General features: G+C 43.8%; 67 protein-coding genes. 46 read left to right on the forward strand and 21 right to left on the reverse strand.

Going from position 1 to position 56,343, the window contains the following annotated elements:
- Positions 1-1,960: 1,960 nt before the first annotated feature.
- Positions 1,961-2,182: a hypothetical protein gene (locus IPL83_07880; protein MBK9039064.1), complete on the reverse strand. Its 222-nt coding sequence runs from the start codon at positions 2,180-2,182 to the stop codon at positions 1,961-1,963.
- A 73-nt stretch (positions 2,183-2,255) separates the two neighbouring features.
- Between IPL83_07880 and IPL83_07885 the strand changes: the two genes are divergently transcribed.
- The 12 genes from IPL83_07885 to IPL83_07940 all read left to right on the forward strand — a co-directional run bounded on the left by IPL83_07885 (position 2,256) and on the right by IPL83_07940 (position 12,285).
- Positions 2,256-2,795, forward strand: coding sequence for a hypothetical protein (locus IPL83_07885; protein MBK9039065.1), 540 nt, complete (start codon positions 2,256-2,258; stop codon positions 2,793-2,795).
- 184 nt (positions 2,796-2,979) lie between these two features.
- Complete coding sequence (locus IPL83_07890) at positions 2,980-3,615, forward strand: hypothetical protein (GenBank protein ID MBK9039066.1); 636 nt, start codon at positions 2,980-2,982, stop codon at positions 3,613-3,615.
- Positions 3,616-3,822 (forward strand): hypothetical protein, encoded by a 207-nt coding sequence (locus IPL83_07895; protein ID MBK9039067.1) that lies wholly within the window; start codon positions 3,616-3,618, stop codon positions 3,820-3,822. It abuts the gene before it with no gap.
- Between the two features lie 108 nt (positions 3,823-3,930).
- Positions 3,931-4,236 carry a hypothetical protein gene (locus IPL83_07900; protein MBK9039068.1) on the forward strand — a complete coding sequence of 102 codons (306 nt, stop codon included), beginning with the start codon at positions 3,931-3,933 and terminating at the stop codon, positions 4,234-4,236.
- Positions 4,237-5,606: 1,370 nt separating this feature from the next.
- Positions 5,607-5,870, forward strand: a complete 264-nt coding sequence (locus IPL83_07905) for a hypothetical protein (GenBank protein ID MBK9039069.1) — start codon at positions 5,607-5,609, stop codon at positions 5,868-5,870.
- Positions 5,871-6,117: 247 nt separating this feature from the next.
- A complete protein-coding gene (locus tag IPL83_07910; protein ID MBK9039070.1) occupies positions 6,118-6,468 on the forward strand; it encodes a hypothetical protein in 351 nt (116 codons plus the stop codon).
- A 662-nt stretch (positions 6,469-7,130) separates the two neighbouring features.
- On the forward strand, positions 7,131-7,970 hold the full coding sequence (locus IPL83_07915; GenBank protein MBK9039071.1) for a DUF87 domain-containing protein: 840 nt from the start codon (positions 7,131-7,133) through the stop codon (positions 7,968-7,970).
- Complete coding sequence (locus IPL83_07920; GenBank protein ID MBK9039072.1) at positions 7,970-8,476, forward strand: TraM recognition domain-containing protein; 507 nt, start codon at positions 7,970-7,972, stop codon at positions 8,474-8,476. Before IPL83_07915 ends, IPL83_07920 begins: the two co-directional genes overlap by 1 nt.
- 43 nt (positions 8,477-8,519) lie before the next feature.
- Positions 8,520-9,080 carry an AAA family ATPase gene (locus IPL83_07925; GenBank protein ID MBK9039073.1) on the forward strand — a complete coding sequence of 187 codons (561 nt, stop codon included), beginning with the start codon at positions 8,520-8,522 and terminating at the stop codon, positions 9,078-9,080.
- A 222-nt stretch (positions 9,081-9,302) separates the two neighbouring features.
- On the forward strand, positions 9,303-9,536 hold the full coding sequence (locus tag IPL83_07930; GenBank protein MBK9039074.1) for a hypothetical protein: 234 nt from the start codon (positions 9,303-9,305) through the stop codon (positions 9,534-9,536).
- A gap of 223 nt (positions 9,537-9,759) precedes the next feature.
- Positions 9,760-11,403: a hypothetical protein gene (locus IPL83_07935; GenBank protein ID MBK9039075.1), complete on the forward strand. Its 1,644-nt coding sequence runs from the start codon at positions 9,760-9,762 to the stop codon at positions 11,401-11,403.
- A gap of 60 nt (positions 11,404-11,463) precedes the next feature.
- Positions 11,464-12,285: a hypothetical protein gene (locus tag IPL83_07940; GenBank protein ID MBK9039076.1), complete on the forward strand. Its 822-nt coding sequence runs from the start codon at positions 11,464-11,466 to the stop codon at positions 12,283-12,285.
- Between the two features lie 36 nt (positions 12,286-12,321).
- On the opposite strand, the gene IPL83_07945 is transcribed toward IPL83_07940, so the two are convergent.
- The 7 genes from IPL83_07945 to IPL83_07975 all read right to left on the reverse strand — a co-directional run bounded on the left by IPL83_07945 (position 12,322) and on the right by IPL83_07975 (position 15,768).
- The gene (locus IPL83_07945) at positions 12,322-12,669 is read right to left on the reverse strand and encodes a hypothetical protein (protein ID MBK9039077.1); all 348 of its coding nucleotides are present in this window, start codon (positions 12,667-12,669) and stop codon (positions 12,322-12,324) included.
- 400 nt (positions 12,670-13,069) lie between these two features.
- Positions 13,070-13,867 carry an ATP-binding protein gene (locus tag IPL83_07950; GenBank protein ID MBK9039078.1) on the reverse strand — a complete coding sequence of 266 codons (798 nt, stop codon included), beginning with the start codon at positions 13,865-13,867 and terminating at the stop codon, positions 13,070-13,072.
- On the reverse strand, positions 13,864-14,220 hold the full coding sequence (locus IPL83_07955) for a hypothetical protein (protein MBK9039079.1): 357 nt from the start codon (positions 14,218-14,220) through the stop codon (positions 13,864-13,866). Before IPL83_07955 ends, IPL83_07950 begins: the two co-directional genes overlap by 4 nt.
- The gene (locus IPL83_07960; protein ID MBK9039080.1) at positions 14,198-14,362 is read right to left on the reverse strand and encodes a hypothetical protein; all 165 of its coding nucleotides are present in this window, start codon (positions 14,360-14,362) and stop codon (positions 14,198-14,200) included. The genes IPL83_07955 and IPL83_07960 overlap by 23 nt, the downstream gene beginning before the upstream one ends.
- Entirely contained in the window at positions 14,346-15,062 is a 717-nt protein-coding gene (locus IPL83_07965) for a transposase (protein MBK9039081.1), read from the reverse strand. Before IPL83_07965 ends, IPL83_07960 begins: the two co-directional genes overlap by 17 nt.
- Positions 14,948-15,367 carry a hypothetical protein gene (locus tag IPL83_07970; protein MBK9039082.1) on the reverse strand — a complete coding sequence of 140 codons (420 nt, stop codon included), beginning with the start codon at positions 15,365-15,367 and terminating at the stop codon, positions 14,948-14,950. Before IPL83_07970 ends, IPL83_07965 begins: the two co-directional genes overlap by 115 nt.
- An 80-nt stretch (positions 15,368-15,447) precedes the next feature.
- Positions 15,448-15,768 (reverse strand): hypothetical protein, encoded by a 321-nt coding sequence (locus tag IPL83_07975; GenBank protein MBK9039083.1) that lies wholly within the window; start codon positions 15,766-15,768, stop codon positions 15,448-15,450.
- Between the two features lie 72 nt (positions 15,769-15,840).
- Here IPL83_07975 and IPL83_07980 point away from each other — a divergent pair, with 72 nt between their 5' ends.
- Entirely contained in the window at positions 15,841-16,176 is a 336-nt protein-coding gene (locus IPL83_07980; GenBank protein MBK9039084.1) for a hypothetical protein, read from the forward strand.
- Positions 16,177-16,319: 143 nt separating this feature from the next.
- Here IPL83_07980 and IPL83_07985 read toward each other — a convergent pair whose 3' ends face one another.
- Together IPL83_07985 and IPL83_07990 are read right to left on the reverse strand one after the other, a co-directional pair.
- Positions 16,320-16,817 carry a helix-turn-helix transcriptional regulator gene (locus tag IPL83_07985; GenBank protein MBK9039085.1) on the reverse strand — a complete coding sequence of 166 codons (498 nt, stop codon included), beginning with the start codon at positions 16,815-16,817 and terminating at the stop codon, positions 16,320-16,322.
- 52 nt (positions 16,818-16,869) lie between these two features.
- Positions 16,870-17,274, reverse strand: coding sequence for a hypothetical protein (locus IPL83_07990; protein MBK9039086.1), 405 nt, complete (start codon positions 17,272-17,274; stop codon positions 16,870-16,872).
- Positions 17,275-17,946: 672 nt separating this feature from the next.
- On the opposite strand from IPL83_07990, the gene IPL83_07995 reads away from it, so the two are divergent.
- The 3 genes from IPL83_07995 (at position 17,947) to IPL83_08005 (ending at position 19,215) form a co-directional block, all read left to right on the forward strand.
- Positions 17,947-18,282: a DUF805 domain-containing protein gene (locus IPL83_07995; GenBank protein ID MBK9039087.1), complete on the forward strand. Its 336-nt coding sequence runs from the start codon at positions 17,947-17,949 to the stop codon at positions 18,280-18,282.
- Between the two features lie 359 nt (positions 18,283-18,641).
- A complete protein-coding gene (locus IPL83_08000) occupies positions 18,642-18,923 on the forward strand; it encodes a type II toxin-antitoxin system RelE/ParE family toxin (protein MBK9039088.1) in 282 nt (93 codons plus the stop codon).
- The gene (locus IPL83_08005; protein MBK9039089.1) at positions 18,877-19,215 is read left to right on the forward strand and encodes a hypothetical protein; all 339 of its coding nucleotides are present in this window, start codon (positions 18,877-18,879) and stop codon (positions 19,213-19,215) included. The genes IPL83_08000 and IPL83_08005 overlap by 47 nt, the downstream gene beginning before the upstream one ends.
- 153 nt (positions 19,216-19,368) lie before the next feature.
- On the opposite strand, the gene IPL83_08010 is transcribed toward IPL83_08005, so the two are convergent.
- Positions 19,369-19,512, reverse strand: a complete 144-nt coding sequence (locus IPL83_08010; GenBank protein MBK9039090.1) for a hypothetical protein — start codon at positions 19,510-19,512, stop codon at positions 19,369-19,371.
- A 410-nt stretch (positions 19,513-19,922) separates the two neighbouring features.
- Here IPL83_08010 and IPL83_08015 point away from each other — a divergent pair, with 410 nt between their 5' ends.
- The 10 genes from IPL83_08015 to IPL83_08060 all read left to right on the forward strand — a co-directional run bounded on the left by IPL83_08015 (position 19,923) and on the right by IPL83_08060 (position 27,317).
- Positions 19,923-20,441 (forward strand): SRPBCC family protein, encoded by a 519-nt coding sequence (locus IPL83_08015; protein ID MBK9039091.1) that lies wholly within the window; start codon positions 19,923-19,925, stop codon positions 20,439-20,441.
- A complete protein-coding gene (locus IPL83_08020; GenBank protein ID MBK9039092.1) occupies positions 20,438-20,920 on the forward strand; it encodes an SRPBCC family protein in 483 nt (160 codons plus the stop codon). Before IPL83_08015 ends, IPL83_08020 begins: the two co-directional genes overlap by 4 nt.
- 1 nt (position 20,921) lies before the next feature.
- Positions 20,922-21,281 (forward strand): DUF1428 domain-containing protein, encoded by a 360-nt coding sequence (locus IPL83_08025; GenBank protein MBK9039093.1) that lies wholly within the window; start codon positions 20,922-20,924, stop codon positions 21,279-21,281.
- Positions 21,282-21,337: 56 nt separating this feature from the next.
- The gene (locus tag IPL83_08030) at positions 21,338-21,766 is read left to right on the forward strand and encodes a hypothetical protein (GenBank protein MBK9039094.1); all 429 of its coding nucleotides are present in this window, start codon (positions 21,338-21,340) and stop codon (positions 21,764-21,766) included.
- 487 nt (positions 21,767-22,253) lie between these two features.
- Positions 22,254-23,867: an IS1634 family transposase gene (locus tag IPL83_08035; GenBank protein ID MBK9039095.1), complete on the forward strand. Its 1,614-nt coding sequence runs from the start codon at positions 22,254-22,256 to the stop codon at positions 23,865-23,867.
- Between the two features lie 276 nt (positions 23,868-24,143).
- Positions 24,144-25,004: an IS21 family transposase gene (locus IPL83_08040; GenBank protein MBK9039096.1), complete on the forward strand. Its 861-nt coding sequence runs from the start codon at positions 24,144-24,146 to the stop codon at positions 25,002-25,004.
- On the forward strand, positions 25,001-25,405 hold the full coding sequence (locus IPL83_08045) for a hypothetical protein (GenBank protein ID MBK9039097.1): 405 nt from the start codon (positions 25,001-25,003) through the stop codon (positions 25,403-25,405). The genes IPL83_08040 and IPL83_08045 overlap by 4 nt, the downstream gene beginning before the upstream one ends.
- Positions 25,406-25,540: 135 nt before the next feature.
- Complete coding sequence (locus tag IPL83_08050; GenBank protein MBK9039098.1) at positions 25,541-26,224, forward strand: ATP-binding protein; 684 nt, start codon at positions 25,541-25,543, stop codon at positions 26,222-26,224.
- 135 nt (positions 26,225-26,359) lie between these two features.
- Complete coding sequence (locus IPL83_08055; protein MBK9039099.1) at positions 26,360-26,536, forward strand: transposase; 177 nt, start codon at positions 26,360-26,362, stop codon at positions 26,534-26,536.
- Positions 26,537-27,020: 484 nt separating this feature from the next.
- Positions 27,021-27,317 (forward strand): transposase family protein, encoded by a 297-nt coding sequence (locus IPL83_08060; GenBank protein MBK9039100.1) that lies wholly within the window; start codon positions 27,021-27,023, stop codon positions 27,315-27,317.
- Positions 27,318-27,733: 416 nt separating this feature from the next.
- On the opposite strand, the gene IPL83_08065 is transcribed toward IPL83_08060, so the two are convergent.
- The 8 genes from IPL83_08065 to IPL83_08100 all read right to left on the reverse strand — a co-directional run bounded on the left by IPL83_08065 (position 27,734) and on the right by IPL83_08100 (position 34,407).
- Complete coding sequence (locus tag IPL83_08065; GenBank protein ID MBK9039101.1) at positions 27,734-27,928, reverse strand: hypothetical protein; 195 nt, start codon at positions 27,926-27,928, stop codon at positions 27,734-27,736.
- Positions 27,928-28,203, reverse strand: a complete 276-nt coding sequence (locus tag IPL83_08070; GenBank protein MBK9039102.1) for a hypothetical protein — start codon at positions 28,201-28,203, stop codon at positions 27,928-27,930. The genes IPL83_08065 and IPL83_08070 overlap by 1 nt, the downstream gene beginning before the upstream one ends.
- Complete coding sequence (locus tag IPL83_08075; protein ID MBK9039103.1) at positions 28,200-28,511, reverse strand: hypothetical protein; 312 nt, start codon at positions 28,509-28,511, stop codon at positions 28,200-28,202. Before IPL83_08075 ends, IPL83_08070 begins: the two co-directional genes overlap by 4 nt.
- A complete protein-coding gene (locus IPL83_08080; GenBank protein MBK9039104.1) occupies positions 28,511-30,352 on the reverse strand; it encodes a hypothetical protein in 1,842 nt (613 codons plus the stop codon). The genes IPL83_08075 and IPL83_08080 overlap by 1 nt, the downstream gene beginning before the upstream one ends.
- On the reverse strand, positions 30,349-31,413 hold the full coding sequence (locus IPL83_08085; GenBank protein ID MBK9039105.1) for a hypothetical protein: 1,065 nt from the start codon (positions 31,411-31,413) through the stop codon (positions 30,349-30,351). The genes IPL83_08080 and IPL83_08085 overlap by 4 nt, the downstream gene beginning before the upstream one ends.
- Positions 31,414-31,527: 114 nt before the next feature.
- Entirely contained in the window at positions 31,528-32,667 is a 1,140-nt protein-coding gene (locus tag IPL83_08090) for a hypothetical protein (GenBank protein ID MBK9039106.1), read from the reverse strand.
- Positions 32,664-33,413: a hypothetical protein gene (locus tag IPL83_08095; protein MBK9039107.1), complete on the reverse strand. Its 750-nt coding sequence runs from the start codon at positions 33,411-33,413 to the stop codon at positions 32,664-32,666. The genes IPL83_08090 and IPL83_08095 overlap by 4 nt, the downstream gene beginning before the upstream one ends.
- A gap of 109 nt (positions 33,414-33,522) precedes the next feature.
- Positions 33,523-34,407: a hypothetical protein gene (locus IPL83_08100; protein MBK9039108.1), complete on the reverse strand. Its 885-nt coding sequence runs from the start codon at positions 34,405-34,407 to the stop codon at positions 33,523-33,525.
- Between the two features lie 660 nt (positions 34,408-35,067).
- Here IPL83_08100 and IPL83_08105 point away from each other — a divergent pair.
- Both IPL83_08105 and IPL83_08110 read left to right on the forward strand, forming a co-directional pair.
- Entirely contained in the window at positions 35,068-36,264 is a 1,197-nt protein-coding gene (locus IPL83_08105; GenBank protein ID MBK9039109.1) for a hypothetical protein, read from the forward strand.
- Positions 36,265-36,472: 208 nt separating this feature from the next.
- The gene (locus IPL83_08110; GenBank protein MBK9039110.1) at positions 36,473-38,566 is read left to right on the forward strand and encodes a hypothetical protein; all 2,094 of its coding nucleotides are present in this window, start codon (positions 36,473-36,475) and stop codon (positions 38,564-38,566) included.
- A gap of 119 nt (positions 38,567-38,685) precedes the next feature.
- Here IPL83_08110 and IPL83_08115 read toward each other — a convergent pair whose 3' ends face one another.
- Entirely contained in the window at positions 38,686-38,982 is a 297-nt protein-coding gene (locus IPL83_08115; protein MBK9039111.1) for a hypothetical protein, read from the reverse strand.
- On the reverse strand, positions 38,972-39,751 hold the full coding sequence (locus IPL83_08120; GenBank protein MBK9039112.1) for a hypothetical protein: 780 nt from the start codon (positions 39,749-39,751) through the stop codon (positions 38,972-38,974). Before IPL83_08120 ends, IPL83_08115 begins: the two co-directional genes overlap by 11 nt.
- Positions 39,752-40,143: 392 nt before the next feature.
- Between IPL83_08120 and IPL83_08125 the strand changes: the two genes are divergently transcribed.
- From IPL83_08125 to IPL83_08210, 18 genes are all read left to right on the forward strand, one after another.
- A complete protein-coding gene (locus IPL83_08125; GenBank protein ID MBK9039113.1) occupies positions 40,144-41,460 on the forward strand; it encodes a hypothetical protein in 1,317 nt (438 codons plus the stop codon).
- Positions 41,461-41,606: 146 nt separating this feature from the next.
- The gene (locus tag IPL83_08130) at positions 41,607-42,068 is read left to right on the forward strand and encodes a hypothetical protein (protein MBK9039114.1); all 462 of its coding nucleotides are present in this window, start codon (positions 41,607-41,609) and stop codon (positions 42,066-42,068) included.
- A 62-nt stretch (positions 42,069-42,130) separates the two neighbouring features.
- The gene (locus IPL83_08135; protein ID MBK9039115.1) at positions 42,131-42,463 is read left to right on the forward strand and encodes a hypothetical protein; all 333 of its coding nucleotides are present in this window, start codon (positions 42,131-42,133) and stop codon (positions 42,461-42,463) included.
- A 250-nt stretch (positions 42,464-42,713) separates the two neighbouring features.
- The gene (locus tag IPL83_08140) at positions 42,714-44,960 is read left to right on the forward strand and encodes a hypothetical protein (GenBank protein MBK9039116.1); all 2,247 of its coding nucleotides are present in this window, start codon (positions 42,714-42,716) and stop codon (positions 44,958-44,960) included.
- Positions 44,957-45,565, forward strand: coding sequence for a hypothetical protein (locus IPL83_08145; protein MBK9039117.1), 609 nt, complete (start codon positions 44,957-44,959; stop codon positions 45,563-45,565). Before IPL83_08140 ends, IPL83_08145 begins: the two co-directional genes overlap by 4 nt.
- A complete protein-coding gene (locus IPL83_08150) occupies positions 45,562-46,956 on the forward strand; it encodes a hypothetical protein (protein ID MBK9039118.1) in 1,395 nt (464 codons plus the stop codon). The genes IPL83_08145 and IPL83_08150 overlap by 4 nt, the downstream gene beginning before the upstream one ends.
- Positions 46,953-47,504: a hypothetical protein gene (locus tag IPL83_08155; GenBank protein ID MBK9039119.1), complete on the forward strand. Its 552-nt coding sequence runs from the start codon at positions 46,953-46,955 to the stop codon at positions 47,502-47,504. The genes IPL83_08150 and IPL83_08155 overlap by 4 nt, the downstream gene beginning before the upstream one ends.
- Positions 47,501-48,184: a hypothetical protein gene (locus IPL83_08160; GenBank protein MBK9039120.1), complete on the forward strand. Its 684-nt coding sequence runs from the start codon at positions 47,501-47,503 to the stop codon at positions 48,182-48,184. The genes IPL83_08155 and IPL83_08160 overlap by 4 nt, the downstream gene beginning before the upstream one ends.
- Positions 48,181-49,206 (forward strand): hypothetical protein, encoded by a 1,026-nt coding sequence (locus IPL83_08165; GenBank protein ID MBK9039121.1) that lies wholly within the window; start codon positions 48,181-48,183, stop codon positions 49,204-49,206. Before IPL83_08160 ends, IPL83_08165 begins: the two co-directional genes overlap by 4 nt.
- Positions 49,134-49,460, forward strand: a complete 327-nt coding sequence (locus IPL83_08170) for a hypothetical protein (protein ID MBK9039122.1) — start codon at positions 49,134-49,136, stop codon at positions 49,458-49,460. The genes IPL83_08165 and IPL83_08170 overlap by 73 nt, the downstream gene beginning before the upstream one ends.
- A 344-nt stretch (positions 49,461-49,804) precedes the next feature.
- Entirely contained in the window at positions 49,805-50,188 is a 384-nt protein-coding gene (locus tag IPL83_08175; protein MBK9039123.1) for a hypothetical protein, read from the forward strand.
- Entirely contained in the window at positions 50,185-50,925 is a 741-nt protein-coding gene (locus tag IPL83_08180) for a hypothetical protein (GenBank protein ID MBK9039124.1), read from the forward strand. The genes IPL83_08175 and IPL83_08180 overlap by 4 nt, the downstream gene beginning before the upstream one ends.
- Positions 50,909-51,391, forward strand: coding sequence for a hypothetical protein (locus IPL83_08185; GenBank protein ID MBK9039125.1), 483 nt, complete (start codon positions 50,909-50,911; stop codon positions 51,389-51,391). The genes IPL83_08180 and IPL83_08185 overlap by 17 nt, the downstream gene beginning before the upstream one ends.
- A gap of 125 nt (positions 51,392-51,516) precedes the next feature.
- Complete coding sequence (locus IPL83_08190; GenBank protein MBK9039126.1) at positions 51,517-52,272, forward strand: DUF87 domain-containing protein; 756 nt, start codon at positions 51,517-51,519, stop codon at positions 52,270-52,272.
- Positions 52,206-53,051: a TraM recognition domain-containing protein gene (locus IPL83_08195; GenBank protein ID MBK9039127.1), complete on the forward strand. Its 846-nt coding sequence runs from the start codon at positions 52,206-52,208 to the stop codon at positions 53,049-53,051. Before IPL83_08190 ends, IPL83_08195 begins: the two co-directional genes overlap by 67 nt.
- Before the next feature lie 54 nt (positions 53,052-53,105).
- A complete protein-coding gene (locus IPL83_08200; GenBank protein MBK9039128.1) occupies positions 53,106-53,480 on the forward strand; it encodes an AAA family ATPase in 375 nt (124 codons plus the stop codon).
- A gap of 46 nt (positions 53,481-53,526) precedes the next feature.
- Entirely contained in the window at positions 53,527-53,994 is a 468-nt protein-coding gene (locus IPL83_08205) for a ParA family protein (protein ID MBK9039129.1), read from the forward strand.
- 240 nt (positions 53,995-54,234) lie between these two features.
- Positions 54,235-55,065 carry a hypothetical protein gene (locus IPL83_08210; protein ID MBK9039130.1) on the forward strand — a complete coding sequence of 277 codons (831 nt, stop codon included), beginning with the start codon at positions 54,235-54,237 and terminating at the stop codon, positions 55,063-55,065.
- Positions 55,066-56,343 lie beyond the last annotated feature (1,278 nt).

The following is a 56,343-nucleotide window of genomic DNA, read 5'->3' on the forward strand; positions in this document are numbered from 1 at the left end:
TGACTCTCCAAAGAACTCAGAGCCGAGGTGGAAAGGGCCCTTTTCTCTGTACCGAGGGGATAAGAAGGAACAATGGGGAGGCTCTCTCCATTGATGGGTTCTTAAAAGAGATCAAAAGGATCTCCCGAGAAAATCTCTGCTCTACAGGTGGGCCAAAGGCGGCATCTATCAAAATGCTCCTGATGAGGTGGGCACCAAAAGGAAGATCCCTCTCACGCATTCTCTCTCAAGATGACTGTCGCCTTCGCTATTACAATTTTCTGATATTCACCAGGCCAGTGACGTTGGCTGGACAGGGCGGATTCTCCTCGTCATGGCTCAATTTAATCTTGAGATGATCAGGTTAAGGGACAAAAAACTTGTCTTCATCGCAGACGAGACACCTTTTTCATCAAGCGCTGCTTTTCCGTTTTTAAGTTTCTCAACGGCTAACGTGAGAAAATTTAGAGAACCTTCATTTCCATCAGCCAAAAATCAGCAAGATCTGATCATTCAAAATGATCAGGGCATTGTGAGAACAGTCCCAACCGACTTCTCTTTAGCGTTGAGTGAGACAGAGAGTTTCCAGGAGATTTCAGCTCTCAGGTGACAAGATGAAAGAGCTTGAAAATTTAACAAGAGAGAGCAGAAGAGGTTTTCAGAGGTGCTCTACCAGGACAAATTTGGCTCCAGTTTTTCGCATTATCCTAAGCCCCGAGGAGTATTGGAGCTTCTCAGCACAAGAGAGAGGACAATGAGATGATCGAGAGTCTTGTGGAAATCAGTTCCAAGGCTGACACGCCATGAGGCCATCAGAATTCTGAGTTTAGAAAGAAAGGTTCAAGATTCGCTTGAACTTTAATTCTTGTAAATCTACTCATACTACTACTACTGTCTTTTTCCTGGCTTTATTTCCCTCTAAGGCCTCAGCGCTTTTGACAAAATTGTCGATGCACTGAAAAATAGCCGAGGCCTCGGCTCTTGTCGATGCCACCCATGAACTTCTTCCTTTGCCGTTGATTCAAACCCTTCTGAAAAAACTCTCACAACTGGATCAATCCCTCATTGAGCTCTCAGCTTACCTCGAAAAATCGAGGGCAAGACTCAGACCGCCGTCTGGGCCAAGAACGAAATAGAAGCCTGATGAGGGCTCCAAAACTGTCGAATGACTTTAACTGACAGTATCAGGTCTTCCGGTGATGCTTGAAGAGTGAAGCGTCTGTTCTTAGCACTGGCCGAGTTTTCCAAAAGCGGCCTCGGCCTACGCTCAAGCAGAGACTGTCTTCGCTCCAGGATCAATTAAAAATCCAAGATCCTCACTCGCTTCTTCAGACCGAGATTCTCACCGAACTAAAGCTTCAGATAAGAAGATCTGAGATCGAGTCGAGAAGCTTTGACGAATTATTGACCCAGAGATTCATCAAACGACGGGAGTTCAGCCATGAGCTTTGAATTCACTCAAAATGAGCGGCAAGTGTTTCCGAGAAACCAAGAGCTATATCATCCTGATTTTTCCAGTGCTCTTCTTTTTGAGACTTTTATATCTCAACATGACGGCCTCGGCGAGACACATAAGAGATCTGCTCAAAGGAGCGGCCACTGGCCCCTTCTTCTCTCATATGAATATCTCCTTTCCTTAACTTTTGATTTCTCAAAAAAGGCTTTGGGGGCGACATGAGCGAGCACACCAAAGAGAATCCTGTCTTCAAAAAAGTCCCATTCCCACACCACAGTCTCTCCATGATCCAAGACTCTGGGTCTACTCAGCTCAATACTCTATTATTTGGCTCAAGGCCTGCTTCGTCATAGCCTGATATTTATGTCAGCCCTTACTGGAAATTGTTTTCTCTTCGGCACAGTTTTATCCATGCCGTCCCTCATCAAGATCTTCTTTTTTCTCATTCTCATCGGCTCTTCTTGGCCCCTGATGTTTTCTGTTTTTGACCGCGTAGGCGGAACTTTGATGCAAAGTGATCTGAAATCAGAGAGTCTCATCTTCTCCTGGGCCATTGATTTTCTCATTGAACTGTTTAAGATCATAGGACCTCTTTCCTTCTGTAAAATTCTTCTTCAATCTCCATTCCAGGCTCCGCCCTCTCTTCTCTCGTTCGGAGCAAGATCCGCTGGAAGAATAGCCGGGGCTTCGGTCACGCATCGGCCTTCTTGCCCCGCCCTCCTCAAGGTCAGTCTCTAAAACAAGCATTCTCCCCTCACCGCTCTCCTTTTCGATTGGGGCACGGGGTTCCAATGAATTAGCACCCTTTGGGTCGAGAGCCGTGGGATCAGATCCCTCGGATCAGGATTCAATAGACCCAAATCTAATGGATCAGGACCAATTGGTATTGAAGTCCAGTCAAAATGGACGGCACATGGATCAGCCGGCTTGCTCGATGGAATCATATGAACGTCTGTCAGAGGATGATTCTTCACTTACCCTACTACTCGAGATTCAGAGGCTCTGCGGATTTAGAAAGGCCCATCATAAGTCCGACAGCCTCTCACTCTCATCAAATATGACTTCCCACAAAAAGGCAAGCTTGGCGAAGCCCCAGATCATCGAGTGGAGATATGGATTTAATGTTTCGAAAGTCAGATCATGGCCTGGCACAACTTTCAGAATCAAAGAGAAATCAGTGGCGCAGCCTCTTATATCAAATCATTCTGATTTGACAGGTCCTAATAAAAGAAAAACTCCAACTCGCAGATGTCTTCTCCTGCCTCTCAGTCCAATCGAGATTCAGGAATCAGGCGCTCACGGATTCACATTTCGAAAAGAGAGCGAGAGAGACAATGAAAGAGAGGACCTCGGAACATGAAACTTGCCTTTGAAATCCTTAAAGTTCATCTGTTGAAATCATTTCTTTTTTTCTTAGCCTTTTTGTTGGGCCTCTTTGCCACTTTTCAAGCAATCAAAAATCAGGGAAAAACTCTTCTGATCGGCATTGACTCAAACGGTACGAGAATCATCACAAGCCAAGATGACCCCTGTTTAAGACCGAATTGATCTCGTTTTTTGAAACACCCAGTTTTTGGGCCTCCTCCCAGCCCAGGATCTCCTCTCAGTTCTTCGACCGCTCCAAAGTGGGCGCAATCTACATCAGACCCGGACTTTCAAGTCTCATTCAATTTCCCTGTGAGATTGACGAAGCCAAGGTGGGATTAAAATCAAGCCTCGATGTCCAGATTTCAAAAACCCTTAAGTCCGAGCTCGTCTTGTCGGCAAGAACAAACCTCGCTGATCCCACAAACCTCATCGTTCGCTGCTCTCATGGACTTTTTGTCTTTGACGTCATTGCCAATCAGAAAAACCACCAAGACGTGATCCGAATTCTCGGCGGAACCAAAGGACCTGTGTTTTTTGAAACGCCCTTAGATCAGATGGATAAAAATGGAGAGCGCCAAGACGGAAGTAAAATCAAAAATCAATTCCAGGCCAAAGACAAAGGCCCAACAGCTGCTGAAATCAAAAGATCTCCCTCTCTTTCTGAAATACTCAAGAAAACAGCCAAGCCCATGGGACAAGTCTCAATCCCATTAGGTGAAAATAATCAGACCCTTGTCCCCCCATCCAACACAAATTGGCAATCTCAATCAGCTCGCAAAACCCCAGCCCCGATCAAAGAAGGACAACATTAGATGAAGCCAAAAGCACTACTCTGCTTATTTCTATTTCTTGAAAGCTTTAAAACTTTTGCGTCAAATAAAACTCTCGATGGCAGTCCCCTCATCGTACTTGAGGATCCTTCTCAAAGTTCGGCTCCAAAAAGTGAAGATGGTTTTCAAGAAGAAAAGCAAAACGAAGACAGTTTAAGTCTTAAAATAAATCCAAAACAGAAACTATAGAAGCCGTTAAAAAAAAGTCCCCTCAGTTTCAAAGGGGGATTCTAAAGCTCGCCCCCCTTTTGAGTTCATCAAGCGGCTTGACCTCAAATCTTCCAACTCCATTACTTGGTGAGTCAGTTTTCAAAACAAACGGATACCGAGAGTTCTGCACTTCTTCCCACTGATTCTATCAAAGAGAAACTGAAGTCCATCCGGCCCGGAGATATTCTTCGAGCTCAAGTCGAGCACTCAGTGATCGCCTTTGCCGATGAAAAGGCACCCGTGGTTGCTCGGATCATTTCGGGAAGTCTTGCCTCATCAAGACTTGTCGGATTCTCGCGCCTTGAGTCCAACTCAAATCGAGTCTTCATTGATTTTGAACTGCTCTCTCCAAAATCCAAGACTTCTTCTTTTTCCTTTAAGGAACTGCTCTGACAGAGCTCGCACACCCGGCTTTGAGGGAATCTATCATTCAAAAGAGGCCAAGTATTTTGCTGGTGATTTCATCTCTACTTTATGGCCGCCTATTTTGACGCCCAGGTCCCAAAATACACGAACCCATTTGGAGGAACAATCGAGGACACCTCGATGAACTCCGCTACTAAAAAAAGCTCTCAGCCAAAGTGCCATGAGCTCGGCTGAGAGGTTTCGAGAAAAGCTTAAAAGTTTCCCTGAGTTCTCAGAACTCAAAGGTCCCTTTGAAATTCAAGTCCTCGTTCTTGCCCCTGCCATTGAAAACTAACAATCAACAAAAGGAGTCACAAATGCCCGTTATCAAACTCAACCCGGAAGCTGGAAATCGAATCAAGTTTTTCAAGGAACACGCCAAAGGCTTAGGCCTGAGAAGTTCTGATTGGACAAAAAATTATCTCCCAACTTCTCCTCCATGAAAAAGAGGACGCCTGGTGGAAGCTCATCAACCAATATGCCGAGGAATCTTTCTGATCGGAAAGGCCATTTCAGATCCCGAGGTCAGAGGAAAACTTCTGGGGTTGGTGAAGTCCTCGCCTCCCAGATCGAGGTTGATAGAAAACAAAGACCACCACATCGCTCCGGAAATTGTCTTAAGAAACACGGCGAGAGGTTATGAAAAATGAAGAGCCTCTTTTTTTTTTCTCCCTGGCCTGCGCGCCTGTACCGCGGGTGTACCGCGACACCATAGCTCAACGGTACAGGCAACGGTACACCTGAGGGGAGTTAAATTATTGAAATGAATGGTTTTGGGCTCTGGCTAAGTACTCAAGTCCATTTGTTGACCACCCACCCCCAACAAGTAGTTGAGGTCGGGTGGTCAACAAACCGCCAGAGCCCATTTCGGACGAAGATTTTGGAGTCAGATGGAGAGCACAAAAGAAAGAGATGTGAGTGGGTGCAACATGAGGGGAAGGGAAATGGCTGATCTAAAAAATAGGGAGAAAGTGTGATCGTGAATTTTATCAAAAAGGCAGTTGATAGAGAGGATGAAATCCAACCAATTCTTCTTCAAAAGATTTTCGAACTCTCTTTACGTTTTTTTGGTTACGGTTTAGGTTACGTTTTAAGGCTTCAAAAAATCACAGGTAAAATGTACCTCAGACGTCCCCTCAAATTCATATCCCATTGAAATGAAATGTATTCTTGGCTCGGGCTTTGGCTGTAGCCAATCTCAAGACCACCACCCCAACGAGTAATTGGGGTCGGGTGGTCTTGAGAACGCCTGAGCCATTCGGAAAGGTCCAAAGGATTGGAATAATAACAGGGGGCTGAGGTCAGAGAAATGAAGAGTATTTTGAAGCCAAGATAGGAAATGATGAAAGGGAGAAAGCATGAAGTCGCCAGAGAGATTTTTTAAAGATCCCATGTCGCTGACAAAAAGAGATCTTCATCTGCTTGAGTTCTTAAATGAAATGGGGCCCATGGGAGTTGAGCCTTTGGCCTTTGCCTTCTGGGGACAGGACTGCTGGGAGACGAAACTCAAAAATTCAAGAGCTCGCATCAATCGCCTCAGAACAAATGGACTCATCGAGGCCATTGTTTTTGGAAGAACATCTCTTCCATCGAACAACGCCCATCGGAGTTTCAGCTATTAAGTGGTACCGCCCGGAAGTCCGCCAGCTCAAACCAACAGCTCAATTTTCATTTAATGTAAACCACTCGGCCCTTGTCGCCTGGACCAGAGTGAAACTTGAACAACTCTCGATAGCCAGTTTTGGAGATCCGAAAGACGGCTCATCAGCGAAGACCTTCCGATTCAGAGAAAGACCTTGATGAGTAAAATGAAGGTCTTCATCCTGACGGCGTCTACTCAAACTCATCCGAAAAAACGTGATCTTTGAAATGGAGCACTATCCAAAATCTCCCTCTCAGAGAAAAATCCGAGTCTCGCAAATCAAGGGGCTATTGACCTACCTCCCCGCTCACTACCATCAACTTCACATCGTCTGCACATCCCAAATTGTTGCAGAGAGTTACAAGACAATGACTCAGGGACTTAAATCTGAGGTTCAGTGGATAGGAGAAATTTTTAATCAAAGGAGCTTCAGCATGTCCTCAAAAAATAGGATGAATGAAAACGATCAAAATGGAGTTCTCATTGTCTCAGGCAGTTTGGGAGGAGTTCTTCTTCTTTTAAAAGTAGCCAAACTCTTGCCCATGGTTCTCTTAGGCCTTTTTTTGGCCTGGTTTTAACTGGAGCCTGGGGACTTCAAAAATCCATACGGGTAAAGTGCTTCATCTTTTTTCCAACTTCATGGTCCCCTTATCACTCGTGATTTTTATCTTTGGATTTCCAACGCATGGTCACATCTACTGGGGGATCTTTGAGTATCAGTGGGGAATAGATCTCTTCCACTGGGGAGCCTCGTCTTATAACAACTGGATTGAGACAGGACCATTTTTCGGATGGATCAAAAAATTCCTCAAATTGAAGTCCTTCTCCACAGTTGATGTCCAGCTCTACTTGTTAAAGATTTTTCTCATAGGTCTTTTGTCTCAACTTGGATTTCTCTTCCTCAACATCTTTTGAGAGGGGCACTGTCGAAAAACCTCATGGCCCCTTTGGCCGATGGGTTCTATCAGTGCCTAAAGCCCCTCTCAATTCTGTTTTCTTGAGGTCCTTAAGGCTGGACACTCCTCAAAGGGAGAGTTTTTTGAAGGTAGGATTTTCAGGTCTATTTATCTTGTCAGGCGTTTTGAACAATTCTCAGACGTCGCTCCCATGATTCAGGCCGCAGCTCTCCCCTATTTCCTTTTCCCACTGTTAGGAGTCTCCATTCTCCACATGTCTCCCCTTTTTGGCGAAAGCCATTCTTAAGGCTTCAGAAGATCGGATTCCTCTTGAGGACGAAATTTTGATCGGTCACAAAATTGGAAACAAAAATGAGCCTGTCTATTTAACCAAGGCCAATCTCAATTATCATGTTCAGCTCATCGGCGGCAGTGGTGCTGGAAAAACCACCTTGATCCAGGTCATTCTCAAAAGTCTGATACCAAAAAAAATGGGCATCATCTTTGTCGATCTCAAAGCCGACTTTGATACGATTCAATGGATCAAAAATGAAGCCCAAAGATCTGATCGATTGAAAGATCTCGAATTCTTCTGTCTCACTCAGCATAAAATTTCAAAGCCCTACAATCCCATCAAACACGGCACACCTCAGGAAATTCTCTCTCAGATCATGAACTCACTCGATTGGTCTGAGGAATATTATAAGAAAACCGCCTCCCGAGCTCTCTCAGATCTTCTCTTAGCTCTTTGTCAAATCAGAGATCAGGGAGGTGTTCCATTCACTCTCTCAGATTTGGCTCACTATCTCTCTCATCCTGATGAACTTGAAACTTTGGCCGTCTCTGAATTTTTGGACAATGAAACAAAAGAAACTCTCAGAAATAGAGCTGAGTCCCTAAGAGAAAAAGACGGATCGCGGCAAATTTCAGGACTTCTCTCCGATCTTATCAATATATATAGATCCTCAGCCGGCCCCCTCATCGGAAAAGAATCTCTCTCCCCTTCAGCCATTGATCTGAAAGAGACCATCAAACAAGGCAAAATCACCTACTTTCTTCTCAACTCCATGGCCGACAAAGCGTCTTGCATCCAACTTGGAAAATTAGTTCTTCAAGATCTCATCAGATCCGTAGGTCAAATCTATGACGAGGTCCCTGAAAAGATCGACACCCCTGTCTATTAATCGTCGATGAGTTCGCAAGCTTTGCCACAGACAATTTCATCGATCTTCTCAATAGAGCCAGAGGAGCAAAACTTGGAATCATGGTGGCCCACCAATCCCGAGGGGATCTCATGAAAGTCTCCCCCACTTTTTGTGATCAATTAGAAAGAAACTGCAATACCAAACTGATTTTCGGAACCGACAGCCCCGATGACGCCGAGTACTTTGCCTCCATGGCCGGAACTCGAAGCATACAAAAATCAACGGTGCGTTATAAACAAGGACTACTTTGGGATCAAAATACAGGTGAAAAATCAGTCAGGGACACTGAGGAATTTGTCGTGCACCCAAATCAAATCCGACAACTCGGACAAGGACAGGTGTTGAAGATTTCGCGATTGCTAAGTGCCGAGGTTGTGATCACCAATGTTACCCCACCATCAGATAACGCTGCACGACCGAAGAATAGTCTAGGAAATTTTTTACTTCACAAACTTTTTTGTTCGCTTAAATTAGAGATGGTTTAAGTATTCAGATAATAAACGATACGAACTTCAACTGGAGCTTTTTATGACGCCTAAGATGACCGCTAAAGATGCCGCAGAATTTCTTGGGATATCTCTTCAAGGGATTAACAAAGCCTTGAAATCTAGAGATGTGACCTTCAAGAAATCAGCTAACAGAATATACTTCAGTCATGATGCAGCAAGAAAATTTTTTCAGCTGCCTGTAAAACAGAAGACCATTGCGTTTCAAGTTGTAAAAGGTGGAACCGGAAAAACTGCAATTGGGCTAAACGTGGCGATAAGAGCCTCTCTGTACGGTCTACGAGTGCTCTGCATTGACATTGACCAACAAGGAAACCTTACGAATCTTCTTGGAATTGACGGTGAAGAATACAAATGCATGTTTGATGCTCTTACCGATCCAAAAATTAGTTTTTCTGATCTGATCATTTCAGCTCTTCCAGGTATCGACCTTGTTCCGAGCAACTTGGATAATGCTCTCCTTGAAAATACATTGGTTATAAAAAAAATTAGACTCGATAAGGTATATGAGCAAAGAATCAAAGATGTTAAAGATCAATATGATCTAATAGTCCTTGATTGCCCTCCGGCACCAGGGCGCTAACAACGCGGCCGCTGCATTAGCTAGCGACTTGGTTGTGTGCGTGGTTGATCCTGATAGCAATGCTATAAAAGGATTGCTGTACTCGTACCAGGAAATAACCCGTCTGGCAGAGGATAACGAACGAACCATACCTGTAAAATTGTCCTCAATAAATTTGATAAAAGAACAAGTATTTCACACGACACGTTGGAAAAATTGATCAAGCATGAGGTTTTTGGTCCCATGCTTTACAAGTCATATGTCGGCACCAATCAGCAAATTCCAAATGCTAGCGCCAGCTTAACATCGATTTTTGACTCACTCAAAGACTCTAGCGCTAAGGTGGACATAGATCTACTCACCAGAGAGATTTTGGAATTAGACCAAGCATTGGTACGCCGTAACCAAGAGAGGGAGTCAAAACCAAATAGTGCCGGAGAGGCATCGGATATCATTTCTAACTCTTCAACCAATTAAACACACACCGAGGAATTTAAAATGCCAAGAATCGTTGAGGGTGAATCAAAATTAGGCCTGAAAAAGACGAACAAGGAGAGACGCAGAGCGTGGGCTTCAATTGACGATGCCCTAGATGAGGCTTGCGCCGGTATTGATCACAAAAAAATTGAGAACAAAAAAACACATGGTGAAGTTAATCTCAAACCGCAAAACAACATTGATTTTGACAAGAGTCATTTAAATGAACGAGATTTGGCTACATCAGGAGCAACGCAATCCCCTGCCGCTGCTATTGACGAAATCAACCTGGATGATTCTCGAAACGCCAGACCATTTCAACCCGGTTTTAACCCGGTTGAAACCGGGTTTAGATAACGCGGTTATACATGACTCGATTAGAGGTAAAAATCAGTCGTCTCATGATCAGAATCAGAGGCCACGTATTAGCCAGACTCAAATTCGAGAAAAAACGATTAACCCGGTTAAACCAGATCTAATTAACCCGGTTATCAATGTGGTAGCTTCTAACTCTGCAGAAAATGAAACCTCACCAAAAGGTGTCTATATTTCATCTGAAATCAATTTACCTGAAAAACCTACCTCCAAGTTACAAAATCCATCAAATAACCCGGTTAAACAACCCGGTTACAACCTGGTTGAAAAAAATGGTGTCGCCAAATTGAACGAGCTATTAAACCACCCGCCAGATCACCACATCAGAAAAACTCAGCAGAAAGAAACCAGAACCATAATGGCGAACGATAACCAGGTTACAACCGGGTTGCATAACCGGGTTACGAATAAACCAAAAATGTCATATACAGAATCTGACTCCAAAATGAATATTGAACCCGGTTACAACCCGGTTCAATACCAGGTCGAGATCACCAACCATTACCCGGTATCAAACCCGGTTACTCGAAACTACCCACAATTTCAAAACCAGACCGACTTTCTTCTTGAACGTAACCTGTGCTCCATCAACGGGCATTGTCTTACAATATTTGATTTTCTCGTGGAGACCCTCAGTAGGAATGGACTCAACCATGTTGAAACCAGCTATCCATTTTTAGAACAAATTCTACAAATACCCTTTGAATCCGTGAGGTCATCATTTAAACGACTCGTGCGACTCAATCTTCTTGTCAATATTCCTCTCGCAAAAGGCGGTCGAGGCGCAATGAGGAAAATTGAAATATCTAAAGAAGTTATGGCTGCCTATATGAAAGTAACAATACTCAGAAGAGAGGGAAGAACTTTATCTAACCCGGTTAATAACCGGGTTAGATTAGGGGACAACACCCGGTTCTTACCGGGTTCAACACCGGGTGAAAGCCCCTCTAGTAGTAGTAGTGATATTAATAATAAGAATACTACTAATACTATCGGCCCTGAATCCAAGCGACAGGACCTCCCCGGAGACTGGCTTCAGATCCAAACTCCAGAGAATGTGAAGGCCATCGGTTTTGGTCAAACTCAAATCAAACAACTCTTCCAACTGGGTACCTTATCCGCATCAGAGGTTCAGGAGTCGCTGGAGGCTTTTGCTTACGATTTAGATGTCGGAGGGATCAGCAGCCGTGGATCAAAGCTTGCCTTTCTGATGGGCATTCTCAGACGTTCTGGAGCCTACATTTCTGAAGGTCTGGTCAACGAGCTCAAGGTCCAGGTGGAAAACAACGAAAAGCGAAGGAGAGAGATGGCGGATCTCGAAAAGCGCCAAGCTCAGGACAAGCTCACAGCTAAAGCTCAGGAGATCGCCTCTCACATGACAGAGAGGGAGAAGCTTTCACTTGTTCCTGAAAACGGACTGGTCAAGATGGGCAGCGTTTCTCATGAGAGGCTCGTGATGGCCAAAATTGTTGAGGGACTCTCTAAATCTTAAAAAACTACCCCCGGATCGGGTAGGGGACAAAGGGATCCAGTTTTTATGGAGGGAGGCAAGGTGGGTCAGTTTTGCAGAAAGCGATACAATTCGGAATATTACCTTCGCAACAAAGAGCGAATCAGAGAATATCGGCTCAAGCGAAAGACTGAAATTCAACCCTCAATTGTTGAATCCCAACTCTCCTTGTTTGAAATTCAACGTGGTCCTCAAATCGGTCAACCTCGGAGTCAAACTTTCAAATTTGAGTTTCTTGGCCTCCTCTCCCAGATACTCCTTATTGCTGGAATCACTTACTTTTTACTCCGTGAAGCGGTTGAATTTTATCAGTCAAACAATTCAAACCTTGAGCAATCCATTCTCGCAGCCCTTTTAGTTGAAGGACTCTTGATCGTATTTGCCTTTCTCAAACCCTCAAACTTGTTGAGTCAAATTCTGGTCAAAACAGTGCTGGCACTTCTCTTTCTCTACTCGTCCTGGTCCTTTTCTTCCAATGTGATCGGGAAGGGGATGGGCAATATTGCCCAAGGCGAAGTCTTGAGAGAGACGATATCCGGTCTCAAAGCCACGATGATGAAGAACGATCTGGCAATTGAAGTATTCATGCAAAAAGGCTGGCTTTCAGCGGCCCGCAAGTTGACCAATGAGAACAACGAGCACAGAAAGCGTCTTCTGGAGCTTCAGACACATGAGATGAATCAAAGTTTAAGGCCTGAAGGAGCTCAAAAGAGCAACACCATTTCCTTGGTTGCATTGAGATTTCTGTTTCAAATCTCCAATATCATTTTAGTCCATCAATTGAGTTCGGGTTTTCAAAGGCAATTTCGTTCTCGTCGCAGGACCATGGTCTGGCGACGAGAGATGGATTTTGCGGCCGCATGAGAAGATATTTTCTGATGTGGTTTCCAGGTGTCCGAATTAACCACCAGTCTTTTTAAAGACCTTCCTTTCAACCGATTTGAGCCTCTTTTCGATATCATGTAACTTGGCTGCGCCATGATCTCCCTCAACGTGATGGATCAACACCTGTCGAGTGTATGGTTGATAGCCAAGGCCTTCCTTTTGAGCCAGGGACTTTAGTTTCTCTACGACCAGCTGTGGTAGACGAATCGAGATCATCTGCAGCCCCATGGCCTCATCAATGGCCATTTCTTCTTCATCGCTAGCCTTAGTTGAAATCAAACCTCGTTTGCTTGACTCCCATTCTTCGGCTTCTTTTAAAAGGTCACTTTCCTTACTTTTGCTTTTTGAGCTGGATTTTTTCATATAATTTTACCTCAACATCACTGGGATTATATGCCGTGATGATCACAGGTTTTTTCTCATCACGATCTATAAAAAACACGACCTTCAATTCTCGACCCCTGTTGGTGGTCGAGACAAACCAAAATCTATCAGTACTTCCCTGATTTTTTGGCCTCATCTCTTTTGCAAACGACCCGGAGCGATTCAGGTGTTAGGCGACAATCAATTTTGGCCACTTTTTTTGTTCGGCGCAAATTAAATTTGGCCAGTTGGTGACGCAGATGTATCTACATCTTGTTTGGCTGTCAAACTTGTTTCCAGGTTTTTATTTTTTTCAAGAGATGCTTGGTTCTGCTTTGCGAAGGGACCCCCGATCACGATGATCGGGGTAACAGGTGTCTGAGGGATAGAGTCCCTCAGGTCAGGATGACGTTTTGATGGAGGGCTGTACTTTCTTATCCGCCAGAGTTGCTTTTATTTTTGTTCTTTTTTTTGCCTCTTCCGCTCTCCAACTCGGGCCCTTGATGTTGAAGGTTTCGCATTTATGAATGATTCGATCGATGGCAGCTGCTGTGTTTAATGGATTAATAAACACCCTGTCCCATTCGGAGAATGTGAGATTGGTGGTAATCAAAACGCTTTTTCGCTCTGCTCTTAGCGATAAAATTTGGAAGAACAGATCCGCTCCATCTTGGGTTTGGGCAATGTATCCAAGCTCATCGCAAACCAGCAGGTCGTACCGGTCGAGGCGTTTGAATAGGTGTTGCAGCATGAGATTTTTTTTTGCTTCCAGCATTTGTTCAATCAGGCCGTGAGTCGAGACAAACAGGCAGCGCACATTCTTTTTTACTAGCTCCTTGATGAGCGCGATCCCTAGATGCGTTTTCCCGACCCCAAAGCTGCCATAAAATACAATGTTGGATCCGTCTCGAACAAAATCGCCTTTTGCGAGACGTTTAAATTCTCCTTCGGTGATACCTTCTCTTTGGGTAAAATCGAAGTGTTCGATCCGCTTCTCCAGAGGAAGTTTGGCCTCTTTACTTAACCGCTTAATTCTTAATTCGTATTTGCTGTTCAGCTCCTCATCGACAAGGCCCGCCAGATATTGCTCATAGGTCAATCTGCCCTTTTCCGCAGCCCGCGAGGCTTCGTTATAGCCTTCGGCCATGGTTGGCAAATTCAGCTGTTTTAGGCCATTGCTGAGTTCTTCATTTGTCATCCGGTTACTCCTTGTTGGTTGGGAATGAGTTGATCATAATCTTTTAAATTTGGACTTATCGGGGTTTGGCCAAACCGTGTGCTGAGATCGATTACCAATGCCTCGGGTCTGCGCTCAACAAGAAGCAGGTCTTTGACTTCCATGAAGATGTTCATCACGCCCACAGGCTGGCCAAGAACAATTTCTAGCGCACATTGGATCTCGCTTAACGGCGTGTGATGGATGAGATTCATTATACGTAAAAACTCGCGTTCGGATGCCCCAGGATGGTTCTCTTGGCTTTTGAGCCGACGATAAAGATCCCTGAATATTTTCTCTGGGAATAAAATTTCACGGTGTTTCCATCGGATCATCGCTTGTGGCTTGTGGCTTGCGGAGAAGGCTTTTTAAAATATGCTCAAGCTTTATGCTATGCTCACCCTCAGACATTCGAGGATGGACAACGATGACATCACTGCCCTTGCGCGTGATTCGTGTCTCAAAAGCACCAGCCACGACTCGGCACTCTAATCCGATCCATGCATCCGCAACTGAGTAAGTGGTCTTGGCGACGCGAACCGTGCCATGCGGAGACGCACGAGTCTCTTCCACGCGGCAAAGCACATCCTCGTCTCGCGGCAACAGCGATCTCAACTGACCACACTCTGTTTTTCAGCAGTTCAGTGCCGGCTTCGCTTTGCTCCTGTTCACCGAAGGCCTCGAGCTCGACGTTGAGGTGGGAAAAATCCCGGAACCTGATCCCATGAACATTTACGTGATTCCTAAATCTCCTCGACCAGGTTTGAATGTCGCGCTCAACATCACCTTTTTCATTGCCTCGGCCTGGAGAGCAGGGAAGAACTCCAAAATCGTAATATTTGATCGCCCTATTAAACGCATCCGTGTAGTCGCGGCCTCCGTCTTTTTTCACCCGCTTCACGCATGGACTTAAGTTGTCGATTCGAATATTTTTTGTTTGACCACCAATTTTTTCAAAAAATGAATGGACGCCATCCATGAAACATTCATAGGTCTTGTGTGGGAAGCCCTTGATGACGCAAGCGTTAGAAAACGGCAAAGTACCAAAATGTAAGTGCGCAATCACCGGGCCCGATAAAAATGGCAGTTCGATTGATTCTTTAAAATCAAACTGTGCCTGCTCGCCAGGGGTATACTCTTGCTCAAAAAAGCGCTCTTTTGGCTTTCCTCGCACCACGATTTCATTCGCCTTTGAATCGTGCGTTCGCTACCCAAATAGCCTAGCGGACGAATCAGCGCATAGATCTCGCCGGCCGAAAGTTCCGGGGCGATAACGAGCTTCCCCCGAACAAAACCCTCAAACTCGGCAAAGAAATCCTGCCTTGAGGGAGTGGATCTTGGTCGATAGCATGGGGGAGCTGTCGATTTGAGGTACTTGCGCACAGTCTTTCGATCAAGATCAAGCTCCCGCGCAATCTTGGACTTGCTCTCGCCAAGGTGATCAAGAGCTCTTATTTTATGAAAAATATCCATTGTTATCACCGGCTAAAGCCTCCTCAGTCCCGTCGTGGGACACGAGGAGTGATAATGCAGCCTCGGCTCCAACGCCAAGGTGGGGAATTTTAATTGGCGCGCGACCGACCTCGCAATTTTCCCAATGCCTCCAGCACGTTACCAAGATTGCCAGAGTCCAATGCCTCCAGAAGCTCCCAAACCTTGGCATTGCCCGAGCCGCTCCAGACATCCAAAGCAACGCGAATCCATTGCTTCTCGCCGCTCGAAAAACACGCCGCATGCCTGCGCATTTCCATCGCTTGAAAACGAATTCGCGGACGCCTATCTTCGAAATAAAATTCCAACAGCTTGGGATGATTACGGAAAATCACCGCAATCACTTCGTGAGTAAATCGATCGGGATCTGTAGCCGATTGCCAGCCATCCATAAAGGCCTCCTTTGGCCCCGCCTCGGCGGGGAAAAGTGGCCAAATTTAATTTGTGCCGGTGGCCCTTTTTAATTGGCGGCTAACATCAAGGCCGCGATGGCTAAAAACGACTTGGCGATTGAGGTATTCATTAAAAAAGCTTGGCTCTCAGCGGCCAGAAAACTCACAACCGAAAATAATGATCTCAGAAGACGCCTTTTAGAGCTTCAGTCCCAGGAGATGAATCAAAGCTTTCGGCCTGATGGAGCTCAAATTAGCAACACTTTCTCCCTCGTTGTCCTGAGATTTTTATTTCAAATTTCAAACATCGTCTTGGTTCATCAATTGAGTTCAGGATTTCAGAAGAAATTTCGCTCTCGGCGCAGGACTCAAGTCTGGCGAGGCGAGATGAATTTCGCGGCGGCATGAACAGAGAGCCACTAATCGGCTGAAAAGGTCCATTTGGAAACTGGCGCCTGCAAGTAGGTCGCTACAAAAGTCAAAACCCAACCAACAAGTGAGCCCAAAAAGCCTGTTTGAACTTCATTATCCACATCTTCTCCAGAATTTCCTCATGTCTGATCACTTATGCCAGTGAGGTACTCGACAGATACTTTAAAGCGGTCAGCGATGCTCTTGAGTGTCGCAAGCTGCGGCTTATTCTCTCCAGATCTGAATTTCCTCGCCTGTTCGCCAGATACGCCAAGAAACTCTCCTAATTGGTCATTAGTCAAAAGGCTGCGTTCAGCTGCCAGTCTCGTTATCCGTTGACCGAAAATTCGTTTCGTTCGATTGCGCACATCTTCTTTGATTGAACTTTCAATCTGTTCACGCTGGTCGGTCAAGTCTTGCTCAGAAGCGAGCAAAGGTTGTTGGCCTTTTTTTTCAAAGAAGCGATTAATGTGAAAAAGGAATGTTTCATCATCACGCTCATGGGTCCACATTTCAAATTTCTCAAAAAGAAGTTTATCGCTGAAAACAAGATCCGCAGCCGCTTGGACCTTTTGAGCTTGCTCGCCTTTCAATACTTGATCGAAATGCTCCAGTACCAGTTTGATGGTTCCAGCCAAAGATTGAATTTGATTTGCGTGAATCGCAAGTGTGCCCATGTCTCTCTCCTCTCTAATAAATCTTCCAAGACCTTAACAGCCCACGTTGGTAAGAGTCCCATTGATCCAAGCCCACTTTCGCTATGTGGCGATACCACTCCGTTGTTCCATTCGAGCTTCCTTTTGAAAGCTCCTGTTTTGTCCTGCAAGTCAACGCCACGATTTTGTTCGTGCCGCCAATTTTTACAGCCCCAAAACAAATTCGCAGACGACAAGTGGGCCAGTTGTGCTTGGTGTAGAAAAGCCCATGCTTATTTCCTAGCCAAGGCGTTGGTGTTTTCAAGATCGCTGGCCACTTTTGTTGAAGCTCCTGGGTTTTCCGATAAACCTCAACCGCTTCAGCATCGGAGAACAAGTTGCCTTTCCGCTCATGGAACTCTTTGTAGTAAAACTCCGTTAGCCACACCTCAGCCGCCACTTACTCTCCTTTGATCGACAATACTCAATAAAACCTTAAAAAGCAACTAAAAACAACAAAAAACAACTAAATATTGCCTTATTTTGAGTCATTAATAGTCTTTGGCGCTTCGAGAGGATCTGACTGTACAAGCTAGTCAGCGGGCAGACTCTACTGACTCTTTGATAATTTTTCGTGATCCGTTCGCCAGATGGTGACCCCAATATTGAGCATGAAGACTTTTAGCTTTCCCAGCGCTTTCATTGCGAGGTCGCACCTTGAATGTGGCACATTCCGCAGTATGACTGAATGGGCTCTCAAATTCGAGTGCCGAGGAGGCATTTAGAAAAGGCTGTAAACTCAAGAAAAATCAAATAGTTAAATCTCCCTCTTAACCCGAGAGTGAGAGTTTCTCTCGTCAAATTGTAACAATCGTAACGGGCGGGGAGGGTATTCAGAGCCTCGGATTCTGCGCCTGATCATGTATGATTATTGCAGTTTTCTTACATAAATGAAAACAATTGACAAAGATAATGCAAAGCGTTATATAGACCGTCCCAGGTTTGGGGGCGAGCTTATTTGGGGCCTTGGAAGTCGATAAGGATCGTCGAATCGAAGTGAGAGAAAAAGTGAGATCTAAAATTGCTTTCATAAAATCGGAAACAATTCGTTAGTGAAACAAAGGGGATAAATATGCATTGGTATCTTAAAGCATTTTCCGACTATGCGAACTTCGCCGGCCGTTCCAGTCGTATGGAATTCTGGATGTTTTCTATTTTGAATCCTATTTTTTGTATAGCAATCGCAATGGTTTGTGTATTTCTAGGGCTCTCTACGAAAATTGCCACCATTTATCTAATGGTATCATTAATTCCTAGTTTTGCGGTTTCTGTGCGAAGAATGCACGACACTAATCGTAGTGGTTGGTACTTGCTGATTCCATTCTACACTATTGTCCTCTTTTGTCTTCCTGGGGATACGACAGAGAATGCCTATGGCCCGAACCCCAAGGGAATAACCTCCCGATAATGTGAGTGAAGTTCACCCACATTTAGTGGTTGTTAGGCGACAATCAATTTTGGCCACTTTTTTTGTTCGGCGCAAATTAAATTTGGCCACTTTTCCCCGCCGAGGCGGGGCCAAATTTAATTTGTGCCGGTGGCCCTTTTTAATTGGCGGCTAACAGTGGTTCGGTCCAAACCAAATATGTGAGATTTTGATCCCACACAACCGGTCCATACATATCACACTGGACGGCGAATCCTTGGCACGATAGGTAGTGTGCCAAATTTAGGATATCGCCTACGGAATTCCATGAGCATTGGCCTGCAATATACCGCAAAAAATTCACTTGCTTTATCATGCGGTATATTGCATACTGATCTGGCGTGGAGTTCATCCTAGAAAAGACATCAGAGTTTAATGAGTGGTTCATTGATCAGACTGATAAGATCAAAGGTCTTGTCAGGGCGCGATTCAGTCGGATCGAGGTCGCCGGTCATTTCGGCGTGGTGAATTCCGTAGGCGACGGTGTTTTTGAATTGAAATGGAAAATTGGTCTGAGGGTTTATTTCGCCTACCTGGACCGGAAACGAATTGTAGTTCTACTTGGAGGAACGAAACATGGCCAAAAAGCAGACATCAAAAAAGCGAAAAGCCTCCTCGGTTGATAAGCCTGAGTTTGTGACGCTCAAATCCAGCGTTAAGGCTCATGCCTGGCATCCGACCGATGAACTTTTAGATGAGCGGAAACTAGGTCAAGCCCTGTTCTCTGCTTTGAAGGATGAGGACATCGACTCCTTCAAAGAGATCTTAATGGCTCACCTGGAAGCCAAGGTAAAGACCAGAGAGGCCAAGGCTCACGGTTTATCCGAGCGCACGATGTATGAAGCTCTGTCGGATAAAGGCAATCCAAGTCTGAAGACGATTGCAAAGATCGTTAGAATGGCTTGTGCATCTTAGTCGGCGTTGATTTAAAAATCCTGACCAGATCAGTCGGGATTTATTTTTGGCCAGAAATTTTTTTTAAGCCTTGTTCACCATGCTTCATGGTCTCTCTGTCCACAACATTTTAAAATATCTCTACACATGCGTATTCGGTATTTTAATTCGATTTCATCCAGTGATGGCTCCAATTTCTTTCCAAACGGTTTTCCGTCCCCGGTAGGGGTCTGACATCTCCTTTTCTAGAATACCGGTCTTAAACATCAAAAGTACGAGTTCTCCCGAGGTTCGTGAAGGATATAAAATTGTCGTCATCAGATGTGGCCACAGGTGAGAGACTACCTCACCGATCGTAAAAGAGAGATCTGTATTTGCTCGCAGCGTTCTATTTGTTCGTTGATTAAAAACTGGTCATAGGAAAAACGATGCTAGTGCCTCGTCAAATAAGTTTTTCCCTATCTTGATCTAGGAATTTTTGCCATCATCCATGGTCGAGAAAAAGGGGGGTGGCTTCGAGATGGAATCTATAAAACTTCAGCTTCATTGGAAGAAGGTCGTGGACGTGAAGACTCAACAGTGTGTTTCAGGACTTTGGTCGATGACGATTGCCGTCAGCTCAAATTAAAATTCCGAATACGCATGTTGAGACATCCATCAAAAAGGGGTATTAAAGAAGCCTTGCAAATTCGAAAGCTAGCAAAGTAAAAAGGACGGTAGAATTTCCTATGAAGAAGGTTATAAAAATTGTTGGAGCGTTGTTTTTAGTTTTGTTAATTGTACCGGTATTTTTACCGTCTCATTTTTCGATATCTCGGACTATCGAGATCAATGCTTCCATCAGCACAGTATTTACGAGACTGACCGACTTAAATGAATATGTAAAGTGGAACCCATTCCCGGAGGGAGACCCTACCAATCAAGCAAATGTAACTGGCAACGGTGTACACTCATACCTGGTTTGGAAAGGTGATAAGACTGGCGAGGGCAAGATGACTATTTCAAATATCGAACTAGAGAAGAAGATTGCAATAAAGATGGAGTTTTATAAGCCCATAAATGGTGAAGGAATGGTTCATTGGATCACGAATCCAAAATCTGATTCTAAAACTGAAATGGTTTGGACGTTTGATCAAGACCTACCGTATTTTTATCGTTACTTTGGTTTATTCATGGATTCAATGATGGGAAAGCACTTTGAAAAGGGACTGATGAATTTCAAGGGGTTGGTGGAGGCTGCAAAATGACAATGGAAATAAATCCAAAATTGGATTTGGTATTTGAGCGAACAACTACAATTCCAATTGAGAAACTCTGGAAGGGTTGGATTCACCCAGAAACTTTAATGAAATGGTTTTGCCCAAAGCCTTGGAAAGTCACGGATTGCCGAATTGAGCTTCGTGCAGGTGGCGAGTTCTTCACTTTGATGGAAGGGCCTGGCGGTGAGAAAATGAACAATCAAGGTTGTTACCTTGAAGTCGTTGAAAATAAAAAGCTGGTTTGGACCGGAATGATGACAAAAGGATTTCGTCCAGCTCCCGCAAATCCAATGGGATTTCATTTTGTCGGGACAATTCTTTTCAATAAAACCGACAAAGGCACCTCATACAAAGCCATCGTTGCGCACGCTGATGAGGAGAGTCGCAAGAAACATGAGGCTATGGGTTTTCAAGAAGGATGGGGAAAGGCTTTCGATCAACTTGTTGAAGCAATGGGAGGCAAATAAAATGAGTCAATATGTAGATGGCTACGTAATACCAATCAAAAAAAAGAACGTGAAAGCATATATGAAAATGGCCACCATGGGATGCAAGCTTTGGATGGAGCACGGAGCCCTTGATTACTACGAATGCATTGGGGACGACTTAAAAGTAAAGTGGGGACTGACATTTCCAAAGATGTGCAAACTTAAAAGAGATGAAACCATTATTTTCGCCTTCGTTGTCTTTAAGTCAAAAAAACACAGAACTACTGTGAACGCTAAAGTTCATAAAGACCCTCGAATGAATATGGAGGGAGTTAAAATGCCATTTGATATGAAGCGATTTGCAATGGGCGGATTTATGGCTCTTGTTTATGCCAAGTAGATCTCATGTTGAGACTCGAAAGTTTCGCAAGAGAAACTTTTTGAAGGAGGACCACATTGAAAGCATCTGAGATATTTCTACACTACGCTGCGCCACTTTATAACGAAATACCAAAGGATGTTCCGGCGGCAGAATTGCAGCGACTACTCATGGTGCCTGAAACAGTTTGGAACGCGATTAACACCGATAAAAACTCCAGTAGAAAACCAGGCCGACCTCCCAAGATACTTCAAGATCAAGCCAAAAATGTGCCTGTGCAAATGAGAGCGGAATTTGAGTCCAACATTAAACTGTGGACCGATCGGAAAGACAAGTTATTTAGTCAATATCAGTGGCCCATGATTCTTGAAGTTTATGAGAACGTTAAAGGAGAAGTTATCATAAGGGTCAAAGTTGTCGAACCCAGCGACCCTAAGAAGATGGTTGGTATGCCGGCTGAGTGGATCAGAGAAAAATCATCGGCTGAAGTTGTTCAGATAAAGTGAATACTCATGAATCGACTGAAGGCAGGCTGATTTAATGAGAATGGAATTGGCAGACCAGTTTTAGTTTTATTCAGAAGTGATCGCCTGTCGATTGATTGCCTCGATAAACATATTAATGAGGCGGAGATCATAAAGGAAACCTTTCTTGGTCAATCCACTCAAGACGATCACACAGATCTTTGATGTTCTGTAAGCCAAACTCGATCAATTCTTTTCTGAGCTTGATAAATGACTGGTGAGGTCGTTGGACGACGCCATTTGGAAGCGATCTTAACTGTCAGCGAATGGATACGCTATAGACGTGCCGTATCGACGGCACGTCTATACGTCGCTATTTATTTTCAGACGCAATAAATCGCCCCTGTAGTGACATTTCGCAGTTGAACTTCCACCCGAAGACCATTTTCAGATTTCTAATAAATCCCTTCAAAAGTTTAGTCGAACTTCCGATGAAAAGCAGTCCCAAAATGAATCATCGGAGATCATCATGAGTGATAAGCCCATTACTGAAGTCGAGGAGTTTGATCATCTGGGTCTAGTGGCAGCACTATTTAAAGACTATGGACTGACTGACAAAATCGATAAGCTGTTGCCAAAGCTAAGTAACAACCAAAAAATCAATCACTCCCAAGCAATTCAGTGCATGATCTACCAAGGGCTTGGATTTTCTGACCGACGCCTTTACTCAGCCAAACGGTTTTTTGCAGCAAAGCCAATTGAGACGCTCCTAGGGCGAGGAGTCGATCTAGACATGCTAAATGATGATGTGCTGGGCAGGTCTCTTGATGCGATCCATGCCTATGGACCCTCGAAATTCTTTTCAGATTTAGCATTTTCTACTCTATTGAAAAATGAATTGGTCTCAAAATTCGTCCACATGGATTCGACAAGCCACTCATTTTTCGGGAGGAAATACAGTAAGGATTCTGGGATTGAGGTTAGGTACGGACATTCAAAAGGCCGAAAAGACCTCACTCAATTAGTTCAGTTATTAATAACTACCGATCAAGGGATTCCATTCTGGTCAAAAACCTATTCGGGCAATGCAAATGATCGTGAGATATTTCAGCAGTCAGTCCAGTCGGTTAATGAATATTTTAAGACGTGCGGATTTGCTGACGAAGTTTGCGTGGTATCTGATTCAGCACTTTACTCAAAGAAGTTCCTACTTAACAGAGACATCACTGGCAGCTGGATGGCTCGAGTACCTGAGTCGATCAAGAGGGCAAAACAACTAGTTGAATCTGATCACAAAAAGACCCCTTGGATTAAGATCAACCAAGACTACAAATACCGAGAGGAATCGGTGTCCTACGGCGGGAAACGTCAGAGATGGATTATAGTTAATAATCGAGAGGCCAGGTATAAGGAGTTGAGCACACTCCAACGAAATTTGGACAAGGAAGAGCGACTCCTTGAGAGAAAAACCAAAAGCCTTATGAATACGGTTTTTCAAAGCCGCGAGACCTTGAATAGTGAGTTCAAAAGAATCGTTAAGCAGCATCCTCTGTTTCAGCTGAGAAAGACAATCATTGGCCATTACAAAAAACGTCGAGGTAAAAAGCGCCCGAATCAGTCCGGATATAAGGTCATCATCGGGTTTTCAAGGCATGAAAAGCTGATTAAGCGATTCGAGAATAAGAAGGGTAAATTTATCATAGGAACCAATTTCTTGGATCCAAAATTAACTCCTGAGAGAATTATTGAAGTCTACTGTGGGCGAAACCAGAACATTGAAGGTTGCTTTAAATTTATCAAGGATTCAAGCTTTAGGCTCAACGAAGTTTTCCTAAAACGTGTCGATCGAATCGAGTCCTTAATGGCGATCATGGCTCTATCGTTATTTGTAAATAACCTGGGGCAATTGAAGCTGAGACAAGCCTTGAAGGCCAAGCAGCTCAGTTTGCCAAGTCAAAATGGAAAGAGGACTCAAAGGCCAACTTTAAAATGGGTCTTTCAAACGATGAGAAATGTCATCAAGGTGCGAGTAAATATCTTTGGGCGCGTCTATGAAGAGTTTAAAGGGCTCGATGCCTCTCAGCGAATTATCATCGAGTGCTTCGGCCCGAGCGCCAAAATGATCTACGGCAGCAGCCCGTAGCTCTTTGAAATCGAAGCTAGATTCAAATGACCTCAGATCCCATTTCTTTGGGAAGGTGTCCCGTCTCACGTAACGGGACCGGTATGACGCAGACAAATCTCACACAAGTGGACCGGTTATGTGGGGTCAAAATCTCACATACTTGGACCGGTCAAATGCTTAAAAATTAGGCATAGAAACATCCACCTGAACTTCATGCAAGAATGACCCCTAAAAGGGAGGAAGCATGAAGCGAAAAAAGAACTCGATTTTAGGGAGAATCACGGTGGAAGGAAATTGCCGAATTATCCGGAGGCCCTTTTTCCGATCATAGATCTCCGCAAGTCGAAACCAGCAGAAGCCGACGCTCTGCTCGATCCGCACAAGAATTGGATCTTGGAGCGACTCCATCTAGGTTGGTCACCACAGACAATCTTCGAAGAGATTCCGGTGTCGATTCCACGTGCAAGTTTTTACCGCTATCTTGAGAGGCAGCATTTTCAGTCCGACCGTCTGCTTCGGGGCTCATCACCTGAAATCATTCACTCCCCCGGGGAATGCTTGCAGGTGGACTGGGCGAAGGCTCTCGATGTGATAGATCAGGACGGTCGCAAACGTACCATATGGGCCTTTATCGGGATTTTGGGTCACAGTCGGTACACGATGGTTCGAGTGATGGACAAGTGCGATTTTGTGACAACGGTGAAAGCGATCCAATCAATGCTCTTTGAGGTTGGTGGGGTTCCAAGGAAAATCACCTCTGACAATCCAAAGGTATTCGTGAATCGTGCCTCGGAGCACGAGCCGATTTTGAATGCCGGTTACGAGAGATTTGCATCGCATACCGGTTTTACGATAGAGGCCCTCCCTCCGGCGGATCCACAGAAGAAGGGCAAGGTTGAACGTACGGTGCAATTGGTTCGGCGGCTTTTTGAGTCCTTTGATTTGAAGGAATTTTCAATCGAGAAAGCCCAAAGCCATATTGATTTGAAAATGAAGATTGCCAACTGTCGCAAGCACGGCACTCATGGCGAGAAGCCTGTGGAGGTTTTTGAGAATCAGGAACAAAAGACATTGCGTGACTTGCCCCAGGTTCCTTATGAGATCGAGACCATTTTGAATGGATTTGTTCGCCGTGATGGATATGTGAGGTTTTGAATAAATACTATCGAGTTGACTTGAGGTTGTCGGGCCAGAGTGTGACTTTGATTGGTAACGCAGAAAAGCTTTCGATTTACTGCGCTGGGAGGCTACTGGAAGTCTATGATGTAATCAAAGACAAGTTCCAGCGCCAGGCGTGCAAGGATCACTACAAATCCTCGAACGAAACGAATTTGCAGAATCACGCCCATTACATCAAGCAGGCAGAGGCTATCGGCGGCAATGTCGCTCGAATGATCCAGATCATTTTATCGAGGGGGGAAGGTTTTGTAGACACTCGGGTGGTCTGGGGAATCCTGACGTTGAACAAGAAATACCAGAATGCCTTGATCGACAAGGCCTGTGCGTCTGCAATTGAAATCAGTTCGATCAGTTTTGCACGGTCCACTCGTTTTTGACGATGATACCAAAAGTCAAAATGGAGACTGAAAATTTTAATACAACGGGCGGCAAGTTCACAAGGCCGATGAGTGAGTATAGGGCTCACTTACGGGTCGTGAAATGATGTGGCCAAAACCAAGAGGGAGCGTGGAGTGAGCATAGAAACAATCCGTCAGCAACTGACGATGCTAAGGCTACCGTCGGCAGCTGAGAATTTAGAGTCGGTTTTGGCAGCCAGAAAAATCAAGTCCGATTTTTCCTGGCTGACGACATTGTTTGAGCATGAGCTGAATACGCGCAAGGAAAACGCGATTGAACGTAGGATTAAAAAGGCGACATTCCCAGAGAGGAGAACATTGGAGCAGTTCAATTGGAGTTTTAACAAGAGGATCAATCGCGAGAAGATCGAAGAGCTTTCGAGTTGCAAGTTCGTAGAGGACAATGAAATTGCATTGTTGCTTGGAAGTCCAGGAACTGGCAAAACCCACTGCGCAATTGCATTAGGCATGAAAGCCGCAGTACTGGGCCACAGTGTGTTTTGTTCGAGCGTAAAAAGACTCAGTGCCAAGATCCGGATGGCCCGGGAGCGGAACACTTTGGATAAATTGTTCAAACAAATTTTGACGTCCAAACTTTGGATCCTTGACGACTGGGGCGTAGTGACGATGCCACGGGATGTGAGTGAAGAGATATTTGATCTCTTTGATCGACGCAAATACAACTCGGCGATGATCTTGACCAGCAACCGAGATGTCGAAGAATGGCCACAAGTCTTTAGTGATCCGATCCTGGCCAATGGGCGGTTGGCCCTTAAAACTGTAGGCCTTGCATCTTGAGTCATGGTGCGTAATAACCCCGGCAGAGTCCGGTAAAGGAGCACCAAATGAAGAAGAGATTTAGCGAGGAACAAATAATTTCTGCAGTAAAAAAACTGGAGACGGGATCGCCAGCAAAAGAGGGTGTCGCGCGAGATGGGCGTGACGATTCAGACTCTCTACCATTGGAAGAAGCGTTTTGGTGGTATGGACGTGACCGACGCCAGACGGCTGAAAGACCTGGAGATGGAGAATACGCGCCTAAAAAGGATCGTGGCGGACCAGGCTCTCGACATCGTCATGTTGAAGGATGTGAACTCAAAAAAGTGGTGAGGTCCAGCGACAAGAGAACGGAGGCCTCATACCTTGTTGAAAAATACGAGGTCTCCAAGGCTCGAACCAGCTGTCTGCTGGGCCTTCCCATCACCACCTTGTATTATAATCCAAAAGAGAATGGAGACCAGCCTCTGGCGTCGCGATTGTCGGAGCTAGCGACAGAGCATAGAAGGTTCGGTCACCCGCGGCTATTTGTTCTTCTCAAGAGGGAAATATCTGATCTCAACCACAAACGATCGCGTCGGATTTATCAAAAACTAAAGCTTCAGATTGGACGCAGGAAGAGAAAAAAGCTTGGATCCTGTCCCAGACTGCCGGCCACTCAAGCAATGGGACCCAATCAAATATGGGCTATTGACTTCATGTTCGACTTTATCGAGTCAGGAAGGCGCCTTAAAATTCTCACCATTGTCGATGAATTCGCAAAACTCTCCCCCGGAGTTCTGGTTGATCAATCCATTCGAGGAATTGACGTCACCGAATATCTCGACCACTTAGCCGGGAAAAATACCCTCAGATCATCCGGGTCGATCAGGGTACGGAATTTACGTCGAGGGCGATGCTTGACTGGGCCTATCGTCATGGCATTCAGCTGGAGTTTACAAAGGTAAGAAAAACCAACCAAATTGTCGAATCTTTCAATTCGAGAGTTCGTGACGAGTGCCTCAACGAGCACGTCTTTTTCTCTCGAAGATGCTCGAGAGAAAATCGACACCTGGCACTGGAGGTACAACAACATCAATCCACATTCAGCACTAGGAATGAAATCTCCAATTGAATTTGCAAAGGAACAGGAATCTATGTTAGCAAGCTAACGCCACATGACTCAGGTTACTCGACCTACAGAGTCTTGGGCCAACCGCCAATGCGGCGATCGATCGGATGTTTGAGCAGGCTAAAATCGTGGTCTTTGAGGGTCCAAGTTACCGCATGAAAGGACGAATAATTTTGCCAGATATTGACATCGAAAAAACTGAAGTATAGACCTCCAAAAATCAGGCGGTCCAGTTATATGAGATTAGCCGGTCCAAGTATGTGAGACGGGACAGGGAAGGGGAGAGCTCCGTTCGGACTCCTTAGAATTGCTCTAGAAAACCCAAAACTTTACCCCGCCAGATAAAATTGGATAGATGGACGTAGGATTCGACCCATTTCTGCCCTCGACCAACAAAAGTTTGGAGGTGGATTTGAAGTTCAACTGCGAAATGTCACTTTAGAATCTAGGAAAATAAAAATATAATGTCCCTGATCTTTATCAATTGTATACCCACAATAAGTGACTTCCTCTCCAGGTATGAAAGTGTCCGACCGTTTAAGAGTATCCTCAATATTTTTTTTTACTTTGTAAATTGCATCCACTTCAAAGAATTTCTTCATAATTAGCCCCATCAGTTTACCTCCTTAAATAAGTCTTTCTGAATAAGATATTGATCAGCCCCTCCTGGCTGATAGCTACCAGTGGTCCTTTTATATCTATTCTCAAAAATCGGATGCGGAACCTTCTCAGGATTTTGTTTCTCCCAAGACCACGTATCGAATATACCTGCGGCCTTTGATTTAAGTGCGGGCACGTCTTCTGTTGCGATATATTGTTTTGGAATCTTGGCATAAAGCAACTCATCTTTGCCTCTCGTAAGGAAATTTATTCCACGGATACATTTCATTCACTGTCATCGAACATATACAAGCCTTCATCCTTTGCTGGGTTTGGGTTTACTCCAATTTTAGCAAAATAATCCTCATAATTGGGAAAAGGCGGCTCGTCAGGATTCTCAACTACCCGTTTACCGCAACCATTTGCGTCTTCAAATTTATAAATATAATTTCCCTGATCTTTATCGATTGTATACCCACAATAAGTAACTTCCTCTCCAGGTATGAAAGTGTTCGACCATTGAAGAGTATCCTTAATATTTTTTTTTACTTTGTAAATTGCATCCATTTCAAAGAATTTCTTCTTAATTAGCCCCATTAGTTTATCTCCTTAAATACATCTTTCTGAATAAGAAATTGATCGGCCCCTCCTGGTTGGTAGTTGCCCTTTGTCTTAACGGATCTATTTTCAAAAATCGGATCTGGGATATTCCTTTTAAAATCCCTTTCCCACGACCAATCATCGATGATACCTTCGGCCTTTGATTTAAGTGCGGGTACGTCTTCTGTTGCGACATATTGTTTTGGAACTTTGGCATAAAGCAACTCATCCTTGCCCATGCCAATGGAATCGATCCCTAATGAGCCGGGCGATGTTCTCTCCGTCGTGACGTACTGACCCATTTTGTTTTCCGGAATTTGCCAGGATTCAACAATGGTACCTTTTGGTATTTTTGTGACTTCGACAGGTCCAGAAAAATCAATCCCCTCCAGACCCGATTTTATCTGATCTGCGTTTCCAGTAAATTTTTTATTGCTATTCATAAAACCAATCGCTGTTTCTCGTTTTATCGCGAGTTCTTCTGCCGAAATTCCAAGTCTTGAAGCCTCTTGTGAAAGTTTTCTCTCGCTTAATCTCAGATCTGCTGAAACTTTTGGGTAGGTATTCCATGCGAGAGCATCCCAGTGTTTAGTCGTTTTGGCAAAAGCATCCAATTTCTTTCGATTATTTCGCTTTTCAAAACCCAATCGTGTGATTACATCCATATAGGGTAAAGATGCTAATGCGCCCGCTGAATTCTTCAAAAACTGCGAGGACTTTCTCAGTTTATTGAGTCTTTCACTCACTTTAAAGGTTGCGACGATCGCGTTTTTCAGACTGGATGCGGCACCGGCCGTTACCAATGAGGCCCCTACGAAAATTCCAGAAATTGAACGCTCTAATGGTGTGAGTTTTTCGCCTGTTACTATATTATTGCCAGAAAAAAACTCCAAACAGTCTCGAGCAAATCCAGTGTAAGGATCTAAGCCAAATAGAATATCACCCATTGCTGTTGCTATTTCCATTTGTGAATTAGAGATTTCAAGAAATCCATCTGAATTTGCCTCGTCGGCAACTATCAAGGAATTTAAACCTATTTGACGAGCAAATACTTCTAATCTTGTTAGTGGCACATGATTGTAAATTTTTGTATAGTACTCATTTGCTTGAGCCAAAAAAGACGAGTCATCTGATTTAAATTCAACATTTTCCGGAGAACTAAATTTTTGATAAGAATTTAAGTCTACCTTTATATCCAGATTTAAATTAGGTCCTTTCTCTAGCTCACTTAGGCCAGCTGCCACAGCCACTGCTAACTTAACTGTTCCATTTACAATTTGGTTTTTAAATTCCTCTTGTAACTCTTTTAACATTACAGCCTGATACTCTGCATAAGCCTTTGCTGAAAGGAACTCTTTAACTTTTTCAGGTGGCACAGCAAGTAGTCCAATTACCTTCTTTCCTGCGCCTGTTAATCCAGCCTTCTGAACATCTGTTAAAGACCAAGAACTTGGACCGTCCACTGGCGCTCCATTTTTCTCGGACACAGAATGTTTGTCTAAGTCAACACTATCACTGTTTTGATTTGCCCGTCCGCCTTGAGAATCTTGTTTTGAATCAACTTCGCCAGCACTGGGAATTGGCACAGCCGAAACGTCATACACCAAAAATGTTCCATTATTGTCAACTCCAAGATAAATCGCTGTGTACCTAAAATTACCATAACTAAATTCAACTTTTTCGTTTGGACTCCTATTGCGAAAGAATCGATCCAGATATTCATTAATATTCCAGACTCTCTCAGGACCATCTACTAATGGAATTCCGTCACTATATGCAAATGCACCATTCAGAAGTAAAACAGTAGCAAAGAATATCTTTAAGAAAAATGTCTTCATAAGCCCCTACGATTTCTAAGTAATTTATATTGTTCTAAGTAAGTGTGAACCGATTTCTTACCAGAAGAACCAGACGATGAGACCATTTCAAGGCAAGTATGAAAATTCTCGGACTCACCCTGAATGAAAATTTTGTTTTCCAATATACTTTTGTCATCAATTTTATCTTCAGGTTGTTCGTAATTTAATTTGATGATATCTTTTAAATTTCGTCTTATCATGGATTTGCATGTGAATAGGTTCTCATCTTCAATACTTTTAAATGATAAATCGTCCTTTTGATTTGTATATCTCTGAACTAAATATTCATGGACCAAACTGCTTTTATAATTTTGTATCTGTTTTTCGGCATCATTTAGTTTTTCATTGTAGCCAGCTATTTCTGTTTGAATTCTTTCGTATGGATAATTTAAGGCCACCAAGGTCTCTTTAAGCGGAATGTATTTCAATTCCAAATTTAAAACTTCCATAAGTTGCGCAACAAATACTCGTTTTAGAAAAATAACACTTTCAGCCGCCTCTAGACAACTTGACACTAGTTCAATATCTGGGAAGTCGGCACTGATCTTACATTTGACGTTTAAGTAGTCTGTATAGACCTGAGATTTCAGACTGGAAGTAATTGCTATAGTCAAAGGCACTTCGATTCTGGACAATTCGGCATTTGCATAAACCATTTTTGATTTTATCAAAATGGAATATTCCTGTAGAGTTTCACCAAGAATCTCTTGCATTTTTGTTTGGTGATCAATTGCCATGGCGGACATTAAAATACCGATGGCAAACAAAATGCCATTCATGACCACGCCAACCGCTGGATTAACAAACGAAACAATGCTAGCAATTACGTTTGCTCCTGCAAGCGTTTTAGAATCACCATTCTCTGAATTTATGAAATTATCAATACTAAGACCTAACAGAATACCTGAAACGAGCGTTCCACCAATATTTGGTTCTTTGGCGTCAGGATTTCCTTTAAGGATTGGGAATGATTCTAAAATTTTAGCGTTTAACCATTTTGATATGTACCCATGCATTCCCTCACTGATAGCTTGTTGCACAGCTGCCTTAGCAACTTGTTTAACAATATACTCTTCCCGATCCCCAGCATATGATTGCTTCTAAAGACACAACACCAAAAGTATTTTTATACATGCTTTAAATGTTTTCATGGTTTACCTAGACTCCAAATGAATTTGATATTCTAAAGGTCCTTCAAACGACTCAAGCGAGTCAGGTCTACAATTTTTTGGGAAAGTACCTAAAAACGACATGTTTGATAATCTTAGAATAAAACTATCTAAATCAATGGATCCCATTTCCTTAAGAATAAGTTGGTTATGGTGAAGTTCTAACTTTCCAATGAATTTTTCCTTTTTTATATCTGCACTGGTACTTTCAGAGCATTCCGAAAAAAGAGTCCAATTCAAATTCTCAAAGTCCATGTCAATTAATAATCTAAGATATGCTTTTTTGTCCACTTTACTCTGAATCATCGCTCCGGGAAGAATGCTACGAGCTAGGTTTTTGAATCGTAGTTGTTCTGATATTATTCGTCCAAAAGGACCTATAAACTGATCGCTCAATTTCTTCCGCTTTAAGAGTAAATTTGTTATTCTATGTGGTTCTGGTCGAAAAAATTGTAAAATCAATGGGTCGTTTTCTAGATGAAATACAATTGGCTGATATTCTTTAATCCCATTTGATTTATCTGCCAGTTCATTGCCAATAAAATTGTCAAAATGCACTTCACTTATTTGTGTTAGTTCAATTTCCTGATTACTTTGAAATCTAGGATGCCAAAATCCATAAATATTGCCAAAGCGATTATACATCGGGTCCGAAGAAATTGAGTAATCTCCGTGATAAAAATCGGCATATTGATGTAACACACTAATTGGATGACCAAGATCCGAAACTCTCAAAATAATATGATTTGCAATGATTTCCCCTGGCAAAACTGGATCGTTTACGGATAGAGTCGCACTTATCTGTTGTGAATCAAAATACTCTTTATTGTATTTATACAGACTCTCAAAGAAAACAACGTACCTATATTTTTCGCCATTTTTTTCAAACGTTCGCGATGAAAGGTATTGCATTTTTGAAAGATCATTTTTTTCTGGAGTAAAAATGCTTTTGGACAAGATATCAAAGATATTCGAATAGAAGTATTCATCAGTCGCAGTTGCTATCTGGTCCTTCCTGTCCTGACCACCTTGATTTTTCTGACTATTGATTTCATTTTTTTGCTTTAAACAGCCTAATAAACCAATAAACATTGATAGAATTGAAAAATGTCTGAGTCGCCTCATACCACACCTTCGGGCAATTCTTTTTCCTTAAGCTCCAATCCTTTGCCAAGACTCTTTACAATTTTAAGCTGACCATTGTATTTCTTGGCAAGAAGCACCAAGCTTTCTCTATAATTTGAGACCAATTTGGCGGTCACATTTTCCTGGAAGTTTGCCAAATATTGATAGAGGTATTCTATACTTTGTTTATCTAAATTCATAAAGGATTCATTAAGGAAATCAGCAGAATTTTTCTGATTTCGTTTTGCGATTTCTCCTATCTTCGAAAGAGAGTCTAGCCAAAGATTTTGAACGCTTTCAATGTATTTTGAATCAAATCGAACGTCTTTAATGGCAGTTAAAAGTCTATATGTTTCTTTAAGATCATCAGCTACGTTAAGTGACAAATTAATTTGATTGGCAGATCTAAGGTTTTTTAAATTTAAGTCCTCAATCATCTTCATAATTTTCATTTGAGAACTACTAAATTTTGTTGCCCTTTCATAGTTAATTGTAGCTAAGGCGTATTGACTTTCCAAGATCCTAAGATGATGTAACTCTTTATCCGCACTAACTTCATTTAAATTACTCTGTAACACTGCTTGTTCGTGGGACAAATCTCTGCGAACTCTTGCCTTAGCCTCCTCGTACTCTTGATGATATCTGCCAAGAGATGCTAGGTTAAATAAATCGTCCAGTACTGATCCTGCAAATGCCGGAGTCGAAAAAAAACTGAGAATAATGACTACATATGTGACGGCCTTCATTATATAAATCTCCTAAATTAAATTAGAGTCACTCCATTTATGGCCACATTATTTCAAAAGCCCAACATAAAAAAAGCTCATAAAAATGATTATTGTACAAAAAGAATCGTCAATACATGAAGCTATTATGACGATGAATAGGCCGCTCCGCTCTTTCTCGTGGTGGTGGTGGTGGTGGTGGTGGTGGTGGTGGAACACTCTTCTCTCCGCAATCGGGTATTCCAGTCTGGCCCTGAGCCATTTCGTTTGTTTTGGCAACTAAAACATATCGATTTTCTCTCATTTCGATTGGTATTGTATTCTGATAAGGGCTACCAGTCTTGCTTTCAAATATTCTACTGTGTCCAAGATAGTGACTGTATTCATTTGTTATCATTTCATTAAGAAAGATCGTTGAATCTCTCAAGGCGTTACCTAGTAGTAAGATCTCTGTTTGACCTATGTTTTTCAAAGCTCCTTCGAGTAGCTCCGTCATGGACATATTTTCATCTTTAGATATCTGAATTAGGTGATCAAATCGCTTGTTTATCTCATCCAAATTTGGATCACCAAGATCGGCCTTTATAATGGTATTGATATAGTGATTAAATACTTCTTGAGCTTGTTTTGAAATGGTCTTTGCTCTAACTAAGTATTTTGAATCTTGTTCTATCTTGTTAACAATGTCTTGGATATAATTTAGTATATCAAATACTTTATCTTCAAATGAAATGAGTTTCTTGATTTGGGATTTTGATTTCTCAAGTAGCACATCTATTGTTTTTATTTCTTCTCTTTTAGACTTACAAGTTTCTTCATCTAGTTTTCTTTGGTTTTCACGTCGTTCTTCTTCAATACGTTCTCTCAATTTCTCTTCTCTTCTCTTTTTTGCTCTATCATATTCACCAGCAGATGCCAGATTTAACCCATCTTCAAATACGGTTCCGGCCTGAGTAATGGGACAACATGTAAATGCAATGAGAATGCTCATAATTTGGATAAATGAATGTTTCACTAATATCTCCTTAGAATTCAAAAACGTTCGCCATCAATAAATAATTCGATTCTGTTGTTTGCGAGGAGTAGGCCACTTGGATTCGATTTCAAACTGAGATCATAAATCGCGGAAAATGTGTTTTCGTTTGAAGACTTATAGATAGGTGATGTCTGATTTGGTCTTTATAAGGTTGGTGTCGAACCCTTTCGAATGTGCCGACAAATGGCAATTTAAAGAGCTTGCTCGACAACATTTTTGCAACATCAGATTGATTTCGATCAAAGTTCCACTTCTTTTTCTTTGAAGCCAATTTCGCTGATGAATTGAAGTCGATACCAGGTGGACGGAGGAGAACACAGAGACAAGAAGGATTTTTGAAAGCTCAATCGAATTTTGTGAATTTAAATTTCAAGCGCTCTTGGTGGTGGCTCATGAGCGTAGGCGGTAGTACCTAGTGGATTCGAGCGGGAGATGCTGGAGATGTCAGCTGAGAACTGTTGTGATCAGGAATTAGTCAAATAAGAGGCATTTTTTGAAAGAGCACTTAAACCAAGGAATGGTCCTACAGATGGGGATTCTAAGCCCCAGAATGGCTTTAATTCGAATTGGCACAGCATTAGCATACAATGTCAGTACCAGATATGAACCAGCTTTAAGTGCTTTAAGGTGACATTGAAGATGAATTTCAAAATAAAAACTACAATGAGCGTCGATCCCATTTACTATTTGGCTCTATTGATTTGCTTGGAGTCCTTTTGTTTGGGGCTTGGATTTTCAAAGGCCTCTGCACAATCTGGGTTGCCTCCCGGGGATTGGATAATCAATTCAAAGACGGGAAAGCCAGAGCCGTTTTTTTCGGACCACAAAAGGACCGACTTTGTGAAGGGCTGTGAGAATTCACCAGCCAATGCCAAAAATCTCCAGCAGCTGGGAAGATTTATTCCAACTGCGATTATGGGAAATGACGGACGCTGCCCTTTTTTCTTTGATGAAAATTCAAGTCAGGAAGACAAGGCTCTGTTTGGGGTTGGTGAATTTTTTGACTTTAGCCGCAAGTGTAAAGCAGAGCTCGGAGGAATTTGCGGAGGCACTGGACACTTGGTTATGGACGGAGATGTTTTAATCACGGCTGCTCATGTGTTTTTGAACCATATAGACGGTGAAATAGACAAATATAGTGACGGCAAAGGCTTCAAGTTTTCAACAAAAGTCTGGATCCCCAGGGAATTAAGAAAAGACCCAGATGTGGCTTATGAGTGGAGAAGCTATGAGATTCAAGAGATTCAGTATGGATCTTTGAACCCGCGCGAGCCTAGACATAAGGATTATGCTTTTGTGAAGCTTAAAGAGCCTGTCGGAGTTTCAGTTGGGAAAAGGGACGCTAACGGAAAAATTGGGGAAAGAGTATCAGTTGATCGAAAGTATTGGCCCAAACCCCTGGCTTTTAAGCCTCTCGATGATACGCGCTTTTCGAAAAAAATTGAGATGGTGAGTCTGAGAGATGAGAACGGTAAAATCAAGGACTCTCCTTTTTACAAAAATTGTGAGCCTTTTAATATTTACAGAGATCCTCACTCGGATTTAGGACCGGCGTTCAAGAATCTCTTAACCCATAATGGAGATATGCTCGATAGATCTTCTGGTTCGGCACTTGCAGTACGTGATGAACATGGAGTTCTGACATTTACGGCGGTCAACGTGGCAGATTTGCTTCTTCTTCCCGATGCTTCAGAGACAGAGGGTGACTTTCATATTGAAAATCGCGTAAATTTTGCGGTCGACGGAAATTCCTTTTACGAGGAATTCATCAATTTTCGAAGGAAGTTCGGTCGAAGTGAGCCAAAGAAAAATGGTAAAGCGGCTGGAGCCATTTAAAATTACTTTGATTCAGATCACGGTCTTGGTTGGAGTCCCAAGTTGAGACGAGATAAATCCAAAATATCAAACACTTAGACGTAAATTGAAGTCTCTCTTATAGTTTTTGATACAGGGTCAGTTTACCTGTAGAATCATCTCTAAGAGCAGGAAAATCTTCATCAAGCACTGTCATTCTGACTAAAATTCCTGAGCGATGGAGATTCTTTTGAATAAGTCAAAGGCTTCTGGATTAAGTGGTGGTGCCAGATTCAGTTTTGTCATTTGCGCTCTTGTCTTTGTTTCAGTCTGCTTGATTTCAAATGTGTCTCAAGCCTTGAGTTGCCCTGCCGGGATCACTCAGATGTATGGACACTGTGGAACACTGAATCCCGACCGCACCTTTTTGCCGGCCTTTCGATTAACTTTGGCCAACATTGCTTACTTCGAAAAAAATAAATCGTATGCAGGGGATTTTGATACTTTTCCAGATCCAATTAATTGGAATGCGATTCCACGGCCTAGCGGGAAGGGTAGAGATGTCGGAGGGTTCGGATGCTCAGAATCCGATCCCACCTGCGGCTCGAACCAAACCCCTCAAACTCCTCGAAGCAGAACTTCACAATCTCCACGAGGTTCGGGGTCAGATCCTGCGACGAAACCATCAGAGAAAGGGACCACGACGAAGAATGGTGCCGGCAAATCCTCAGGACAAAAAGACGACGCAGATTCAAAGGACTCAGAGAAAACTGGCAAGTCTTCATCGAAAGATGAATCCTCTTCAACCCAAACTGCCTCTTGCTGGTCATCTGACTCAGGCCAAGTCAAAGGCAAGGCGATGTGCGATGACAATGGGGAGCCGTCTTGTTGGATGAAAGAGTCGCAAAAGCAAGATGGACTGCCTAAGTGTGGATCCGATGGACGGCCGAAGAGCACAGCAGCGAATGAAGACTCAGGTCAAACTGAATCAGACTCCACCGTTGGAACGAATGATTCCATTCAGGGATTTCCTCAAGCTCCAGAGGTTGAGAGTGATCGAGCCTACTGCGAAGAAGCTCACAAAAGGGCCTATACCTGTTGCAATGATCCGGTGAAGTGTGTGTCGGGTCTTGATGGACCGAGTGCGAGTTCGATAACAGCCATGGGAACACTCTTAGTTGGAGCCGCTGGTATGATCTCAATGGGTGGGGCTTCTGGAGGGGATTCTGCGGGGATCGCCAAGAGCTGTGAGTTTATGAAGCTTGTAGCCCTCGGAGGGGCTGGAGCCAATACGGCTTTGGGCACAAAGTGCTTTTCTGATAAGGGCTCTTGCGAAGACAAGTGTCAGGAAGTGTCGAATAAATACCGCAGAGTTTTAACCGAATGCAATCAATTGGACACGGTCTTCAGAGCAAACGGTGGAAAAGGTGCCAGGTGTCCCGAGAGCTTAGTCAGTGATTACAGAGCCGCTCAAGCCAATGCGGAGGGAAGAGGCACTCGCTGTACCGGTTATAATTCCAACGTGGCGGCCATGGGAGGACAAGCGGCTCAATCAGCTGCAGCAAGTGGATTTGCCGATCTCTGCCAACAAGCCGCCACGAATCAAGTGACAGGATTTCCCAACATTGACCAGCAACCTGTTTTTAACGGAGACTGTAACGATCCCGTCAACGCTTCAAATCCAATCTGCGTTAATTGCAGAGGACCCAATGCTCAATCCGATCCTCTTTGTTCAGGCTTAGGCGGAGGCAGTGCCTCATCCGGGAGTGGATCAGGAAGTGGGAGTACATTTCAGAACACAGGATTTGGAACCAGAGCAGTTGATGGAAGTGACCTCAGTGTTCCCGACACCAATGCACAGAGGCAAGTTCCTATCTTTGGTGAGGGATTGGGAGAAGAGGCCAGGGCCAATGCCATTCCCAATAATGGTGGAGGCTTTGCCGGCGGCAGTGGCGGCGGAGGAAGTGCTATGCCCTACTCTGGAGGGGGTGGTGGCTACGGAGGCCCCGGCTATGATACTGACGTTTTAAAGGGTGTGAGCGGAGGAGGAGGCTATACTTCAAGTCCTCTTGGAGCCGAATCTCGCGAGGGATATGCCAGCATCAGTGGTGTTCTTGAAAACGGAAAACGAAGTGACAATCCATTTGATAAATTCGATCTGAAACAGTATCTGCCGGGAGGGAAAAAATACAGTGACCCTTCGCGAAGTCCGGCTGGAACAGAAAAATGGAAACGAAATCCAGAAATCGGCAGTGCTCACCAAAATATCTTTGAGACAATCAGCCGCCGCTACCGAATCATGTGCCTTCAAGGGCGCTTAATTGGCTGTGAAAAGAGGCAGTGAACTCATTCCAAGCAAAAGAAAAGGGGCCTTCAGTTACTGAACCCCCCCCCGCTCTGACATAGAGATCTCCTGATGTGAGATATCTAGTCTCACGAATTCTCTGTTCTCTCGAGAAATTACTAAATCTCGACCAAAACAGGCTCTTTCCTGTTTTGCTCTGATTTAAGAATCAGTTTCATCATCTGAGGTTCGATTTCTTCTGGCCGTAGAGAGAAAACATGCTCAACGCCATCTCTTTTGAGAATGAAGGTCGTCTCTCCCTGGTGACGTTCAACAAACTGCACACGAGAATAGCCGTCTTCTTGATCTTGTTCAGGAGGCTGTGTGTTAAATCCTGCGAAACCAGTTCCACCAGCAGACGCGATAGAGCTCGTTAGAGTCATCAATAAAACAAAGAATAAGGATTTAAATTTCATTTTGTGCTCCTGTGTTCTGAACAGAATGGAGATCATTGTAAGAATTCAATAGACAAGTAAAATGCATAGGAATTTCTCCAGGACAAGAGCCTCTAATCTTACTGATGGTCAGAGCCGCTGTTTTGAGAACTTCACGCGCTTTCGTATACCCTTCAAAACTCATGGACCCCCACATGGCTGCTACAGTTGCTTTGTTAGAATAAATATTAGCAGTGTTTGTAAAGTTCAAGTGAGATTGGATAAATTTCAGAATATCGTCTGGATTGCGAATACATATCTCCGGCATCAACACTTTAATCGTCTCGCCGTCCTCAGATAATTCAACGACGTTTCGTGTTTTCAGAATTTCAAATGACCGAAGGCCTCTTGCGCCGAATTCCTCTCTCAATTCTGTCAGGGAGACTGGCTTGTCGCAGGTCAGAAATGCAAGTACATAAATGGAATCTGGATCAAGAGAAGAAACCAAGTCCCCTGCTGCTACTTCCTTTTCTCTAAATATAGATAATATCTGCGAGAGCTCTGGATATTGTTTGCTCAGCAACGGCCCCACTTCAGAACCACATCCCGCCGCTTCAAGAACGCTGGCCAAAGTGTAGTAGTTCGGCTTTGTCTCATCTTGCAAAATTCTTCTTAAACTCGAATATGGAACTTTTGCTCGTCTTGCCAGCTCAGACACTGAACGTCCTGCTTCAAAGCTCAACCAATTATCAATTTTTTCCCTGATTTCTGAATTCAATGCCACGTAACTTCCCCCCCTAAATTGAGCCATTTCCTGATGCACCTGCTCTGCCATTTAACCAAAGTGGTTAAATGGGTCCGTAACTAGTTGATTGCACAATGAATCATTTAACCAACTTGGTTAATCTTCGTGTAGCCAAAGATTTTTCTTTATTCAAAAGGAATATTTTGATTTGGATGTCACAACAAAGTTTTCATGGGGAAGGCTTGAGTAAATGTGAAAAGCTCGAGTTTTTTTCATGGTGGGTACTAAATAAAAAAAAAGCTCACCCAAACCACTTTAGCGGAAACTAAAGTAGCAGGGAGAGCCAACGCGGAAAAATATCTTCCAACGCACCGTGCTTGGAAGGTATTCCGTCTTGGTTTTCAACGCAAGGGTGAGCACGTCGTGTTGTCCGATTTTTGGACAAAAAGGGGTGATCTATGCGCGTTTTTTGGAATATTTTCCTTATTTCTTCTTTTTGCCTTGGGTGTTCGTTTAAAAACAATGACCATTCAGAGACTCCCACTCCAATTCAAGCAGAGGCCTTGAGCCTCTCCCTTAAAGTAGATGAAGTCCTTCATGGAGAGATGAAACTAAAAAGAGGGGATTCTATAGGAGGATCGGAAACAGAACTATCGGGCGATAGCTTCTCTCTTCCCTCTCTTGTGCCTGACGAGATGGTGCTGACTCTTTCCAATATTCCAAACTCCTCCATTCACGAGGGTGGAGTGAGGGCTTTTATCAAATACATGGAATCAGAGGCGGAGCTTCCTCTCTCGGCTGTTAAAGTGGTGGCGGGCCTGACACCCGATTCGAAGTCCAATCTCAATCTGGAATTTCATGTTCATGGGCTTAAGAATATTTTTCCTCCCGCGGAATCAAGGACAGCTTCGGTGAGGATTCAGATCAATGGACAAACAGCGCAGGAGGTGAGGGTTCTCAAATTCAATCTCTTAACTCCTCCCAGTCGAATTGAATCAAAGAGCCTCACACCTGAGGAGTTTTCAAGTCTGTCGAAGGAAAATGAAAGTCTTTCGTTTTCTGAGATTAAGTTAATAGAAAAGAGATTTGTTCTATTGAGAGTTCTTCAGATCACCTCATTTGAGGAAAATCCAGTCGAGATCGTCCTCGGACAAAGAAGAGTGGGGTTGATACAAACAAAAATCTATGAAAGGGCTTACCGAGATTTAGGATGTAATTTTGCAGTCGATGAGCAGCATTTAAATATCGAAAATCAAGGGCCTTTTGAGTTGATTCCACTCGGTGAGGAATCCTTGCAGTTTGCCATGGACCGAGTTCAGTTGGGTGAGGGCTTTCCAAGTGATCTCACTTTTCACTTAAAACCTCAGACACCACTGTACGTGGGGCTTTATGGATCAGATCCAAACACTCTCTCTCTCTTTGACCAGGGAAGACCTCAAGACACAATGAGAACATTCAGGGGAGCTACGACTTGCCACGAGGAGTGCGCCAGAGAAGAAGAGAAGTGTAGGCGGAGCCCTGGAAGGGGGATTGATGGAATTCCTCATGAAATTTGTTACAACGTTTGTGCTGAGAAGAAGCTCGTTCGCGATCAGGGTGACATCCTCACAGGCCAACAACTTGAAAGCCTGAAGTTCATTGTGAGTGAATCTGGACTCAATCTCAGAGCTCAAACGACAAAAATACCGTCAATGACAATTGTGGATCAAAGAGCTCTCCCACTACTTTCACACTTTGAATTGCAGGGGATTTGGACTCCGAACAGAAATCCATAAAATAAATAGGCCCTTCTTCATCTCTCCTCTGCCTGCACATATTTGTGCGGAGAGAGGAGTTTTGGAGGAAGGCAGAGTATTCTTTGGACCTTTAATCGATGGGACTTATTTGTGGAGCTTAACATGAAAGCAATGAGACTGATTTTGTGGGATTTTTTTTAAACGCCTGTGCCACTCACAGACAATCGCAGTTGTCTTCAATGGGTGTTGGCGCAATCCTTGGAGGATCTCTTGGAGCCATGTCGGCACCAAAAGATGAGAGTAAACTCACCCATGGAGCTCTTTGGGCGGGTCTTCTCTCCTCAACTCTCGCAATTGCAAGCCTTTATCTGTTTGATAATCAGAAGGCCTCGCAAGACTTCAAAGCCGAATCTGAATCTCTAAAGCTTGAGTTAATGAAGTTCAAAAAATCAGAAGCCCCGAGACTTCTCTCTCAAGGGACGGGGCTTTTTAATCACTCCCTGCCCGATGAAGCGAGAAAACTCATAAGTCCTGGCGAGTGGAAAAAGTACTCCGTCGACCAATGGGTGCAAGACTCTGGAAACCCCAACACTTGGCTGCACTACAACTTGATGTACGAGTTTATTCCTCCGTCTTTAAATCCATAACTTTAGAAAAAAGGAAATCATTCCAAACAGAACAATTTCTCAAATTAGAAAGGAATTCAGACATGAAACATAATCGTTTGCGAAAAAATAAAATAAACCGTGGCTCTGGCTTTTCATTGCCTCATCACTTCTCTCCTCTTTGTCTTCTCGTTTTATTTATTTCTGAGCCCCTCTACGCCAGTCGCCTGAGTCAGGCTGCCAATGTGGCCAATCAGAGTCTTTTAAGTCTCGCTCAGGCCACGAGCGGAATTGCCTTTGCTCTCGGGGCCATATTTTATCACTTTGGTGCTCCGTTTTTGGGAAAACAAATCCTGATCGGTGGAGTCATAGGGCTTGCAGCCACCTTCGGAGGACCTGCCATTATTGAACTTCTCAGGAGTGTTTTTGGTGCCTAATGTAAAAAAACCCTCATTCTCTTTGAATAACTCTAGTGTCTTTTTTGGCCTCAATGAAGTGGACTTCATTTTCCTAGGCCTTTTTTTCTTAGCAGGCCTTGTCGTCTTTAAACAATTTGAGTCCTCAAAGTTTCTGCCCCTTTTTCATCTTTTGATCTGCTCACTCTCTCTTGTCTTCTTAAGAGTCAATTTTCGAAGACACACGGTCAGGGACTTCTTATCACGAATACTCAGTCGGAGGGTTCAAGTTATGTATCCTAAAATCACTCATCAATTCGATCTCAAAGGTCATCGCTTCTGGGTCTTTGAAAACTTAAGTCTGATGACGGCCTTTGAGGTGGATGGAATCGATCCGGAGCGTGACGATCTGGAGGATGTGAGCCGTCTTCTCACCCAATTTGCCCTCTCGCTCGATCCGAAGATCACACTTAAAATTAATCTCAGCTCTCAGTGGGCCTTCTCCTGCAAAGATACCCTCTCTTCATCAAGAAGAGAGGAGCTCTCAGAGATCGGATTCTCACGGGAAAAAATTACGATGAGTTTTGAGACACAAATCGGTGGATTCACTCGGATGATCAAGACCATCTTGAGAAAAAAATCCTCCTCCATTGAGGAGTTCTATGCCCTTTCTCTTCTGGACGGGTTTAATCTCAAACACTTACAAGAAATAGGACTTCAGTGCCTGCCACTTAAAAAGCCTCCCGTTTTCAACGCCAAGGGAGAATTTTTAAGAATACTCAAAGCCGGCATTGAAATCTCGCCCGAGATTCTGGGAATTGTAAAGTTTCACGGGCCAACACCTACGCCCTTAAACCTACGCTCTCTTCACAGTCTCAGACAACAGATCCCCGAGCCCTACCAGATATCTTTGAAAGTCAGAAAAATGCCCTCAAGTCTCTCCGAACTCCTGCTCAGGCGCAAATCCTCTCAGGGCTTAAGCGGAGGAGATAAAATCTCGGCTCAGAAGTATTATGATTCCGAAGATCTCTTGGAAAAAGTAGCCCTTGAAAGGGAGTCCCTATTTAATTACGAGCTCTACGTGATACTTCCTCGAGTCTCTGAGGAGTTAATCAGGGAGGACTCAAAACTCGTCGTGCATGCTCTCAAACCCTTGGGAGCCTTTGCCCTTGAGACCTTCGGAAGCTTTAACTGCTACAAGTCTCTTCTGCCAGGAAGTTTTCATCATTTAAGCTTTAAGGAAAGAGGCGATATTCTTGGCCTCTATTTCCCACTTCTTGGGGCCTGTAAGAAGAGAGAGAAAAAAACTCAAAGTCTCAACGGAATGGATCAAAATGTTGAGAGCAGCCACAGTCTTCTTCTTCACCGCAGAGACCATAGCCTCGACTCGATTGATTTGTTTGATAAACGCTACGATGCTTTCTCCACGATTATCTGTGGAAAAACTGGGAGTGGAAAAAGTGTGCTCACCAATCTCCTCACCCGAGCCCTTCTTCATGACTCGAGAATTCATATTATCAAAGTCGATGTCGGAGGAAGCCATTCCAAGGAAACGGAATCTCTGGGGGGGAGAGAATTTCGGCTGAGCCTTGATCAACCATCTGGGATGAACCCATTTTTGTGTCTCAAAGAGGGGGTTCATGAGTCCTCGATCTCTGTTCTATCAAATTTCCTCAACGTGCTCATGACCGAAGAAGGAGAGATGACTCTCTCCAAAGAACTCAGAGCCGAGGTGGAAAGGGCCCTTTTTCTCTATGCCGAGGGGGATAAGAGAAACAATGGGGAGGCTCTCTCCATTGATGGGTTCTTAAAAGAATCAAAGGATCTCCCGAGAAAATCTCTGCTCTACAGGTGGGCCAAAGGCGGCATCTATCAAAATGCTCTGATGAGTGGGCACCAAAAGGAAGATCCCTCTCGCATTCTCTCTCAAGATGACTGTCGCCTTCGCTATTACAATTTTTCTGATATTCACCAGGCCAGTGACGTTGACTTTGGCCAGGGCGGATTCTCGCTCGTCATGGCTCAGTTTAACCTTGAAATGATCAGGTTAAAGGACAAAAAACTTGTCTTCATCGCAGACGAGACACCTTTTTTCATCAAGCGCTGCTTTCCATTTTTTAAGTTCTCAACGGCTAACGTGAGAAAATTTGGAGGAGCCTTCATTTCCATCAGCCAAAAATCAACAGATCTGATCGTTCAAAATGATCAGGGCATTATTGAGAACAGTCCCAACCGACTTCTCTTTAGCGTTGATGGAGACAGAGGAGAGTTTCAGGAGAGATTTCAACTCTCAAACGACAAGATGAAAGAGCTTGAAAATTTAACAAGAGAGCAGAAGAGGTTTTCAGAGGTGCTCTACCAGGACAAATTTGGCTCCAGGATTTTTCGCATTATCTTAAGCCCCGAGGAGTATTGGAGCTTCTCCAGCACAAGAGAAGACAATCAGAAGATCGATAGTCTCGTGAAATCAGTTCCAAGACTGACACGCCATGAGGCCATCAGAATTCTGAGTTTAGAAAGAAAGGTTCAAGATTCATGAACTTTAATTCTTATAAATCTTCTCCCTTACTACTACTACTGTCTTTTTCCTGGCTTTTATTTCCCTCTAAGGCCTCAGCCTTTTTTGACAAAATTGTCGATACTGCTGAAAAAATAGCCGAGGCCTCGGCTCTTGTCGATGCCACCCATGAACTTCTTCGCACCGTTGATTCAAACCCTTCTGAAAAAACTCTCTCACAACTGGATCAATCCCTCATTGAGCTCTCAGCTTACCTCGAAAAAATCGAGGGCAAGACTCAGACCGCCGTCTGGGCCAAGAACGAAATAGAAGCCCTGATGAGGGCTCCAAAACTGTCAAAGATGACTTTAACTGACAGTATCAGGTCTTCGAGTGAGTACTTGAAGAGAGTGAAGCGTCTGTTCTTGGCACTGGCCAGTTTTCCAAAAGCGGCCTCGGCCTACGCTCAAGCAGAGACTGTCTTCACGCTCCAGGATCAGTTAAAAATCCAAAGATCCTCACTCGCTATTCAGACCGAGATTCTCACCGAACTAAAGCTTCAGATAAGAAGATCTGAGATCGAGTCGAGAAGCTTTGACGAATTGATGACCCAGGAATTCATCAAACGACGGGGAGTTCAGCCATGAGCTTTGAATTCACTCAAAAAATGAGCGGCGAGGTATTTCGAGAGACCAAGAGCTATATCATCCTGATTTTTCCAGTGCTCTTCTTTTTGAGACTTTTATATCTCAACATGACGGCGGCCTCGGCCCGAGACTATGGAGATCTGCTCAAAGGAGCGGCCCTCTTTCTGGCCCTTCTTCTCTCCTATGAATATCTCCTTTCCTTAACTTTTGATTTCTCAAGAGCTTTAGAGGGCGACATGAGCGAGCACGCAAGAGAGAGAGTCCTGTCTTCACAAAAGAGTCCCATTCCCACACCCGGTCTCTCCATGATCCGAAAGACTCTGGGTCTACTCAGCTCAATACTCTATTATTTGGCTCAAGGCCTCTTCGTCATAGCCCTGATATTTATGTCAGCCCTTGCCCCGATAGTTTTTCTCTTCGGCACAGTTTTATCCATGCCGTCCCTCATCAAGATCTTCTTTTTTCTCATTCTCATCGGCTCTTCTTGGCCCCTGATGTTTTCTGTTTTTGACCGCGTAGGCGGAACCTTGATGCAAAGTGATCTCAAATCAGAGAGTCTCATCTTCTCCTGGGCCATTGATTTTCTCATTGAACTGTTTAAGATCATAGGACCTCTTTCCTTCTGTAAAATTCTTCTTCAATCTCCATTCGGAAGCTCCGCCCTCTCTTCTCTCTCGTTCGGAGCAAGATCCGCTGGAAGAATAGCCGGGGGCTTCGGTCACGCATCGGCCTATTGCCTCCCTCCTCAAGGTCAGTCTCTAAAACAACGATACTCCCCTCACCGCTCTCCCGCACGATTGGGGCACGGGGGTTCCAATGGGTCAGCACCCTTTGGGTCGAGAGCCATGGGATCGAGATCCCTCGGATCAGGATTCAATAGACCCAAATCTAATGGATCGGGACCAATTGGTATTGGAGTCAGTCAAAATGGACGGCACATGGATCAGCCGGCTTGCTCGATGGAATCATATGAACGTCTGTCAGAGGATGATTCTTCACCCTTACCCTACTACTCGAGATTCAGAGGCTCTGCGGATTTAGGAAAAGGCCCATCAAGTCCGACAGCCTCTCACTCATCAAATATGACTTCCCACAAAAAAGGCAAGCTTGGCAAAAGCCCCGAATCATCGAGTGGAGATCGTGGATTTAATGTTTCGAAGTCAGATCATGGCCTGGCACAACTTTCAGAATCAAAAAGAGAAATCAGTGGCGCAGCCTCTTACCTGTCAAATCATTCTGATTTGACAGGTCCTATTAAAAAGAAAAACTCCAATTCGCAGATGTCTTCTCCTGCCTCTCAGTCCAATCGAGGATTCAGGAATCAGGCGCTCACGGATTCACATTTCGAAAAGAGAGCGAGAGAGACAATGAAAGAGAGGACTCGGACATGAAACTTGCCTTTGAAATCCTTAAAGTTCATCTGTTGAAATCATTTCTTTTTCTTAGCCTTTTTTGTTGGGCCTCTTTTGCCACTTTTCAAGCAATCAAAAATCAGGGAAAAACTCTTCTGATCGGCATTGACTCAAACGGTACGAGAATCATCACAAGCCAAGATGACCCACTGTTTAAGACCGAATTGATCTCGTTTTTGAAACACTATTTCTCGAAGGCCTATAATTTCTCTGCTCAGGATTTCTCTCAAAACGTTGGTGAGGCCACAAACCTCATGTCAGAAACCTTATGGAGGAGTGAGGGTGAAAATATTCAGAAACTAAAAGCACTTGTTGAAAAGTCAGGTCTTCTTCAAATAGCGAGACTCAGACAGCTCAATCAGGTCGAAAAGGATACTTTTCAAGCTCTGCTCCAGATCGAGCAAAAATCCCGTCTTCAGGTCGAGAGCTTTGAAATGAAGGTCACGCTTAAGATCGAAAAGGTGGAGAGAGCAGAGCTAAACCCCTGGGGCATGGAAATCACATCTATCACGGAGGAAAAACTATGAGGTTTATGGCCCTTTTTCCCTACAGATTCGTGCATATTTCGAGTGTTTTTATGTGTTTTTTGCCCAGTTTTTGGGCCTCCTCCCAGCCCAGGATATCCTCTCAGTTCTTTGACCGCTCAAAAGTTGGCTTAATCTACATCAGACCCGGACTCTCAAGTCTCATTCAATTTCCCTGCGAGATTGACGAAGCCAAGGTCGGATTAAAATCAAGCCTCGATGTCCAGATTTCAAAAACCCTTAAGTCCGAGCTCGTCTTGTCGGCAAGAACAAACCTCGCTGATCCCACAAACCTCATCGTTCGCTGCTCTCATGGACTTTTTGTCTTTGACGTCATTGCCAATCAGAAAAACCACCAAGACGTGATCCGAATTCTCGGCGGAACCAAAGGACCTGTGTTTTTTGAAAAGTCTTTAGATCAGATGGATCAAAATGGAGAGCGCCAAGACGGAAGTAAAATCAAAAATCAATTCCAGGCCAAAGACAAAAGCCCAACAGCTGCTGAAATCAAAAGATCTCCCTCTCTTTCTGAAATACTCAAGAAAACAGCCAAGCCCATAGGACAAGTCTCAATCCCGTCAGGCGAAAAAGATCAGACCCTTGTCCCCCCATCCAAAACAAATTGGCAATCTCAATCAGCTCGCAAAACCCCAGCCCCTACAAAAAAGGACAACATTAGATGAAGCCAATCGCACTTCTCTGTTTATTTCTATTTCTTGAAAGCTTTAAAGCTTTTGCGTCAAATAAAACTCTCGATGGCAGTCCCCTCATCGTACTTGAGGATCCTTCTCAAAGTTCGGCTCCAAAAAGTGGAGATGGTCTTCAAGAAGAAAAGCAAAACGAAGACAGCTTAAGTCTTAAAATAAATCCAAAAACAGAAACTATAGAAGCCGTTAAAAAAAGTCCCCTCAGTTTCAAAAGGGGGAATTCTAAAGCTCGCCCCCCTTTGAACTCATCAAGCGGCTTGACCTCAAATCTTCCGGCCCATTACTTGGTGAGTCACTTTTCAAAACAAACGTATACCGAGAGCTTCACACTTCTTCCCACTGATTCTATCAAAGAGAAGCTGAAGTCCATCAGGCCAGGAGACATTCTTCGAGCTCAAGTCGAGCACTCAGTGATCGCCTTTGCCGATGAAAAGGCACCCGTGATCGCTCGGATCATTTCGGGAAGTCTTGCCTCATCAAGACTTGTCGGATTCTCGCGCCTTGAGTCCAACTCAAATCGAGTCTTCATTGATTTTGAACTGCTCTCTCCAAAATCCAAGACCTCTTCTTTTTCCTTTAAGGGAACTGCTCTGACCGATCTCGGCACACCCGGCTTTGAGGGAATCTATCATTCAAAAGAGGCCAAGTATTTTGCGGGTGATTTTATCTCTACTTTTATGGCCGCCTATTTTGACGCCCAGGTTCCAAAATACACGAACCCATTTGGAGGAACAATCGAGGACACCTCGATGAACTCCGCTACAAAAAAAGCTCTCAGCCAAAGTGCCATGAGCTCGGCTGAGAGGTTTCGAGAAAAGCTTAAAAAGTTTCCCGAGTTCTCAGAGCTCAAAGGTCCCTTTGAAATTCAAGTCCTCGTTCTTGCCCCTGCCATTGAAAAACTAACAATCAACAAAAGGAGTCACAAATGCCCGTTATCAAACTCAACCCGGAAGCTGGAAATCGAATCAAGTTTTTCAAGGAACACGCCAAAGGCTTAGGCCTGAGAAGTTCTGATTGGACAAAAATTATCTCCCAACTTCTCCTCCATGAAAAAGAGGACGCCTGGTGGAAGCTCATCAACCGATATGCCGAGGAATCTTTTCTGATCGGAAAGGCCATTTCAGATCCCGAGGTCAGAGGAAAACTTCTGGGGTTGGTGAAGTCCTCGCCTCCCAGATCGAGGTTGATAGAAAACAAAGACCACCAGATCGCTCCGGAAATTGTCTTAAGAAAACACGGCGAGAGGCTATGAAAATAAAGAGCCTCTTTTTTTCTCCCTGTACCATTGCCTGTACCGCGACCTGTACCGCTGGGTGTACCGCGACACCATAGCTCAACGGTACAGGCAACGGTACACCCGAGGGGGAGTTAAATTATTGAAATGAATGGTTTTGGGCTCTGGCTATGTACTTCGTCCATTTTGTTGACCACCCACCCCCAACAAGTAGTTGAGGTCGGGTGGTCAACAAACCGCCAGAGCCCATTTCGGACGAAGATTTTGAAGTCAGATGAAGAGCACAAAAAAAGAGATTGGAGGGGGTGCAACATGAGGGGAAGAGAAACGGCTGATCTAAAGAAAAGGGAGAAAGTGTGATCGTGAATTTTATCAAAAAATCAGTTGATAGAGAGTATGAAATCCAACCAATTCCTCTTCAAAGATTTTCGAACTCTCTTTACGTTTTTGGTTACGGTTTAGGTTACGTTTTAAGGCTTCAAAAAATCACAGGTAAAACGTACCCTCAGACGTACCCCTCAAATTCATATCCCATTGAAATGAAATGTATTCTTGGCTCGGGCTTTGGCTGTAGCCAATCTCAAGACCACCCACCCCCAACGAGTAATTGGGGTCGGGTGGTCTTGAGAACGCCCGAGCCATTCGGAAAGGTCCAAAGGATTGGAATAATAACAGGGGCTGAGGTCAGAGAAATGAAGAGTATTTTTGAAGCCAAGATAGGAAATGATGAAAGGGAGAAAGCGTGAAGTCGCCAGAGAGATTTTTTAAAGAGCCCATGTCGCTGACAAAAAGAGATCTTCATCTGCTTGAGTTCTTAAATGAAATGGGGCCCATGGGAGTTGAGCCTTTGGCCTTTGCCTTCTGGGGACAGGACTGCTGGGAGACGAAACTCAAAAATTCAAGAGCTCGCATCAATCGCCTCAGAACAAATGGACTCATCGAGGCCATTGTTTTTGGGAAGAAAAATCTCTTCTATCGAACAACGCCCATCGGAGTTTCAGCTCTTAAGTGGTACCGCCCGGAAGTCCGCCAGCTCAAACCAACAGCTCAATTTTCATTTAATGTAAACCACTCGGCCCTTGTCGCCTGGACCAGAGTGAAACTTGAACAACTCTCGATAGCCAGTTTTTGGAGATCCGAAAGACGGCTCATCAGCGAAGACCTTCCGATTCAGAGAAAGACCTTGATGAGTAAAATGAAGGTCTTCATCCCTGACGGCGTCTACTCAAACTCATCCGAAAAAAACGTGATCTTTGAAATGGAGCACTATCCAAAATCTCCCTCTCAGAGAAAAACCAGAGTCTCGCAAATCAAGGGGCTATTGACCTACCTCCCCGCTCACTACCATCAACTTCACATCGTCTGCACATCCCAAATTGTCGCAGAGAGTTACAAGACAATGACTCAGGGACTTAAATCTGAGGTTCAGTGGATAGGAGAAATTTTTAATCAAAGGGAGCTTCAGCATGTCCTCAAAAAATAGGATGAATGAAAACGATCAAAATGGAGTTCTCATTGTCTCAGGCAGTTTGGGTGGAGTTCTTCTTCTTTTAAAAGTAGCCAAACTCTTGCCCATGGTTCTCTTAGGCCTTTTTTTTGGCCTGGTTTTAACTGGAGCCTGGGGACTTCAAAAATCCATACGGGTAAAGTGCTTCATCTTTTTTTCCAACTTCATGGTCCCCTTATCACTCGTGATTTTCATCTTTGGATTTCCAACGCATGGTCACATCTACTGGGGGATCTTTGAGTATCAGTGGGGAATAGATCTCTTCCACTGGGGAGCCTCGTCTTATAACAACTGGATTGAGACAGGACCATTTTTCGGATGGATCAAAAAATTCCTCAAATTGAAGTCCTTCTCCACAGTTGATGTCCAGCTCTACTTGTTAAAGATTTTTCTCATAGGTCTTTTGTCTCAACTTGGATTTCTCTTCCTCAACATCTTTTGAGAGGGGCACTGTCGAAAAACCTCATGGCCCCTTTGGCCGATGGGTTCTATCAGTGCCTAAAGCCCCTTCTCGATTCTGTTTTCTTGAGGTCCTTAAAGCTGGACACTCCTCAAAGGGAGAGTTTTTTGAAGGTAGGATTTTCAGGTCTATTTATCTTGTCAGGCGTTTTTGAACAATTCTCAGACGTCGCTCCCATGATTCAGGCCGCAGCTCTCCCCTATTTCCTTTTCCCACTGTTAGGAGTCTCCATTCTCCACATGTCTCCCCTTTTGGCGAAAGCCATTCTTAAGGCTTCAGAAGATCGGATTCCTCTTGAGGACGAAATTTTGATCGGTCACAAAATTGGAAACAAAAATGAGCCTGTCTATTTAACCAAGGCCAATCTCAATTATCATGTTCAGCTCATCGGCGGCAGTGGTGCTGGAAAAACCACCTTGATTCAGGTCATTCTCAAAAGTCTGATACCAAAAAAAATGGGCATCATCTTTGTCGATCTCAAAGCCGACTTTGATACGATTCAATGGATCAAAAATGAAGCCCAAAGATCTGATCGATTGAAAGATCTCGAATTCTTCTGTCTCACTCAGCATAAAATTTCAAAGCCCTACAATCCCATCAAACACGGCACACCTCAGGAAATTCTCTCTCAGATCATGAACTCACTCGATTGGTCTGAGGAATATTATAAGAAAACCGCCTCCCGAGCTCTCTCAGATCTTCTCTTAGCTCTTTGTCAAATCAGAGATCAGGAGGTGTTCCATTCACTCTCTCAGATTTGGCTCACTATCTCTCTCATCCTGATGAACTTGAAACTTTGGCCGTCTCTGAATTTTTGGACAATGAAACAAAAGAAACTCTCAGAAATAGAGCTGAGTCCCTAAGAGAAAAAGACGGATCGCGGCAAATTTCAGGACTTCTCTCCGATCTTATCAATATATATAGATCCTCAGCCGGCCCCCTCATCGGAAAAGAATCTCTCTCCCCTTCAGCCATTGATCTGAAAGAGACCATCAAACAAGGCAAAATCACCTACTTTCTTCTCAACTCCATGGCCGACAAAGCGTCTTGCACCCAACTTGGAAAATTAGTTCTTCAAGATCTCATCAGATCCGTAGGTCAAATCTATGACGAGGTCCCTGAAAAAGATCGACACCCCTGTCTATTAATCGTCGATGAGTTCGCAAGCTTTGCCACAGACAATTTCATCGATCTTCTCAATAGAGCCAGAGGAGCAAAACTTGGAATCATGGTGGCCCACCAATCCCGAGGATCTCATGAAAGTCTCCCCACTTTTTGTGATCAATTAGAAAGAAACTGCAATACCAAACTGATTTTCGGAACCGACAGCCCCGATGACGCCGAGTACTTTGCCTCCATGGCCGGAACTCGAAGCATACAAAAATCAACGGTGCGTTATAAACAAGGACTACTTTGGGATCAAAATACAGGTGAAAAATCAGTCAGGGACACTGAGGAATTTGTCGTGCACCCAAATCAAATCCGACAACTCGGACAAGGACAGGTGTTGAAGATTTCGCGATTGCTAAGTGCCGAGGTTGTGATCACCAATGTTACCCCACCATCAGATAACGCTGCACGACCGAAGAATAGTCTAGGAAATTTTTTACTTCACAAACTTTTTTTTGTTCGCTTAAATTAGATAAGGTTTAAGTATTCAGATAATAAACGATACGAACTTCAACTGGAGCTTTTTATGACGCCTAAGATGACCGCTAAAGATGCCGCAGAATTTCTTGGGATATCTCTTCAAGGGATTAACAAAGCCTTGAAATCTAGAGATGTGACCTTCAAGAAATCAGCTAACAGAATATACTTCAGTCATGATGCAGCAAGAAAACGTTTTCAGCTGCCCGTAAAACAGAAGACCCTTGCGTTTCAAGTTGTAAAAGGTGGAACCGGAAAAACTGCAATTGGGCTAAACGTGGCGATAAGAGCGTCTCTGTACGGTCTACGAGTGCTCTGCATTGACATTGACCAACAAGGAAACCTTACGAATCTTCTTGGAATTGACGGTGAAGAATACAAATGCATGTTTGATGCTCTTACCGATCCAAAATTAGTTTTCTGATCTGATCATTTCAGCTCTTCCAGGTATCGACCTTGTTCCGAGCAACTTGGATAATGCTCTCCTTGAAAATACATTGGTTATAAAAAAAATTAGACTCGATAAGGTATATGAGCAAAGAATCAAAGATGTTAAAGATCAATATGATCTAATAGTCCTTGATTGCCCTCCGGCACTAGGCGCTAACAACGCGGCCGCTGCATTAGCTAGCGACTTGGTTGTGTGCGTGGTTGATCCTGATAGCAATGCTATAAAAGGATTGCTGTACTCGTACCAGGAAATAACCCGTCTGGCAGAGGATAACGAACGAACCATACCTGTAAAAATTGTCCTCAATAAGTTTGATAAAAGAACAAGTCTTTCACACGACACGTTGGAAAAATTGATCAAGCATGAGGTTTTTGGTCCCATGCTTTACAAGTCATATGTCGGCACAAATCAGCAAATTCCAAATGCTAGCGCCAGCTTAACATCGATTTTGACTCACTCAAAGACTCTAGCGCTAAGGTGGACATAGATCTACTCACCAGAGAGATTTTGGAATTAGACCAAGCATTGGTACGCCGTAACCAAGAGAGGGAGTCAAAACCAAATAGTACCGGAGAGGCATCGGATATCATTTCTAACTCTTCAACCAATTAAACACACACCGAGGAATTTAAAATGCCAAGAATCGTTGAGGGTGAATCAAAATTAGGCCTGAAAAAGACGAACAAGGAGAGACGCAGAGCGTGGGCTTCAATTGACGATGCCCTAGATGAGGCTTGCCGGTATTGATCACAAAAAAATTGAGAACAAAAAAACACATAGTGAAGTTAATCTCCAACCGCAAAACAACATTGATTTTGACAAGAGTCATTTAAATGAACGAGATTTGGCTACATCAGGAGCAACGCAATCCCCTGCCGCTGCTATTGACGAAATCAACCTGGATGATTCTCGAAACGCCAGACCATTTCAACCCGGTTTTAACCCGGTTGAAACCGGGTTTGATAACGCGGTTATACATGACTCGATTGGAGGTAAAAATCAGTCGTCTCATGATCAGAATCAGAGGCCACGTATTAGCCAGACTCAAATTCGAGAAAAAACGATTAACCCGGTTAAACCAGATCTAATTAACCCGGTTATCAATGTGGTAGCTTCTAACTCTGCAGAAAATGAAACCTCACCAGAAGGTGTCTATATTTCATCTGAAATCAATTTACCTGAAAAACCTACCTCCAAGTTACAAAATCCATCAAATAACCCGGTTAAACAACCCGGTTACAACCTGGTTGAAAAAAATGGTGTCGCCAAATTGAACGAGCTATTAAACCACCCGCCAGATCACCACATCAGAAAAAACTCAGCAGAAAGAAACCAGAACCATAATGGCGAACGACCAACCAGGTTACAACCGGGTTGCATAACCAGGTTACGAATAAGCCCAAAAATGTCATATACAGAATCTGACTCCAAAATGAATATTGAACCCGGTTACAACCCGGTTCAATACCAGGTCGAGATCACCGCCATTGACAGGTATCAAACCCGGTTACTCGCAAACTACCCACGAATTTCAAAACCAGACCGGCTTTCTTCTTGAACGTAACCTGTGCTCCATCAGCAGGCATTGTCTGACAATATTTGATTTTTCTCGTGGAGACCCTCGGCGGAGGATGGACTCAACCATGTTGAAACCAGCTATCAATTTTAGAACAAATTCTACAAATACCCTTTGAATCCGTGAGGTCATCATTTAAACGACTCATTGCGGCTCAATCTTCTTCATCCAATATTCCTCTCGCAAAAGGCGGTCGAGGCGCAATAAGGGAAAATTGAAATATCTAAAGAAGTTATGGCTGCCTATATGAAATTAACAATACTCAGAAGAGAAGGAAGAACTCTATCTAGCAGTTGATAAATTGGGTGTAGATCGAGGACAACACCCCCAGTTCTTACCGGGTTCAACACCAGCCGAAAGCCCCTCTAGTAGTAGTAGTGATATTAATAATAAGAATACTACTAATACTATCGGCCCTGAATCCAAGCGACAGGACCTCCCCCGGAGACTGGCTTCAGATCCAAACTCCAGAGAATGTGAAGGCCATCGGTTTTGGTCAAACTCAAATCAAACAACTCTTCCAACTGGGTACCTTATCCGCATCAGAGGTTTAAGGAGTCGCTGGAGGCTTTTGCTTCGATTTTAGATGTCGGAGGGATCAGCAGACATGGATCAAAGCTTGCCTTTCTGATGGGGCATTCTCAAACGTTCTGGAGCCTACATTTCTGAAGGTCTGGTCAACGAGCTCCAAGGTCCAGGTGGAAAACAACGAGCAGCGAAGGAGAGGAGATGGCGGATCTCAAAAGCGCAAAGCTCAGGACAAGCTCACAGCTAAAAGCTCAGGAGATCGCCTCTCACATGACAGAGAGGAGAAGCTTTCACTTGTTCCTGCATTCGGACTGGTCAAGATGGGCAGCGTTTCTCATGAGAGGCTCGTGATGGCCAAAATTGGTTGAGGACTCTCTAAATCTTAAAAAACTACCCCCGGATCAGGTAGGGGACAAAGGGATCCAGTTTTTATGGAGGGAGGCAAGGTGGGTCAGTTTTGCAGAAAGCGATACAATTCAGAATATTACCTTCGCAACAAAGAGCGAATCAGAGAATATCAGCTCAAGGACAAGACTGAAATTCAACCCTCAATTGTTGAATCCCAACTCTCCTTGTTTGAAATTCAACGTGGTCCTCAAATCGCCGTCAACCTCGGAGTCAAACTTTCAAATTTGAGTTTCTTGTTGCTCCTCTCCCGATCTCCTTATTGCTGGAATCACTTACCTTTTTACTCCGTGAAGCAGTTGAATTTATCAGTCAAACAATTCAAAC

The sequence above is a fragment of the Bdellovibrionales bacterium genome (genome assembly GCA_016716765.1).
Taxonomy (GTDB): domain Bacteria; phylum Bdellovibrionota; class Bdellovibrionia; order Bdellovibrionales; family UBA1609; genus JADJVA01.

Coding starts and splice junctions, on each gene's coding strand:
- IPL83_07925 (MBK9039073.1), top strand. CDS start 8,520: ATGACGCCTAAGATGACCGCTAAAGATGCCGCAGAATTTCTTGGGATA.
- IPL83_07895 (MBK9039067.1), top strand. CDS start 3,616: ATGAAGCCAAAAGCACTACTCTGCTTATTTCTATTTCTTGAAAGCTTT.
- IPL83_08120 (MBK9039112.1), bottom strand. CDS start 39,751: ATGGCTCAATTTAGGGGGGGAAGTTACGTGGCATTGAATTCAGAAATC.
- IPL83_08150 (MBK9039118.1), top strand. CDS start 45,562: ATGAGCTTTGAATTCACTCAAAAAATGAGCGGCGAGGTATTTCGAGAG.
- IPL83_07975 (MBK9039083.1), bottom strand. CDS start 15,768: ATGGATGGCTGGCAATCGGCTACAGATCCCGATCGATTTACTCACGAA.
- IPL83_08140 (MBK9039116.1), top strand. CDS start 42,714: ATGTATCCTAAAATCACTCATCAATTCGATCTCAAAGGTCATCGCTTC.
- IPL83_08135 (MBK9039115.1), top strand. CDS start 42,131: ATGAAACATAATCGTTTGCGAAAAAATAAAATAAACCGTGGCTCTGGC.
- IPL83_08160 (MBK9039120.1), top strand. CDS start 47,501: ATGAGGTTTATGGCCCTTTTTCCCTACAGATTCGTGCATATTTCGAGT.
- IPL83_08005 (MBK9039089.1), top strand. CDS start 18,877: ATGGCCAAAAAGCAGACATCAAAAAAGCGAAAAGCCTCCTCGGTTGAT.
- IPL83_08010 (MBK9039090.1), bottom strand. CDS start 19,512: ATGACGACAATTTTATATCCTTCACGAACCTCGGGAGAACTCGTACTT.
- IPL83_08210 (MBK9039130.1), top strand. CDS start 54,235: ATGAGGCTTGCCGGTATTGATCACAAAAAAATTGAGAACAAAAAAACA.
- IPL83_08125 (MBK9039113.1), top strand. CDS start 40,144: ATGCGCGTTTTTTGGAATATTTTCCTTATTTCTTCTTTTTGCCTTGGG.
- IPL83_07935 (MBK9039075.1), top strand. CDS start 9,760: ATGAACGAGATTTGGCTACATCAGGAGCAACGCAATCCCCTGCCGCTG.
- IPL83_08185 (MBK9039125.1), top strand. CDS start 50,909: ATGTCCTCAAAAAATAGGATGAATGAAAACGATCAAAATGGAGTTCTC.
- IPL83_07945 (MBK9039077.1), bottom strand. CDS start 12,669: ATGAAAAAATCCAGCTCAAAAAGCAAAAGTAAGGAAAGTGACCTTTTA.
- IPL83_07950 (MBK9039078.1), bottom strand. CDS start 13,867: ATGACAAATGAAGAACTCAGCAATGGCCTAAAACAGCTGAATTTGCCA.
- IPL83_08065 (MBK9039101.1), bottom strand. CDS start 27,928: ATGGGGCTAATTATGAAGAAATTCTTTGAAGTGGATGCAATTTACAAA.
- IPL83_08115 (MBK9039111.1), bottom strand. CDS start 38,982: ATGAAATTTAAATCCTTATTCTTTGTTTTATTGATGACTCTAACGAGC.
- IPL83_08105 (MBK9039109.1), top strand. CDS start 35,068: ATGAATTTCAAAATAAAAACTACAATGAGCGTCGATCCCATTTACTAT.
- IPL83_08055 (MBK9039099.1), top strand. CDS start 26,360: ATGGGCGTGACGATTCAGACTCTCTACCATTGGAAGAAGCGTTTTGGT.
- IPL83_08095 (MBK9039107.1), bottom strand. CDS start 33,413: ATGAAGGCCGTCACATATGTAGTCATTATTCTCAGTTTTTTTTCGACT.
- IPL83_08020 (MBK9039092.1), top strand. CDS start 20,438: ATGACAATGGAAATAAATCCAAAATTGGATTTGGTATTTGAGCGAACA.
- IPL83_07995 (MBK9039087.1), top strand. CDS start 17,947: ATGCATTGGTATCTTAAAGCATTTTCCGACTATGCGAACTTCGCCGGC.
- IPL83_08165 (MBK9039121.1), top strand. CDS start 48,181: ATGAAGCCAATCGCACTTCTCTGTTTATTTCTATTTCTTGAAAGCTTT.
- IPL83_07930 (MBK9039074.1), top strand. CDS start 9,303: ATGCTTTACAAGTCATATGTCGGCACCAATCAGCAAATTCCAAATGCT.
- IPL83_08070 (MBK9039102.1), bottom strand. CDS start 28,203: ATGAAATGTATCCGTGGAATAAATTTCCTTACGAGAGGCAAAGATGAG.
- IPL83_07910 (MBK9039070.1), top strand. CDS start 6,118: ATGGAGCACTATCCAAAATCTCCCTCTCAGAGAAAAATCCGAGTCTCG.
- IPL83_07880 (MBK9039064.1), bottom strand. CDS start 2,182: ATGCTTGTTTTAGAGACTGACCTTGAGGAGGGCGGGGCAAGAAGGCCG.
- IPL83_08075 (MBK9039103.1), bottom strand. CDS start 28,511: ATGGGGCTAATTAAGAAGAAATTCTTTGAAATGGATGCAATTTACAAA.
- IPL83_08035 (MBK9039095.1), top strand. CDS start 22,254: ATGAGTGATAAGCCCATTACTGAAGTCGAGGAGTTTGATCATCTGGGT.
- IPL83_08145 (MBK9039117.1), top strand. CDS start 44,957: ATGAACTTTAATTCTTATAAATCTTCTCCCTTACTACTACTACTGTCT.
- IPL83_08080 (MBK9039104.1), bottom strand. CDS start 30,352: ATGAAGACATTTTTCTTAAAGATATTCTTTGCTACTGTTTTACTTCTG.
- IPL83_08090 (MBK9039106.1), bottom strand. CDS start 32,667: ATGAGGCGACTCAGACATTTTTCAATTCTATCAATGTTTATTGGTTTA.
- IPL83_08155 (MBK9039119.1), top strand. CDS start 46,953: ATGAAACTTGCCTTTGAAATCCTTAAAGTTCATCTGTTGAAATCATTT.
- IPL83_08170 (MBK9039122.1), top strand. CDS start 49,134: ATGCCCGTTATCAAACTCAACCCGGAAGCTGGAAATCGAATCAAGTTT.
- IPL83_08015 (MBK9039091.1), top strand. CDS start 19,923: ATGAAGAAGGTTATAAAAATTGTTGGAGCGTTGTTTTTAGTTTTGTTA.
- IPL83_08025 (MBK9039093.1), top strand. CDS start 20,922: ATGAGTCAATATGTAGATGGCTACGTAATACCAATCAAAAAAAAGAAC.
- IPL83_08200 (MBK9039128.1), top strand. CDS start 53,106: ATGACGCCTAAGATGACCGCTAAAGATGCCGCAGAATTTCTTGGGATA.
- IPL83_07955 (MBK9039079.1), bottom strand. CDS start 14,220: ATGATCCGATGGAAACACCGTGAAATTTTATTCCCAGAGAAAATATTC.
- IPL83_07905 (MBK9039069.1), top strand. CDS start 5,607: ATGAAGTCGCCAGAGAGATTTTTTAAAGATCCCATGTCGCTGACAAAA.